The organism is Bacillus thermotolerans (assembly GCF_000812025.2).
GTDB lineage: Bacteria > Bacillota > Bacilli > Bacillales > Domibacillaceae > Quasibacillus > Quasibacillus thermotolerans.
This window is the reverse complement of the sequence record NZ_JWJE02000004.1, coordinates 1-55,653: the sequence shown is the minus strand read 5'-3', so window position 1 is coordinate 55,653 and position 55,653 is coordinate 1. Positions and strand designations below refer to the sequence as shown.

At 44.9% G+C, this 55,653-nt stretch carries 64 protein-coding genes and 1 riboswitch (1 of these 65 only partly in view); of the genes, 7 read left to right on the top strand and 57 right to left on the bottom strand.

Going from position 1 to position 55,653, the window contains the following annotated elements; translation table 11 throughout:
• From aroC to prsW, 20 genes are all read right to left on the bottom strand, one after another.
• Positions 1 to 503, bottom strand: the beginning of a protein-coding gene (gene aroC / locus QY97_RS02985; RefSeq protein ID WP_039237762.1) for a chorismate synthase. The gene continues 670 nt to the left of window position 1, outside the view; the window shows 503 of its 1,173 coding nt (coding positions 1–503); its start codon is at positions 501 to 503; its stop codon lies beyond the left edge, outside the window.
• A 220-nt stretch (positions 504 to 723) separates the two neighbouring features.
• Positions 724 to 1,500: a CheR family methyltransferase gene (locus QY97_RS02980; RefSeq protein ID WP_039237899.1), complete on the bottom strand. Its 777-nt coding sequence runs from the start codon at positions 1,498 to 1,500 to the stop codon at positions 724 to 726.
• A gap of 142 nt (positions 1,501 to 1,642) precedes the next feature.
• Positions 1,643 to 2,089, bottom strand: a complete 447-nt coding sequence (gene ndk, locus QY97_RS02975) for a nucleoside-diphosphate kinase (RefSeq protein ID WP_039237761.1) — start codon at positions 2,087 to 2,089, stop codon at positions 1,643 to 1,645.
• 92 nt (positions 2,090 to 2,181) lie between these two features.
• Positions 2,182 to 3,144 carry a heptaprenyl diphosphate synthase component II gene (gene hepT, locus QY97_RS02970; protein WP_039237760.1) on the bottom strand — a complete coding sequence of 321 codons (963 nt, stop codon included), beginning with the start codon at positions 3,142 to 3,144 and terminating at the stop codon, positions 2,182 to 2,184.
• An 18-nt stretch (positions 3,145 to 3,162) separates the two neighbouring features.
• Positions 3,163 to 3,870 (bottom strand): demethylmenaquinone methyltransferase, encoded by a 708-nt coding sequence (locus tag QY97_RS02965; RefSeq protein WP_039237759.1) that lies wholly within the window; start codon positions 3,868 to 3,870, stop codon positions 3,163 to 3,165.
• A gap of 3 nt (positions 3,871 to 3,873) precedes the next feature.
• The gene (locus tag QY97_RS02960) at positions 3,874 to 4,674 is read right to left on the bottom strand and encodes a heptaprenyl diphosphate synthase component 1 (protein WP_039237758.1); all 801 of its coding nucleotides are present in this window, start codon (positions 4,672 to 4,674) and stop codon (positions 3,874 to 3,876) included.
• A gap of 221 nt (positions 4,675 to 4,895) precedes the next feature.
• Positions 4,896 to 5,123 carry a trp RNA-binding attenuation protein MtrB gene (gene mtrB, locus QY97_RS02955; protein ID WP_408606236.1) on the bottom strand — a complete coding sequence of 76 codons (228 nt, stop codon included), beginning with the start codon at positions 5,121 to 5,123 and terminating at the stop codon, positions 4,896 to 4,898.
• Between the two features lie 22 nt (positions 5,124 to 5,145).
• Positions 5,146 to 5,712 carry a GTP cyclohydrolase I FolE gene (gene folE, locus QY97_RS02950; RefSeq protein ID WP_039237756.1) on the bottom strand — a complete coding sequence of 189 codons (567 nt, stop codon included), beginning with the start codon at positions 5,710 to 5,712 and terminating at the stop codon, positions 5,146 to 5,148.
• A gap of 169 nt (positions 5,713 to 5,881) precedes the next feature.
• The gene (locus QY97_RS02945) at positions 5,882 to 6,154 is read right to left on the bottom strand and encodes an HU family DNA-binding protein (RefSeq protein WP_039237755.1); all 273 of its coding nucleotides are present in this window, start codon (positions 6,152 to 6,154) and stop codon (positions 5,882 to 5,884) included.
• A gap of 290 nt (positions 6,155 to 6,444) precedes the next feature.
• Entirely contained in the window at positions 6,445 to 7,923 is a 1,479-nt protein-coding gene (spoIVA, locus tag QY97_RS02940) for a stage IV sporulation protein A (protein ID WP_039237754.1), read from the bottom strand.
• Between the two features lie 159 nt (positions 7,924 to 8,082).
• Positions 8,083 to 8,790 (bottom strand): hypothetical protein, encoded by a 708-nt coding sequence (locus tag QY97_RS02935; RefSeq protein ID WP_039237753.1) that lies wholly within the window; start codon positions 8,788 to 8,790, stop codon positions 8,083 to 8,085.
• A gap of 21 nt (positions 8,791 to 8,811) precedes the next feature.
• Entirely contained in the window at positions 8,812 to 8,988 is a 177-nt protein-coding gene (locus QY97_RS02930) for a DUF2768 domain-containing protein (protein ID WP_315849918.1), read from the bottom strand.
• A 246-nt stretch (positions 8,989 to 9,234) separates the two neighbouring features.
• Complete coding sequence (locus tag QY97_RS02925; RefSeq protein WP_039237898.1) at positions 9,235 to 10,278, bottom strand: NAD(P)H-dependent glycerol-3-phosphate dehydrogenase; 1,044 nt, start codon at positions 10,276 to 10,278, stop codon at positions 9,235 to 9,237.
• Positions 10,279 to 10,298: 20 nt separating this feature from the next.
• A complete protein-coding gene (gene der, locus QY97_RS02920; RefSeq protein WP_039237751.1) occupies positions 10,299 to 11,609 on the bottom strand; it encodes a ribosome biogenesis GTPase Der in 1,311 nt (436 codons plus the stop codon).
• A gap of 293 nt (positions 11,610 to 11,902) precedes the next feature.
• Positions 11,903 to 13,048 (bottom strand): 30S ribosomal protein S1, encoded by a 1,146-nt coding sequence (gene rpsA, locus QY97_RS02915; protein ID WP_039237750.1) that lies wholly within the window; start codon positions 13,046 to 13,048, stop codon positions 11,903 to 11,905.
• Positions 13,049 to 13,147: 99 nt separating this feature from the next.
• The gene (locus QY97_RS02910; RefSeq protein ID WP_039237749.1) at positions 13,148 to 13,732 is read right to left on the bottom strand and encodes a lysophospholipid acyltransferase family protein; all 585 of its coding nucleotides are present in this window, start codon (positions 13,730 to 13,732) and stop codon (positions 13,148 to 13,150) included.
• A complete protein-coding gene (cmk, locus tag QY97_RS02905; protein WP_039237748.1) occupies positions 13,726 to 14,406 on the bottom strand; it encodes a (d)CMP kinase in 681 nt (226 codons plus the stop codon). Before cmk ends, QY97_RS02910 begins: the two co-directional genes overlap by 7 nt.
• Before the next feature lie 147 nt (positions 14,407 to 14,553).
• Positions 14,554 to 15,900, bottom strand: a complete 1,347-nt coding sequence (gene ypeB / locus QY97_RS02900) for a germination protein YpeB (protein ID WP_039237747.1) — start codon at positions 15,898 to 15,900, stop codon at positions 14,554 to 14,556.
• Positions 15,901 to 15,916: 16 nt separating this feature from the next.
• Entirely contained in the window at positions 15,917 to 16,684 is a 768-nt protein-coding gene (sleB, locus tag QY97_RS02895; RefSeq protein WP_039237746.1) for a spore cortex-lytic enzyme, read from the bottom strand.
• Between the two features lie 112 nt (positions 16,685 to 16,796).
• A complete protein-coding gene (gene prsW / locus QY97_RS02890; protein WP_039237745.1) occupies positions 16,797 to 17,477 on the bottom strand; it encodes a glutamic-type intramembrane protease PrsW in 681 nt (226 codons plus the stop codon).
• A 95-nt stretch (positions 17,478 to 17,572) separates the two neighbouring features.
• On the opposite strand from prsW, the gene QY97_RS02885 reads away from it, so the two are divergent.
• A complete protein-coding gene (locus QY97_RS02885) occupies positions 17,573 to 18,550 on the top strand; it encodes an asparaginase (protein ID WP_039237744.1) in 978 nt (325 codons plus the stop codon).
• 49 nt (positions 18,551 to 18,599) lie between these two features.
• Here the strand turns inward: QY97_RS02885 and QY97_RS02880 are convergent, their stop codons facing one another.
• The 3 genes from QY97_RS02880 to QY97_RS02870 form a co-directional block, all read right to left on the bottom strand.
• Entirely contained in the window at positions 18,600 to 19,574 is a 975-nt protein-coding gene (locus tag QY97_RS02880; protein ID WP_039237742.1) for a YpdA family putative bacillithiol disulfide reductase, read from the bottom strand.
• Positions 19,575 to 19,670: 96 nt separating this feature from the next.
• Positions 19,671 to 20,255, bottom strand: coding sequence for an adaptor protein MecA (locus QY97_RS02875; RefSeq protein ID WP_039237741.1), 585 nt, complete (start codon positions 20,253 to 20,255; stop codon positions 19,671 to 19,673).
• Between the two features lie 111 nt (positions 20,256 to 20,366).
• Positions 20,367 to 21,080 carry a metallophosphoesterase gene (locus tag QY97_RS02870; RefSeq protein ID WP_232506220.1) on the bottom strand — a complete coding sequence of 238 codons (714 nt, stop codon included), beginning with the start codon at positions 21,078 to 21,080 and terminating at the stop codon, positions 20,367 to 20,369.
• A gap of 210 nt (positions 21,081 to 21,290) precedes the next feature.
• Here QY97_RS02870 and QY97_RS02865 point away from each other — a divergent pair, with 210 nt between their 5' ends.
• From QY97_RS02865 to QY97_RS02855, 3 genes are read left to right on the top strand one after another with little or no spacing between them, the layout of a single operon-like run.
• Positions 21,291 to 21,518 carry a spore coat associated protein CotJA gene (locus QY97_RS02865; RefSeq protein WP_039237895.1) on the top strand — a complete coding sequence of 76 codons (228 nt, stop codon included), beginning with the start codon at positions 21,291 to 21,293 and terminating at the stop codon, positions 21,516 to 21,518.
• Positions 21,515 to 21,775 carry a spore coat protein CotJB gene (locus tag QY97_RS02860; RefSeq protein WP_039237739.1) on the top strand — a complete coding sequence of 87 codons (261 nt, stop codon included), beginning with the start codon at positions 21,515 to 21,517 and terminating at the stop codon, positions 21,773 to 21,775. The genes QY97_RS02865 and QY97_RS02860 overlap by 4 nt, the downstream gene beginning before the upstream one ends.
• A 33-nt stretch (positions 21,776 to 21,808) precedes the next feature.
• A complete protein-coding gene (locus tag QY97_RS02855) occupies positions 21,809 to 22,378 on the top strand; it encodes a manganese catalase family protein (RefSeq protein ID WP_039237738.1) in 570 nt (189 codons plus the stop codon).
• Positions 22,379 to 22,429: 51 nt separating this feature from the next.
• Here QY97_RS02855 and QY97_RS19455 read toward each other — a convergent pair whose 3' ends face one another.
• Genes QY97_RS19455 through QY97_RS02835 form a run of 4 tightly spaced genes read right to left on the bottom strand, consistent with a single transcriptional unit; the run spans position 22,430 to position 26,435 of the window.
• A complete protein-coding gene (locus QY97_RS19455; RefSeq protein ID WP_052728914.1) occupies positions 22,430 to 23,311 on the bottom strand; it encodes a LysM peptidoglycan-binding domain-containing protein in 882 nt (293 codons plus the stop codon).
• A gap of 17 nt (positions 23,312 to 23,328) precedes the next feature.
• Complete coding sequence (locus QY97_RS02845) at positions 23,329 to 23,919, bottom strand: CPBP family intramembrane glutamic endopeptidase (RefSeq protein ID WP_039237737.1); 591 nt, start codon at positions 23,917 to 23,919, stop codon at positions 23,329 to 23,331.
• Positions 23,916 to 25,376 (bottom strand): RecQ family ATP-dependent DNA helicase, encoded by a 1,461-nt coding sequence (locus tag QY97_RS02840; RefSeq protein WP_039237736.1) that lies wholly within the window; start codon positions 25,374 to 25,376, stop codon positions 23,916 to 23,918. The genes QY97_RS02845 and QY97_RS02840 overlap by 4 nt, the downstream gene beginning before the upstream one ends.
• A 12-nt stretch (positions 25,377 to 25,388) precedes the next feature.
• A complete protein-coding gene (locus QY97_RS02835; RefSeq protein ID WP_039237735.1) occupies positions 25,389 to 26,435 on the bottom strand; it encodes a helix-turn-helix domain-containing protein in 1,047 nt (348 codons plus the stop codon).
• A 235-nt stretch (positions 26,436 to 26,670) separates the two neighbouring features.
• On the opposite strand from QY97_RS02835, the gene QY97_RS02830 reads away from it, so the two are divergent.
• On the top strand, positions 26,671 to 26,919 hold the full coding sequence (locus QY97_RS02830; RefSeq protein WP_039237734.1) for a ferredoxin: 249 nt from the start codon (positions 26,671 to 26,673) through the stop codon (positions 26,917 to 26,919).
• A gap of 111 nt (positions 26,920 to 27,030) precedes the next feature.
• Here the strand turns inward: QY97_RS02830 and QY97_RS02825 are convergent, their stop codons facing one another.
• From QY97_RS02825 to QY97_RS02765, 13 genes are all read right to left on the bottom strand, one after another.
• Positions 27,031 to 27,612, bottom strand: coding sequence for an ECF transporter S component (locus QY97_RS02825; RefSeq protein ID WP_039237733.1), 582 nt, complete (start codon positions 27,610 to 27,612; stop codon positions 27,031 to 27,033).
• A gap of 155 nt (positions 27,613 to 27,767) precedes the next feature.
• Positions 27,768 to 27,896, bottom strand: a riboswitch (FMN riboswitch).
• 159 nt (positions 27,897 to 28,055) lie between these two features.
• Complete coding sequence (locus QY97_RS20780) at positions 28,056 to 28,226, bottom strand: hypothetical protein (protein ID WP_229731614.1); 171 nt, start codon at positions 28,224 to 28,226, stop codon at positions 28,056 to 28,058.
• A gap of 136 nt (positions 28,227 to 28,362) precedes the next feature.
• A complete protein-coding gene (locus QY97_RS02815) occupies positions 28,363 to 30,135 on the bottom strand; it encodes an ATP-binding protein (RefSeq protein ID WP_039237730.1) in 1,773 nt (590 codons plus the stop codon).
• On the bottom strand, positions 30,132 to 30,836 hold the full coding sequence (locus tag QY97_RS02810) for a response regulator transcription factor (protein ID WP_175286643.1): 705 nt from the start codon (positions 30,834 to 30,836) through the stop codon (positions 30,132 to 30,134). The genes QY97_RS02815 and QY97_RS02810 overlap by 4 nt, the downstream gene beginning before the upstream one ends.
• Before the next feature lie 210 nt (positions 30,837 to 31,046).
• The gene (ccsB, locus tag QY97_RS02805; protein ID WP_039237728.1) at positions 31,047 to 32,234 is read right to left on the bottom strand and encodes a c-type cytochrome biogenesis protein CcsB; all 1,188 of its coding nucleotides are present in this window, start codon (positions 32,232 to 32,234) and stop codon (positions 31,047 to 31,049) included.
• Positions 32,235 to 32,366: 132 nt separating this feature from the next.
• Entirely contained in the window at positions 32,367 to 34,007 is a 1,641-nt protein-coding gene (resB, locus tag QY97_RS02800) for a cytochrome c biogenesis protein ResB (RefSeq protein WP_039237727.1), read from the bottom strand.
• A 16-nt stretch (positions 34,008 to 34,023) separates the two neighbouring features.
• A complete protein-coding gene (resA, locus tag QY97_RS02795; RefSeq protein ID WP_083965760.1) occupies positions 34,024 to 34,554 on the bottom strand; it encodes a thiol-disulfide oxidoreductase ResA in 531 nt (176 codons plus the stop codon).
• Positions 34,555 to 34,718: 164 nt separating this feature from the next.
• A complete protein-coding gene (locus tag QY97_RS02790) occupies positions 34,719 to 35,450 on the bottom strand; it encodes a pseudouridine synthase (protein WP_039237726.1) in 732 nt (243 codons plus the stop codon).
• A 183-nt stretch (positions 35,451 to 35,633) separates the two neighbouring features.
• Positions 35,634 to 36,170 (bottom strand): spore maturation protein, encoded by a 537-nt coding sequence (locus QY97_RS02785; RefSeq protein WP_039237725.1) that lies wholly within the window; start codon positions 36,168 to 36,170, stop codon positions 35,634 to 35,636.
• Entirely contained in the window at positions 36,171 to 36,764 is a 594-nt protein-coding gene (locus QY97_RS02780; RefSeq protein ID WP_039237724.1) for a nucleoside recognition domain-containing protein, read from the bottom strand.
• Positions 36,765 to 36,782: 18 nt separating this feature from the next.
• Positions 36,783 to 37,889 carry a D-alanyl-D-alanine carboxypeptidase family protein gene (locus QY97_RS02775; RefSeq protein ID WP_046128664.1) on the bottom strand — a complete coding sequence of 369 codons (1,107 nt, stop codon included), beginning with the start codon at positions 37,887 to 37,889 and terminating at the stop codon, positions 36,783 to 36,785.
• A 138-nt stretch (positions 37,890 to 38,027) separates the two neighbouring features.
• The gene (gene scpB / locus QY97_RS02770) at positions 38,028 to 38,603 is read right to left on the bottom strand and encodes an SMC-Scp complex subunit ScpB (RefSeq protein ID WP_039237723.1); all 576 of its coding nucleotides are present in this window, start codon (positions 38,601 to 38,603) and stop codon (positions 38,028 to 38,030) included.
• Positions 38,590 to 39,345 carry a segregation/condensation protein A gene (locus QY97_RS02765; protein ID WP_039237722.1) on the bottom strand — a complete coding sequence of 252 codons (756 nt, stop codon included), beginning with the start codon at positions 39,343 to 39,345 and terminating at the stop codon, positions 38,590 to 38,592. Before QY97_RS02765 ends, scpB begins: the two co-directional genes overlap by 14 nt.
• 149 nt (positions 39,346 to 39,494) lie before the next feature.
• On the opposite strand from QY97_RS02765, the gene QY97_RS02760 reads away from it, so the two are divergent.
• On the top strand, positions 39,495 to 40,025 hold the full coding sequence (locus tag QY97_RS02760) for a DUF309 domain-containing protein (protein WP_039237721.1): 531 nt from the start codon (positions 39,495 to 39,497) through the stop codon (positions 40,023 to 40,025).
• Between the two features lie 38 nt (positions 40,026 to 40,063).
• On the opposite strand, the gene QY97_RS02755 is transcribed toward QY97_RS02760, so the two are convergent.
• From QY97_RS02755 to QY97_RS02675, 17 genes are all read right to left on the bottom strand, one after another.
• Positions 40,064 to 40,441 (bottom strand): GNAT family N-acetyltransferase, encoded by a 378-nt coding sequence (locus QY97_RS02755; RefSeq protein WP_039237720.1) that lies wholly within the window; start codon positions 40,439 to 40,441, stop codon positions 40,064 to 40,066.
• A 223-nt stretch (positions 40,442 to 40,664) separates the two neighbouring features.
• Complete coding sequence (gene lysA, locus QY97_RS02750) at positions 40,665 to 41,984, bottom strand: diaminopimelate decarboxylase (protein ID WP_039237719.1); 1,320 nt, start codon at positions 41,982 to 41,984, stop codon at positions 40,665 to 40,667.
• A 150-nt stretch (positions 41,985 to 42,134) separates the two neighbouring features.
• On the bottom strand, positions 42,135 to 43,613 hold the full coding sequence (locus tag QY97_RS02745) for a spore germination protein (protein ID WP_039237718.1): 1,479 nt from the start codon (positions 43,611 to 43,613) through the stop codon (positions 42,135 to 42,137).
• 35 nt (positions 43,614 to 43,648) lie between these two features.
• The gene (locus QY97_RS02740) at positions 43,649 to 44,074 is read right to left on the bottom strand and encodes a stage V sporulation protein AB (RefSeq protein ID WP_039237885.1); all 426 of its coding nucleotides are present in this window, start codon (positions 44,072 to 44,074) and stop codon (positions 43,649 to 43,651) included.
• Complete coding sequence (locus QY97_RS02735) at positions 44,058 to 44,681, bottom strand: stage V sporulation protein AA (RefSeq protein ID WP_039237717.1); 624 nt, start codon at positions 44,679 to 44,681, stop codon at positions 44,058 to 44,060. The genes QY97_RS02740 and QY97_RS02735 overlap by 17 nt, the downstream gene beginning before the upstream one ends.
• A gap of 117 nt (positions 44,682 to 44,798) precedes the next feature.
• The gene (gene sigF, locus QY97_RS02730) at positions 44,799 to 45,557 is read right to left on the bottom strand and encodes an RNA polymerase sporulation sigma factor SigF (RefSeq protein WP_039237716.1); all 759 of its coding nucleotides are present in this window, start codon (positions 45,555 to 45,557) and stop codon (positions 44,799 to 44,801) included.
• Between the two features lie 12 nt (positions 45,558 to 45,569).
• Positions 45,570 to 46,010, bottom strand: a complete 441-nt coding sequence (spoIIAB, locus tag QY97_RS02725) for an anti-sigma F factor (protein ID WP_039237715.1) — start codon at positions 46,008 to 46,010, stop codon at positions 45,570 to 45,572.
• A complete protein-coding gene (gene spoIIAA / locus QY97_RS02720; protein WP_039237714.1) occupies positions 46,000 to 46,362 on the bottom strand; it encodes an anti-sigma F factor antagonist in 363 nt (120 codons plus the stop codon). The genes spoIIAB and spoIIAA overlap by 11 nt, the downstream gene beginning before the upstream one ends.
• A gap of 111 nt (positions 46,363 to 46,473) precedes the next feature.
• The gene (locus tag QY97_RS02715) at positions 46,474 to 47,649 is read right to left on the bottom strand and encodes a D-alanyl-D-alanine carboxypeptidase family protein (protein ID WP_039237713.1); all 1,176 of its coding nucleotides are present in this window, start codon (positions 47,647 to 47,649) and stop codon (positions 46,474 to 46,476) included.
• A gap of 156 nt (positions 47,650 to 47,805) precedes the next feature.
• Positions 47,806 to 49,110 carry a pyrimidine-nucleoside phosphorylase gene (locus tag QY97_RS02710; RefSeq protein WP_039237884.1) on the bottom strand — a complete coding sequence of 435 codons (1,305 nt, stop codon included), beginning with the start codon at positions 49,108 to 49,110 and terminating at the stop codon, positions 47,806 to 47,808.
• Between the two features lie 14 nt (positions 49,111 to 49,124).
• Positions 49,125 to 49,940 carry a purine-nucleoside phosphorylase gene (locus tag QY97_RS02705; RefSeq protein WP_039237712.1) on the bottom strand — a complete coding sequence of 272 codons (816 nt, stop codon included), beginning with the start codon at positions 49,938 to 49,940 and terminating at the stop codon, positions 49,125 to 49,127.
• A gap of 14 nt (positions 49,941 to 49,954) precedes the next feature.
• On the bottom strand, positions 49,955 to 51,139 hold the full coding sequence (deoB, locus tag QY97_RS02700) for a phosphopentomutase (protein ID WP_039237711.1): 1,185 nt from the start codon (positions 51,137 to 51,139) through the stop codon (positions 49,955 to 49,957).
• 155 nt (positions 51,140 to 51,294) lie between these two features.
• Positions 51,295 to 52,188 carry a site-specific tyrosine recombinase XerD gene (gene xerD / locus QY97_RS02695; RefSeq protein WP_039237710.1) on the bottom strand — a complete coding sequence of 298 codons (894 nt, stop codon included), beginning with the start codon at positions 52,186 to 52,188 and terminating at the stop codon, positions 51,295 to 51,297.
• A gap of 6 nt (positions 52,189 to 52,194) precedes the next feature.
• Positions 52,195 to 52,425 (bottom strand): DUF4227 family protein, encoded by a 231-nt coding sequence (locus tag QY97_RS02690; RefSeq protein ID WP_039237709.1) that lies wholly within the window; start codon positions 52,423 to 52,425, stop codon positions 52,195 to 52,197.
• Positions 52,426 to 52,584: 159 nt separating this feature from the next.
• Positions 52,585 to 53,076, bottom strand: coding sequence for a ferric iron uptake transcriptional regulator (fur, locus tag QY97_RS02685; RefSeq protein WP_039237708.1), 492 nt, complete (start codon positions 53,074 to 53,076; stop codon positions 52,585 to 52,587).
• Positions 53,077 to 53,253: 177 nt separating this feature from the next.
• Positions 53,254 to 53,889, bottom strand: coding sequence for a stage II sporulation protein M (gene spoIIM / locus QY97_RS02680; RefSeq protein ID WP_039237706.1), 636 nt, complete (start codon positions 53,887 to 53,889; stop codon positions 53,254 to 53,256).
• 81 nt (positions 53,890 to 53,970) lie between these two features.
• On the bottom strand, positions 53,971 to 54,522 hold the full coding sequence (locus tag QY97_RS02675) for an NUDIX hydrolase (RefSeq protein ID WP_039237705.1): 552 nt from the start codon (positions 54,520 to 54,522) through the stop codon (positions 53,971 to 53,973).
• Between the two features lie 122 nt (positions 54,523 to 54,644).
• Here QY97_RS02675 and QY97_RS02670 point away from each other — a divergent pair, with 122 nt between their 5' ends.
• On the top strand, positions 54,645 to 55,562 hold the full coding sequence (locus tag QY97_RS02670; RefSeq protein ID WP_039237883.1) for an aldo/keto reductase: 918 nt from the start codon (positions 54,645 to 54,647) through the stop codon (positions 55,560 to 55,562).
• Positions 55,563 to 55,653 lie beyond the last annotated feature (91 nt).

Below are 55,653 nucleotides of genomic sequence, written 5' to 3'. Positions count from 1 at the left end.
CCCCCAATTTCCAATACATGAGCAGCTACTTCTATGCCTAACAGTGCTAGAAGCTTTTTCGCTACTGCACCAGCAGCAACACGAACAGTCGTTTCACGGGCGGAAGAACGTTCAAGAACATTTCTCATGTCCCGGTGCCCATACTTCAGTCCGCCATTTAAATCAGCGTGCCCCGGTCGAGGACGGGTAATTTGGCGCTTTACTTCCTCTGCAGCCGATTCATCAATCGGTTCACTTCCCATAATTTTCGTCCAGTGCTTCCAGTCGTTATTCTCTACCACGAGAGCAACAGGTGATCCAAGCGTATAGCCATGGCGGATTCCGCTTTTGATCTGTGCCTGATCCTTCTCAATTTGCATTCTTCTGCCCCGGCCATGGCCTTTTTGTCTGCGGCCCAGCTGTTCATTTATATCTTCCGCTGTCAATGGCATGCCAGCCGGAAGCCCTTCAATAATAGTAGTTAATTGTGGTCCATGTGACTCTCCTGCAGTTAAATATCTCATTTCACTTTCTCCCTTCAACTCGTTAAAGCGGTTATGTATTACTATAACATAATTTTTTGTATCTGTTATAAACGACAGATATATTTTCGAGAATTTTACCACAATTAGTGGTTTATTTGTCGTAATTCTTTACATTTTTCTAAATATTAATGTTAGGCGGGTCCATGCAGGCATATATATCTGGCCTTTCGCCTAGTTGTTTTTCCAACAAGGAGGTGTATTACTGTTCTATCTTTCGGTAGAAAAATGTATCCTCCGTTTCAAAGCCGTATTGCTTCGGGTTAAAAATTTGTTCGGTGCTGCCAACAAAGAGAACGCCGCCTGGTTTTAATGCTGCATTGAATTTCTGATAAAGCGTATCCTTTGCCTCCTCCGTAAAGTAAATCATCACGTTTCGGCAAATAATTAAATCAACATTTGTATCAAACGGCTCAGCAAGCAAATCAAGCTTTTTGAAGATGATCGTTCGTTTCAGCTTCTCATTTACCGTATAAAACTCTCCTTCTTTCGTAAAAAAACGCTGCCTCTCCAGCGTGGGAACCTCAGCTACAGAGCGTTCTGAATAGACGCCTCGTTTCGCTTTTTGAAGTGCATTTTCATCCAGATCAGTAGCTAATATAGAAAGGCCTGTTAAAGGGATATAGCGAGAAAGCATCATAGCCACCGTGTACGGCTCTTCTCCCGTGGAACAGCCGGCACTCCATACCTTCAGCTTCTTATTAGAAGCTAGCAGACGAGGTAAAATCCTCTTTTCTAACACCTTCCACCTTCCAGGGTTTCGATAAAATTCAGATACGTTAATTGTCATTCTATCTAAGAACTCATTTAAGAGGTTCATGTCTTCATTAAGGAGGTGAAAGTATTCAGCGAATGACTGACATCCCTTTTTTTCGTACAAAGATGTTAAGCGCCTTTTCATTTGCGCTTCTTTATATTGACTTAAGTCAATGCCTGTCTTTCTTTTTATATTTGCAATAAATTGCTCGTAATCATTCATTGTCTTCCCTCTTTTCTCTTCGCTGCTGCCAAGCAATATCACAACATTCTGTCTCCTCATTATATCGAAATTACAGGGAAGAGACAGGGAATTTTACAAAAAATAAAACCGCTGCCATCTGGCAGCGGTTTTTTTAGCGGTATTAGTAAATCCACTCGTTAATTTGCTTGCTGTACGAAGTTAATTCTTCTTCTTTAAAGAAAATGCCAATTTCTCTTTCTGCACTTTCAGGAGAGTCAGATCCGTGGATAATGTTCTTGCCGACTGTTACACCGTAATCTCCGCGAATAGTTCCCGGTGCTGCATCTTTCGGATTTGTTGAACCCATCATTTGACGAGCTGTCGCGATCACATTCTCGCCTTCCCAAACCATAGCAAAAACCGGACCAGAAGTAATAAAGTCCACTAATTCACCGAAGAATGGGCGCTCTTTATGCTCACCGTAATGCTCTTCAGCTGTTTCTTTAGATACGCTCATTAATTTAGCGCCTACTAATTGGAATCCTTTCTTCTCAAAACGAGCAACGATTTCACCAATTAATCCTCTTTGTACGCCATCAGGCTTAACCATTAAATATGTTCTTTCCATTGTTTTCACTCCTATAATATGTAATTTTTACAGCAATTCCTCAAAATACTATCATTGATTCCATGGTTTGACAATATTTCTGCTGAAAAACCCTAATATTTTCGTTTGCCGACAAATTTAGCAATATCACGCAGGGATTTCTTCGTTCGGTTGGACGGCAGTTCATCCAGTATAACGAGTGCCTTGCGTAAATAACGCTGACTTAATGCACGAGAACGATCCAGTACGTCGCTTCGCTTCATTTGATGAATAATCTCAGCCATTTCCTGTTTTGTTGTATGTTCGCCTACCTGCATGATTTGCTCTCTTAAACGCTCATCCTCAAGCGCATATAAAGCCGGAAGCGTTACATTCCCCTGCAAAAGGTCACTTCCTGCCGGCTTGCCAAGCTCTTTTTCCGTGGCCGTGAAATCAAGAATATCATCTGTGATTTGAAAGGCCATGCCGACATTGTAACCGAACTGATAAAACTTTTGGTGAAGGCCATCCGGTACGTCCGCGGCAAGAGCACCAAGCTGGCAGCTGGCAGCCATCAGTATGGCTGTCTTGCGTTTAATACGGCGCAAGTAATCTCTTAAATTTTGACTGTATTGATACTTATCTTTAATTTGATTGATTTCTCCTATGCATAGCTCGACCATTGTATTCGAAAGGATGCGGTGAGCTTCCGCATTTTCAATATCAGTCATATATTCCAATGCCCTGGCAAAGATGTAATCACCCGTGTACATCGCCATTCGGTTATCCCACTCTGCTTTTACAGTCGGCTGGCCGCGGCGAAGCTTCGCATTGTCAATGACATCGTCATGTACGAGAGAAGCCATGTGAATTAGCTCGAGGGCTACCGCTACGTTCTTTACACGCTCAATTCTATAATCGCCAAACTTCGCGGCAAGTAAAACAAAAACTGGCCGAATTCTCTTACCGCCTGCCTGCAGCAAATGCAAGGATGCATCACGCAGTGACGGGGAAGAAGAGGATATGGCCTGTTCTAATTCTCTCTCAATGTATTCGATGTCTGCTTTTAAAAAAGAATACAGCATAGTTACTTTCATGTTTTCCACCCAGCTTATTTACTTTTGTTTGAAACCAATATGGGTTGCTGCCACGCCGCCTGTGTGAGACATATAGCTGACATTGATGAAACCAACTTGTTCAAACATACTTTTCAGTTCCTTCATCCCTGGAAAGTCACGTGCCGATTCTTGCAGCCAGGAATATTCTTTATAGCTCTTTGCAAACACTTTGCCAAACATAGGCATTAAATAGCGAAAGTAAAGAAAATAAAGCTGCCGGAAACCGAGCATCGTTGGTTGAGAAGTCTCCAGGCAAACCGCCATGCCTCCCGGTTTTAAGACTCGATTCATTTCCTTTAGTACTTGTATATAATCAGGCACATTACGAAGCCCGAAGCCAATCGTTACATAGTCAAACGTTCCATCTTCAAACGGAAGCTCCATAGCATTGCCCTGAATCATTTGCACATGCTCTAAGCCTGCTTCCTTTATTTTCTCCTTGCCGACATTCAGCATATTCTGGCTAAAATCGAGTCCTATTACTTTTCCGCTCGGTCCAGTCGCTTCGGCAAGAGCGATCGTCCAGTCACCTGTTCCGCAGCAGACATCAAGAGCTGCCGCTCCTTCCTGGACATTCATCGCCTTCATCGTCTGCTTCCGCCACCGCTTATGCTGCTGAAAGCTGATTAAAGAATTCATCTGGTCGTAGTTAGAGGAGATCTTTTCAAATACACGATGAACTTTTTCTTCTTTTGATTGTGTCATTCTTTAACCCTCTTCCGGATATGTTTTGTTTCGAAATGTTTCATTATACAGAAGACTGCAGAGCTCCCGTACAGACCCTGCCACCGAGCGATCATGCAGAGCCTGCTCCACCTCCGCCTTGGCATGGTTAATATACTGATCGCAAATAGAAATCATTTCATGCTGTCCATCTACAGACAGGCTCGGATTATTGCCCCAAGCTTCCAGGCTATCGACCGCTTCTGCCAGAACGGATTTCTCACCTGTCACAAAAAGGTGCTTTTCCTCTATGAGACGCTTTGCAGACAAAACATGAGAAACAACCGGAAAGAAAGATTGAAGATCAAATACGGAGTAAAACTGTTTTATAATTTCTGTCTCAATCTTATACACGCTCTCCATAATAGAAGATACAGAATCGTGCTCCTGGTGATAAAGGGCAATTTTGCTCTCGTTGATGCTTTTGACAGCAGCCGACAACGAACGGATCATGTCAATGTTCCCTGTCTCAGCCAATGTTCGGTAATATAATCCACTAAAGTAATCTCCCGCTAGAACCGTGAGCTGCTGGTCTTTTGCAATGTAATCTGATGAAGCTATGACTCTTTCATGGGTATCAAGGGCAATTTGAATTAATGCGGCTGATACAATACAAATCTGTATGTCGTCTGAAAGCAACTGTTCGGCTGTGAAAGGCATCATTAAGATAAGCAGGCGGGATTCTTCTATTTCTGGTTTCTCGATATATTTATGCAAATAAGGATACGACAGTTTTTGACGCACTTTTTGTTCAAGCATCTCTTTTTGTTTTAGCCATTCATTCATTTCTTATACCCCTTAATCCCATACTTTTCACTTCGACCTTTTTCTATGTAAATAGGCTCTACCACGTTGAAACATAAAACAAAAATATTATATCACATAAATATCAGAAATACGAACGGGTTATACACCCGCTCAGCCCTTGTCAAAGCAGATAAAAGGCTGTCCCCTTAAATGACAGGCGCTCGGCTTTTACCTGGGGACAGCCTCTCTTTCATTACGTTTTATGACTCTTTGCCACTCTCGGTCTCGCCGAAGCTCGTAATAATTTGGGCGCGGCCCCGCACTTTCATAGCAGAAGTGTGCTCGGTAAACTGAGCAATCATCACTTCACCTTTATCAAGCTTCTCGGAATGGTGAAAGCGAGTGTCTGTTCCTCTCGTTAATCCGATCACATTCACCCCATCTTCCATTGCCCGAATCATAATAAAATCGCTTTGATTCTCCTTCATTCGCTCCATACGCCTCCTACTATTAACCTTTGATTAAACTTAACAGCTCTGACCGTGAATGCACATCATTGGCAAACTTTCCGCGTGCAGCTGTCGTTACAGTTTTGGAGCCAGGTTTTTTCACGCCACGCATAGCCATGCACATATGTTCAGCCTCCACAACGACCATTACTCCATGCGGCTGGAGCTTTTCCATGATGGCATTCGCTACTTCTGCTGTGATACGCTCTTGAAGCTGCGGACGCCTAGCAACCGCTTCAACCGCTCGCGCCAGCTTGCTGAGACCAGTCACCTTTCCATTCTTAGGAAGGTACGCTACATGAGCATGTCCGAAAAACGGAACAAGATGGTGTTCGCACATTGAATAAAAAGGAATATCCTTCACTAGCACCAGTTCTTCATAATCTTCACCAAAAATGGTTTCGAAATATTCTTTAGGGTCTGTATTTAAACCGGAGAAAACCTCTTCGTACATCTTTGCCACCCGCTTAGGCGTATCTAACAAACCTTCACGGTTGGGATCCTCTCCGACTGCTTCTAGAATCATGCGGACAGCTTCCTCTATTTGAGCACGATTTACTTCAGTCATACTCTCCAATCCTCTCTATCAAATCATAAAATAAAAATGCACTCATTAAATAGTAGCATAACTGCCAAAAAAGCGAAAGCATCCGCCCCGCCTGTGCATTGTCCGTCCTTGCTTCAAACAAAAAGAGAGACCAAAATGGTCCCTCCTGCAGCCCCAAAAGGCTATGTAATCATTTTACTGCATCTTTCAATTGTTTGCCAGGTTTGAATGCAGGCACTTTGCTTGCTGCAATCTCAATTTCCTGCCCCGTTTGAGGATTCCGCCCTTTACGTGCAGAACGCTCGCGCACTTCAAAGTTACCGAAACCAATCAGTTGAACTTTGTCGCCGCTTGCTAAAGTGTTTTGGATGGCATCAAAAACGGCTTCGACCGCTTTAGTCGCATCTTTTTTAGACAATTCCGCTGCTTCTGCAACTTGATTAATTAATTCAGTTTTATTCATGCCATTCACCTCCTCCCAAAGGGGGTTTCAACATCCAACTTCATTATTGACAGTCGTCTGCCACTTTCCCGATTTTTATACATAAAAACGGAAAAAAGCTGTTAAATCAATGTTTTCATACATTAATTCTGTTAAAAGAGTATCACATAAGATATGGCATATCAAGCAGAATCCTTTAAGAATTGGTATTCTTTCTGGGTTTCGGACAAAAAATAGAAATTCAGCGACCATCCGTTTCCAAAGCATACAAAAAAGACTCCCTATAAGGAAGAGAGCCTGTAAGATACAGTCTATAATATGATAGCAATCATCCCGCCTGAACCTTCATTTATAATGCGTTCTAAAGTTTCTTTTAATTTATATCTGGCATTTTCAGGCATGAGGGAGAGCTTTCCTTGAATACCTTCCCGAACAATAGAGCTTAAGTTCCGGCCAAATATATCGGAATTCCAAATAGACAGCGGATCGTCTTCGAAATCCTGCATTAAATAGCGGACAAGCTCCTCACTTTGCTTCTCTGTACCTATAATCGGAGCAAATTCCGATTCTACGTCTACTTTGATCATATGGATCGAAGGAGCAACCGCTTTTAAACGAACACCAAAGCGAGATCCTTGCCGGATAATCTCTGGCTCATCGAGACTCATGTCCGCAAGTGAAGGAGCGGCAACACCATACCCTGTCTGCTTTACCATGCGAAGGGCGTCAGCTACCTGGTCATATTCTGACTTAGCATTGGCAAACTCCTGCATAAGTTCAAGCAAGTGGTCCTTCCCTCGTATTTCTACCCCAACCACTTCCTGCAATACTTGATCGTATAACTCATCAGGTGCATGAAGGTCGATTTCTGCTACCCCCTGCCCCATATCCATGCCGGCCAGTCCAGCTCCTTCAATAAATTCATATTCCCCAAACTGTCCGACCACACGATCCACGTCCCGCAACCGCTTAATATCCTGGACAGTATCCTTAATAGCCTCCTGGTAATGGCCCCGGAGCCAATGGTTTTCCTTTAACACCATAACCCAGCCTGGCAGGTTAACATTAACTTCATGTACCGGGAATTCAAACAAAGCTTCCCTCAGTACATTCATCACATCGATTTCTCGCATGCTTTCTACCGACATAGCGACAACCGGGATATCATACTTCTCGGCCAGACTGCTGCGAAGTTCCTCTGTTTCAGCATGATGAGGACGGGCAGAGTTAACGATCATGATGAAAGGTTTGCCGACTTCTTTTAATTCCTCTACCAATCTTTCTTCCGCTTCTAAATAGTTGTTTCGCGGCAGCTCTCCTACCGTACCGTCTGTAGTAATCAGCACGCCGATCGTTGAATGCTCCTGAATAACCTTTCGTGTACCAATTTCAGCCGCCTCATGAAAAGGGATCGGCTCCTCAAACCATGGCGTGTGAATCATTCTCGGGCCATTTTCATCTTCGTATCCTTTTGCCCCCGGTATGACGTAGCCAACGCAATCGACAAGCCGGACGTTGACTGACAGACCTTCATCTACATTGATTGAAATAGCCTGATTAGGAACAAACTTCGGTTCTGTTGTCATAATTTGCTTGCCTGCAGCACTCTGCGGCAGCTCATCCAGCGCCCTGGCCTTCTCTGCTTCATTATCTATATTTGGAAGAACGAGCAGTTCCATAAATTTTTTAATAAATGTAGACTTCCCTGTACGGACCGCTCCAACCACTCCTAAGTAAATATCTCCTCCTGTCCGTTCAGCTATATCTTTAAAAATATCTGCTTTTTCCAATTGATTCCCTCCCAACTTTATTGAGTGCTTTTTTGATAGCGGCGTTCTCTACAATAAATTGTATGATGTTGTCCTGTGCTTATATGACTGAAAATATTTCTCTAAAAAATAATAGAACCCTCAACCTAAGGTTGAGGGTTCTATATTTATAAGCTTCCATTATTTGGCCATAAACACTGGCTCGTTTTGGTCATTAACGGTATAGGGAAATGAAAAAGCAGGAGCAAACGGCGAATCTTCCATCAGGATTGACCGGATGTCTTCTCCTTTTTTCATTGTTTTCCCGGATTCCCGGAGAGCCGTGTATAAGTCACTGCGATAATCTACATATATATTGCCATCACCAGAGATGACGAGCGGCAGGTTGTTATTCGTATAAGGACTGACGACATACGGCTCCTCTTCATATCCAATTTTGCTGTAATCTAATGTATATACATTATCAGCAATGTCTTCTTTAAAAGGCGGATAGCCTTGTGAGCGAATACGGATCTGGATGCTTCTAATTTGTTCAGCCATCCGTAAATCAATCAGCTTTACAGTCGGATCCTCTTCGACATTAATGAGTGTATATTGAAAAATCCCGCCTGACTCATAAGCATTCCCTGGAGGCTCAGCCATAAAGGCTGGTACAAGTTTGTTAAAATCAATTGGGTATTTCTGATACATTGGTGTGTCTTCTTCTTTTGTTTTAATTGGCAGAAGGCCGCCGTTTTGCTCTCTAAATTGATCTACAGCTGTTTGGACAGCCTGGAGCTGATCCTCATATGGAACTTGGTTCTTTGCCAGCTCTTCTTCCGGGAACATACAGCCGCTCATCAGAGAAGCAAGAAGAACACCTGCCAGCACGACCGTTAATTTTCTCATTCGTCCACTCTCCTTCTCCCTTTATGAGGGACCACTAAATACAATGTACACCATGATTAACCCGCCTGTGATCATACACACATAGGCAAACAGTGCGGAAATAAATTTCAAAAAGGCATTCTTGAGCTTGTACCTGCTCAAATAAATAGTAACCGCAGATATAACCATAAGACCCATCCCTATAAAAGAGATCCACATGTTGAGCATGGCTAATGACATCCTCCACTGCCCCTTTCCTTGTGTTTATGTACTTTATTTTCTATCTTTATTGTACGTCCGCTCTTTGTCACGCAAGCGGTTTCTTCTTTACCGACATGATTATAACATATTCATCCCGCGAGTGAACGAGCCAGCTGCACAAAAAACCGAAACAGCGCGGGCTGTTCCGGTTAAAAAGCTGCCTTTCTGCCGAGACCAAGGCCTCGTTTTCTCCTATTTCAGGATTTAGTTGTTCTCCTTCGTGAAGTCAACCAAGTCTTCCATTTCATGTGTTTTCACCCGTGCCATCAGCTCGTCTACTGCTTCCTTCGGGTGCTGCCCTTCAAACAATACACGGTACAGCGCTTTTGTGATTGGCATCTTTACCCCGTATTTCTCAGACAGCTGATAAGCTGCCCGCGTCGTTCTTACGCCTTCGACAACCATGCCCATGTTGTCCAGCACTTCTTCAAGCTTATAGCCTTTTCCGAGCATGTTGCCTGCACGCCAGTTACGAGAATGAACACTTGTACAAGTAACAATCAAGTCGCCAATCCCTGTTAATCCCGAGAAGGTTAACGGGTTTGCCCCCATCTTAGCTCCTAAGCGGGCGATCTCAGCCAGCCCTCGCGTAATCAGAGCCGCTTTCGCATTATCCCCATATTCGAGTCCGTCTGAGATACCGGCAGCAAGTGCAATGATATTCTTTAACGCCCCTCCAATTTCTACACCTACGACGTCCTCATTGGTATAAACACGGAAGTTCTGATTCATAAAGAGATCCTGCACTCTCTCAGCCGCCTGCATATTTTCAGCAGCTGCTGTTACCGTCGTCGGTTGACGCAAACTCACTTCTTCGGCATGGCTCGGTCCCGAAAGGACAACAATATCCCGGCAAAGCTCTTCCGGCAGTTCGTCGGTAATGACTTCCGAAACCCGCAAGTGAGTATCAGGCTCAATTCCTTTACTTACATGCACAACCATGAAGGAATCTGTTTTTACTTCTTTTACTTGCTGCAGCACTTCGCGTACCGCTTTTGTTGGAACAGCAAGCACGACAATCTCAACCCCGACTAGCGCTTCCTCCAATAAATGATAGCCAAAAATATTCTCAGGAAGCATAACATCAGGCAGGTAGCGCTTATTCGTATGCTGTTCATTCAGCTCCGTTACCTGCTCCCTGTTATGTGACCATAGACGAACCTCATGGCCATTGTCAGCCAACACAATTGCTAAAGCAGTTCCCCAGCTGCCCGCGCCAAGTACTGCTACTCTCTCTTTCTTATTCATTGCCATTCACCAGCTTTTCTTTATTTTCTCGCACGCGCAATAATTTTAAGAGGTGTTCCTTCAAAACCGAAGGCCTCACGTATTCGGTTCTCTAAGAAACGCTCATAAGAAAAATGCATTAGCTCCGGCTCATTGACAAACACCACAAATGTCGGCGGTTTGACCGCCACTTGTGTTGCATAATAAATTCGCAAGCGTTTCCCTTTATCAGAAGGGGCTGGATTCATTGCGACCGCATCCATGATGACATCATTCAATACGCTTGATTGCACGCGCATTGCATGGTTATCACTCACTTGATTAATGACTGGCAGCAATGTATGCACACGCTTCTTTGTTTTCGCAGAAAGATAAACAATCGGCGCATAATCAAGAAAAGCAAAATGACTGCGGATATTCTCTTCAAACGATTTCATCGTTTTATCATCTTTTTCAATGGCATCCCACTTATTGACCACAATGATAATGGCACGGCCTGCTTCGTGAGCATACCCGGCAATATGCTTATCTTGTTCTCGAATACCTTCTTCCGCATTCAGGACGACCAGTACCACATCCGAGCGCTCAATCGCTCTCAGAGCTCGAAGCACGCTATATTTCTCTGTCGTCTCATATACTTTCCCTTTTTTACGCATCCCTGCTGTATCAATAATGACGTATTCCTGTCCTTCATAGGTGTAAGGCGAGTCAACCGCATCTCTCGTTGTGCCAGCGATATCACTAACGATAACCCGGTCTTCCCCTAAAAGTGCATTCACTAATGAAGACTTCCCGACATTCGGGCGGCCAATTAAAGAGAACTTGATGACATCTTCATCATATTCCTCCTCTTCCTGCTTCGGAAAATGCTCAACCACAGCATCGAGCATGTCACCAAGGCCAATGCCGTGAGCTCCCGATATAGGGAACGGTTCACCAAAACCTAAGGAGTAAAAGTCATAAATCTGGCTTCTCATTTCCGGGTTGTCCACTTTATTAACAGCTAACACAACCGGTTTTTTCGAACGGTATAATATTTTCGCTACCTCTTCATCGGCAGATGTGACTCCTTCGCGGCCACTGGCTAAAAAGATAATAACATCCGCCTCTTCAATCGCAAGCTCTGCCTGTTGGCGGATCTGCTCTAAAAAAGGCTCATCGCCGAGATCAATCCCGCCTGTATCAATTAAATTAAATTCGTTATTTAACCACTCGCCCGAGCTATAAATACGGTCCCTAGTCACTCCTGGAACATCTTCAACTATCGACACTCTTTCACCGACTATGCGGTTAAAGATTGTGGACTTTCCGACATTCGGGCGGCCAACGATGGCGACAACTGGTTTCACCATTAGGTTCATCCTTTCCATGCATTCATTCTATTTCATGTTGACAGTTCTCTATCCTTATAAATAAAACCCTTCTAACATAAGAAGGGCTTGTTGAACTTGTTTATTTTATCAATATTCCCTATACCAGGCAACTATAATCGCGCGGTGCTGCTAATCTGTACAAGGACGGAGAAAAGCAGGCAGCTTATTGAAAAGCCGGCCTGCTTTTACCCGTATGTGATATACAGCTCCGTATTAAGAAGAACCTGTCAAATGAAACGGGTCTACCCATTGAAAATGCAAGCGCGCTGCTCTTATTCGTCCCGCTTTAACCCTTTCAGCTGGTCGCCGATCATTTCACTGAGAGAAAAACCAGTGTTCTCTTCCGGCATGCTGTAGGATTCCTCTTCTTGCTGAGCCTGTTCATCAAATGGCTTCATTGTTAGAGAAAGACGTTTCTCTTCTTCGTTTACGTCAAGAACCTTCACTTTTACCTCTTGGCCTTCCTCTAATACTTCATGAGGTGTACCGATATGTCTGTTAGAAATTTGGGAAATGTGAACAAGTCCTTCTACACCAGGGAACACTTCTACAAAAGCCCCATAGGACACGAGGCGCTTTACTTTGCCTGTCAGCTCAGAGCCAACCGGTGCTTTGTCAGCGATATCTGTCCAAGGTCCAGGCAGCGTTTCCTTGATGGATAAAGAGATTCTTTCATTGTCGCGGTCGACAGAAAGAACTTTCACCTTTACTTCTTGCCCTTCCTCTAGCACATCAGATGGCTTTTCTACATGCTCATGAGAAAGCTGGGAAATGTGGACAAGTCCATCTACCCCGCCGATGTCAACAAAGGCACCGAAATCAGTTAAGCGCTGAACTTTCCCATCCAGAACATCTCCTGCTTCAATTTCGGATAGCACTTTTTGCTTTTGTTCTGACTTCTGCATATCGAGTACAGCTCTATGAGAAAGGATTAAGCGGTTCTTCTCCTGCTCAAGCTCTACAATTTTGAAGCTCATAGTCTTGCCTTTATAATCCTCGAAATCCTCTACATAGTGATCTTCCACTAATGAAGCTGGAATAAAGCCGCGAATGCCTAAATCAACCACTAAGCCGCCTTTCACTACTTCTTTCACTTCTGCTTCAAACACTTCACCGCTCTCAAAGCGTCGTTTCGCTTCCTCCCAAGCTGTTTCTGCATCTGCCTTACGCTTGGAAAGAACATAAAGGTCATCCTCTTCCTTTGTCACTTGAAGAACCAGCTGGTCTCCTTCATTAACAACGTCGCTCGCTTTCTCCACATGAAGGCTGGAAAGCTCACTGATCGGGATGATCCCATCCTTCTTGCTGCCCTCAATTTCCACTTGCACCTGCTTTTCTTCTACCTTTACTACGGTAGCATTCACCTTGTCGCCTACTTCATAGTTATTTACTTCTGCTTGGTTCATATCCTCTGTCATATGTACTCCTCCTTAATACAGAACTGCTTACATTTATTTGATAAAATATTCTTTCTATTAACTTCTAACAATTGCCGGCATTTGTCAAGCAAGAAGCGTTTAGCTATTCTCCTCTTTCAACCGGCGAATGTGAGACATAATAACCTCCGTCACCTCTTCTGCGCTTGCTTTTCTGCTGCGCAGCTCCTCCATATCAATCGGGGAACCATAAACAACCTTAAGCTTGCCGAACACCTTATAAGGGCCAACTATGGCGCATGGAACCACTTGCGCGTCCGTACGCAGCGCGAAGAACCCGGCGCCTGCCAAACCTTTTCCGATTTCTCCAGTTTTCGAGCGTGTGCCCTCAGGGAACAGACCTAGCACATGCCCTTCTTTCAATAACTTGAGACCTTTCCGAATGGCATCACGGTCACTCATCCCTCTTTTCACCGGGAAAGCATTGAGGTTACCAACCATTTTCCCGAAAATCGGGACTTTAAACAACTCTTCTTTCGCCATAAATGAAACCGGCCGCGGAGCCGTAATTCCAACTACTGGCGGATCAAGATTATCAATATGATTGCTGCAAAGAAGAACGCCTCCCTCTTTCGGAAAATGCTCTAGGCCACGCACTTCAATCCGATACAAAGGAGTTAAAATGGATTTCACAACCGATTTAGCAAACTGATAAAACGTTACCATGTCTTTTCCTTTTCCTCCACGATTGAAATAATGCGATCCACTACGTCCTGAATGGATAAATCAGTCGTATCCAGCTCAATGGCATCGTCCGCTTTTTTTAGCGGGGCAGCTTCCCTTTCGGTATCCATTTTGTCGCGAAGAATGATCTCTTCTTTAAGTTTCTCTATATTTGCTGGAATTCCTTTAGAAATATTTTCCGCATACCTTCTTTTTGCCCGCTCTTCCGCACTCGCTTTTAAAAAAATCTTTACTTCCGCGTTTGGAAGCACATGCGTGCCGATGTCGCGGCCATCCATAATTACTCCGCCGCCCTCGGCAAACTTCTGCTGACGCTTAACCATTTCCTTTCGAACCAATGCATGCTTAGCGACAATTGACACATGATTCGTCACTTTGTTGGTTCGTATCTCATTCGTTACTTCCTTGCCGTCAAGGTACACTCTTTGCCCATTTTCACCAGGCTTTAGACCGATGTCGGAATCACAGAGCAGTTCAAGCAGCTGCTGTTCATCCTCGAGATTCGCCCCTGCTTGCAATGCCTTATAAGTAAGTGCTCGGTACATCGCTCCTGTATCGATGTAAATATAGGATAGCTTCTCGGCTGCAATTTTTGCTACAGTACTCTTGCCTGCTGCTGCAGGTCCATCAATCGCAATTTGGATATTCCTTTTCATGGCTTCACCTTCTAAACAGTTTTTCTCCTTATTCTATCATACAGCAGGAGTATATTCTTCCAAAAAAAAGCCGCCGTTCGGCGGAAGCAATAAATACAGACTTTTCTTAATATGGCTTCCGCTGAATAGCAGCCTTTAGAATGAAGCTTAGACAACACGGTCATACAGCGGCTCTGACAGGCGCAGCCTCTCTACCTGCTCCTCTGTACCGTCATTAGCATTAATTAAAATGCGGTATGTCTCTTTCCCTAACGTTCCGAGAAACTCGTAACAAAGAACTTCCTCGTTTAGTTCATTCTTTACGACAGCCAAATTCTTCTCCTGAACCTGAACCCTTGGATTAATGCGCTTTTCTGCTTCTTCTTCCGTCAGAGAAGGTTTTGCCAGCTTTCTGTCATGGTGATTCCTCCAGTACTCATTCGCCACAATACCGAGGATCTGGCCGTTATCCAGAGCAACTTTTACTTTAACAGAATCCGGGTAAATAAAAACTGCATCCTTTTTACCTACAAACGTAAATACACCAACATTGTCATATTGAGTGCTTTCATGAAGAACGAGCCCTTCCATCTTCTGCTGCTTTAGGAACCCTGCTGCTTTGTTACCCGCTTCATTCAAGCTGATCTTCGCTTTTCCTACGTCTCTGTTATTCATGTAAGAGAGGATATGGCCGCCTTTTTTCGTTATGTCCACATTGCCGGCACCGTCTTTACTTTCCACATATACACTATAGAATGGGATATCCGAGCCTTTCCCGCTCTCTGTCACTTTAACTTCACCTACATGCTTCATTTGCGCATAGGCTTTTGCTTTTTGGACCGCCTGCTTTTCCGTAATGGCGGGCGCATTAATTTTCGCTAAATGATTCGTGTCCAGTTCACTATTATTCCCCGGCAGCATGCTCACATTTGACTCACTGAAGCCCTCGGACTTCTTTTCTACCGTTTTAAACCCATCAATGATAGTATTGTCCGTCCTTTCCTCTCCGGTAGCTAGTGCGAGCTCTACATCCATCCATCGCAAATTATTTTCTAGAGCCATGTGCTGGACTTTGCGCAGCTCGCTTTGAATATCTGCTGATTGTTCATGAAGCTTTTGAAGGTAATTGTACTCCTCATCTGTCAGCGGCTCTTTCTCCAAATCTCTAACAGCTGTTTTGTACGTAAATTGGCCAATGTTCCCGAGAAACTCCTCTGTTTTGTTGAAGGGAAGGAGAGTCAAGGGAAGCTGTCCGACCTCGCTTTGTGCCTGAGACGTCATACGCCATACATCTGCTAAAGCAGGGGAAAGAGACTCTCTCGAATTCATAGCAAGCGCGGCACCGATCTGATCATGAATCCGGTCAACATTAAACGTTAATTCATGAAAGGCACGCTGATAGTTGTTTTCGGCATTGATTAAGATGGCGTTTTTTTCTTTATGCTCCTGATAGCCCCAAAAGCCGACGCCGATAGCGGCCAGGGACAAAGCAGCAATGATAACCGTACGCAGCATGATGATCCTCCTTTCTTTATTTGCAGAAAATGTGTTTTCCTATTCTCTTGATTTGTGGCCTTGTCCATATCCATGGACTCGTCGCCGTATCCGGGTTAAAGTAATATAACGCCTCTCCTGTTGGATCCCAGCCGTTAATAGCATCGATGACAGCCTTCCTTGATGTTTCGTTCGGAGTAAGCCAAATTTGGCCGTCAGCAACGGCTGTAAAGGCTCTAGGCTCAAAAATTACACCTGCTACCGTATTCGGAAAGGTTTCGCTCTCCACTCTGTTTAAAATCACGGCAGCAACAGCAACCTGGCCTTCATACGGCTCTCCACGCGCTTCTCCGTGTACCGCGTTTGCCATTAGCTGAATGTCATTTTGCGAGAACCCTGGCGGAACGGCTGTAGCTGACGGTCCACCTGATTGGCCACCGCCTCCGCCCCCTCCGCCTCCTTGTGATCTGGCCGTATTTCTCTCGTACTTCGAAGCCCTTACTAATTTGTTTTTCGTATCCTCTCCAACAAGCCCATCAATAGGCATGCCGAAGGCCTCCTGGAAATTCCTTACTGCCCAATATGTACCCCAGCCGAATACGCCATCTACTTCTCCATTGTAGTAGCCAATATGCTGAAGCCTTGATTGCAGCTCGATAACATCCTCTCCGACCGCCCCGATTTGGATGACCTGTTCCGAAAAGGCCCCTGGCTTCTCTGGCAGAAAGGGCAGGCCAAATGAAACGAGACACACGATAAATACAGCTTTTACTGCTGCTTGCTTTGCTTTAGGATAAATATCCATCTTTTTACCCTCCATCTGATAAATGATGTGTACGGGTATTTTTTGCAAGAAGTATACTTTTATACAAAACTTCGTTAGACATGATTCTAATCAATAAAAAAGGAAGCCCTTTTTAGGAGCTTCCTTTGCGAATTATTTTATTGTAATACTGATCTGTCAGCTCGTGCGCTTGTTTCACTTTTTTTAGAGCGAGCCACCAAAGAAGCAGCATGAACGGAATAATATAATAAATCCATGCCTTTTCTATAAATAAAATATAGTCGTACAGCCCGTGAAACAAGAAAGGAAGTGTGAGGGAGAGCCACAGCCACCTGGCCCGCTTTCCATCACGGCTAAATTTAGCCTTCCCTAAATAAAAGCCCATGAATACACCAAACAGGGCATGGCTCGATACTGGAAGAAGAGCGCGCATGAATGCATGCTCCACCCCGTAAGCCACCAGGTAAAGAATGTTCTCTACCGTTGCAAAGCCGAGCGAAATGCTTGTTCCATATACGATGCCGTCATACGGCTCATCAAAGTCAACATGCTGATAGATTAGATAAAACAAAATGAACCACTTCACGAACTCTTCCAAGAAACCGGCTGCCAAAAAGGCGGATACCATATTTGAAAGAATCACTTCTTCCTCTGCTACATATTGCATGAACATAACAGGAAAGGTTAAAAGCGCCCCATAAATAAACGACCTGGCTACCGTTGTGATCGGTTCTGTCTCATACTGGTCGCGCAAATAAAAATAGCATAAAAGAGCTAGTCCGGGAGCAATACCTGCCGAAAAGACTGCCAGCATAAGCCTGTCCTCTTTTCTTTCCTTTTTCTTCATCGTATCATTAATAGGGAAGCTTGAACATATGCAAATCAATTCAGAAAATGGAGGTTTTACTTATGACCAAGAAACGTATATTTGTTATTCACACAGGCGGAACGATTTCTATGGAAGAAGACAAGCAATCAGGAGTCGTTAAGCCTTCATATGAGAATCCGCTTCATTCTTTCCATCACCTGCTTAACGAAACAGCAGATATATTCTCAGCAGCCCCCTTCCACCTTCCCTCTCCCCATATTACTCCAAAGGAAATGCTTGGGCTGAAGCAGCTGCTTGAAGAAACATATAACAACGAACCATTCGATGGCGCTGTGATTACACACGGAACCGATACACTCGAGGAAACCGCTTATTTCCTTGATTTAACTCTCGAGCTAGATGTACCTGTCGTCGTGACCGGTGCTATGCGCTCTAATAATGAAATCGGTGCAGACGGTCTGTATAACTTCATTTCTGCTGTGCGCGTCGCTTCCTGTGACGAAGCGAAAGGAAAAGGGGTACTCGTCGTATTGAATGATGAGATTCACTCAGCTGATAATGCAACAAAGACGCACACAAGCAATATATCTACCTTTCACAGTCCGCAATACGGGCCGCTTGGCATTATCACAAAGAAGAAAATTATTTTCCAGCGGGAGCCGGTTCATCAAGCGAAGCTTCCAGTCACTGCGGTCGATAAGCAAGTAGCGCTTATTAAAGCATATGCCGGCATGGACTCTTCACTGCTCACTTTCTTAGCGAACACGCATTATGATGGTGTCGTGATTGAAGCACTTGGTCAGGGCAATCTGCCTCCAGCTGCTTTACCAGCCGTGAAAGAGCTTATTGACAAAGATATACCTGTCGTCCTTGTGTCCAGATGTTTTAATGGCATCGTCCAAGATACATATGAATATGAAGGCGGCGGGAGGCAGTTAAAAGAATTAGGAGTCATTTTTTCGAATGGATTGAATGGACAAAAAGCCCGGCTGAAGCTGCTCATTGCACTCTCTTCTCCCGATACCGGCGACAAGATGGAAAATATATTTAACCAATGAAAAAAGGGCTGGTTATAATGTCGATGTATTATAACCAGCCTTTATGTAACTATTGCGCACGCTCCCGTTCGGCGATAGCAGCTGCAATCTGCCCGCCATGAAAGCGCCCGTTTTCAATGAAGATCTCATTGGCATTGTTTCCAGCCGCAATGACTCCCGCGATAAAGATCCCTTCTACATTTGTTTCCTTCGTTTCTTCATTGTACAGGGGCCGACCCGTCTCGAGATCAATTTGTACACCCATTTTTTCCAAGAAACTATGATCAGGATGGTACCCTGTCATCGCAAAAACAAAATCATTTTTTATCTCCTTCAACTCGCCATACTGCTTGTACACAATAGAGCTTTCCTTAATCTCAACCAGCATTGAGGAGAATTCCATCCTCACTTCTCCATTGCGGACAAGAGCATCGAATTCAGGCAATACCCACGGCTTAATGCTTTTTGAGTATTCCTCGCCGCGATAAAGCACCGTCACTCTCGCCCCTGCTTTATGAAGTTCAAGCGCTGCATCCACCGAAGAGTTCTTGCCTCCGATGACTGCTACATCCGTATCAAAATAAGGATGCGCTTCTTTAAAGTAGTGAAAAACCTTATCCATTTCTTCACCAGGTATATTCATATAATTTGGATGGTCGTAATATCCTGTAGCAATGACTACATAGGGCGCCTGATACATGCCAGCTGACGTGTATACGTAGAAGGTCCCGTCTTCCTGCTTCTCTACCTTTTCCACCCTTTCAAACCGGTTAATGCGCAGCTCCTTCAGCCTGACAACCTCCCGGTAATAAGTCAGCGCCTGGTTACGCTTTGGCTTCCGGCCTTCAATAATAAAAGGCACATCTCCAATGGCGAGCTTTTCGCTCGAACTAAAAAAGGTTTGATGTGTAGGGTAGTTATAAATGGCATTCACAACGTTTCCTTTTTCGATGACGAGCGGATTTTTACCGATCTCCTTCAATGCAATTGCTGCTGCAAGTCCGCATGGTCCTCCGCCAACAATAATACAATCTTCCTTCTGCATAATGTCCTCCTTGCTGTTCCGCACAAAAAAATGTCCTACCATCCTTGATGATAGGAGAAAACAACACTCTTTTCAATAATCGCTCCTCAGAAATGATCATACCTGCTTAACAAACCATTCATACACCTTTTGTGCAGCGTCCACTTCAATTACAAGTATAGCATATTCCTTCAATAGTTCTTCCGACAGGCTCGAAGGTGCAGCGTATTCAAGCAGCGAGGCTTCGAGGGATTCATATTGACTGTCGAAATCAAAGGAAAAACACATATAATAGGCATCTTTAAAATAATAAAGCGAACTTTGAATATTTCGCACTTTCTTCTCATCATGAATAAACCCGATTACATTCTCGATGTCTTCAAATTTGAATGTTAATTCACAACCAGTCATGTCACCTTCCGTCTCTGCCGGCACATCCTCCATCTCGCTCAAAAAATCAAAATGGTCAATTGTCAAGATTAACACAAGCTCTTCTCCAGCCATTGAATGAACCTCAATAGCAATCATGCCGCCTGTATCAATCTCAAGCTGTTCTTCTACCACGTCCAGCATCTCATCAAAAATTTCATGCCAGATATAAGAGTCTTCCAAAATGTGCTTCTTTGAACAGCCTTTCTCCCTCAACTCCTCGTACGTAATAGAAAGCCTCACTTTATTGTCAGATAACCGTTCTATCTTCATAGTCTGCTGCCCCCTGCTTAAGGACCTCTTTATGACATACTATGAAATAAAACGCAGATGGTGAGTTATCCGTAAAAAGTGAAAGGGAACAATTGATAAGATCACTCTTTCTTACTCCTCAGAGTGGATCGTGATTAAATGTGTTTCTGCTCTTGCACCTAAACGGAGCGGCACAGCTGTTGTTCCATAGCCATTTGAAACAAGAACCATCATCCCGCCCTGCTTCTCCCAGCCTCCCTTTTGGTAAGGCCCCATATTAAACAGGCGAATCTGCCCCCCATGAGTGTGCCCACTTAAAAACAATGAAACCCCGTCCCCTTTTGTCAGCTTCTTAGCGAAAAAGGGATTATGACTAACGAAAATTTTAAATGCTTCAGAGGGCACGCGGGCAAAGGCTGAGGCTTTATCGCTTTTCCCTTTGCTGAAATCATCCACTCCCATCAAATAAACCGGCGGCTCACTATCCGGGATAAGCGGGTAAGACTCATTTCGCAATGGAAGGATTTTATGTTTCTTAAATAACTGCCTCAGCTTATCCTCCGGCAGTTCATAGTCATTATTTCCCCAGACGAAAAAGACAGGTGCTGCCTCTCCCAGCAGCCCCAAGTTATAATCGATTCGCTGAAGCGGCACGCCCTGCTCTCCTAAATCCCCTCCTATAATGATAAAATCCACCTTTCCCTGCAATTGCTGAGGGATCGAACGGTCGATCGTCCGCCGATGAATATCGGAAATAAAAAAGAAGGTAAGCGGCTTGCCCTTCGGATAACGCCGAAACGATAATCTCTTTTCCTTTATTTCATTAAGATGTGCTTCTTTCCACATAAAAAAAAGCAACCCTAAAAGAAACATCAGTATAGCTGCTCCTATATATACATATATCACCAAACCACTCTTCGCTCCTACCAAAATGAAATACAAAATAATAATTAGAATAACAGATCTGCCTAAAAAAAGAAATAATCTGTCCACTTCGCCCATATAATGAAATGAATTACAGAAAGGGGGAGAAAGGGAATGCAAAAGGGAATGCATATGCCCTCCTGGTATAAAACATACCACCCGTATGTGAGTCCAATGGATCCTTGTCCGCCAATAACAACGAAGAGGTATTCTACTCCACCTAATCTATACTTAGGTTTTCAGCCGCCAGGCCTTGAGCAATTCACACCGAGCGCTGCTCTAAAGGCAGGCACCCTGTGGAAATATTTCTATGACCCATACTATTCCACCAGGGAAATGAAAAAGGGGGTTAGAGAATGAAACAGGTACCCCCTCAATATTATAGTGAGCTGGAACAAATCCAAGCTATAGACTTTGTCATTGTAGAATTAGCTCTTTATCTCCACACCCACCCCGACGACCTGGATGCCATCCAGCAATATAACGAATCTGTCAAGCGAAGCAAAGCCTTAAAAAGAAACTTTGAAAAAAAATATGGAGCTTTGACCAGCTTTGGCTATAGCTATTCTCGTCACCCATGGGAATACAAAGAAGCGCCGTGGCCTTGGCAAGTATAAGAAGCGAAAACAGGGAAGAGAAAGGAGACAACTATGTGGTTCTATGAAAAAAAATTGCAGTATCCTGTCAAAGTAAGTACATGTAATCCCATGCTGGCCAAATTCTTAATTGAACAATACGGGGGCGCAGACGGGGAATTGGCAGCCGCTCTTCGTTACTTAAACCAAAGATATTCTATTCCTGACAAAGTCGTTGGTTTGCTTACTGATATCGGCACAGAAGAGTTCGCTCACTTGGAAATGATCGCTACGATGGTGTATAAACTGACAAAGGATGCCACACCGGAGCAAATGAAGGCAGCCGGTCTTGGGGATCACTATGCGAATCACGATAACGCTCTCTTCTATCATGACGCATCGGGAGTGCCATGGACCGCAGCCTATATCCAAGCAAAAGGCGACCCTATCGCCGACCTTTATGAAGACATTGCTGCTGAGGAAAAAGCTCGGGCGACTTACCAGTGGCTCATCGACTTGAGTGATGACCCGGATTTAAACGACGGCCTGCGCTACTTGCGTGAGCGGGAAGTTATCCATTCTCAGCGATTCCGTGAAGCCGTAGAAATTCTTAAAGAGGAGAGAGACAGCAAGAAAATCTTTTAAAAAGCAAAAAACCGCCTAACAAGAGAATGTAATCCGTTAGGCGGTTTTTCCTTATGGTAAAGGGATCTCCAATACTTGTCCGACAGACAGTTCATTGCCATTTAAATTATTCGCCTGTCTAATCTTCTCAATACCGCTTTGAGAGCCATAATATTTCATTGAAATACGGAACAGCGTCTCCTGTGACTGGACAGTATGATAGGCTACTTTCTGCTCATCGCTGGATTCATCTTCTTCGCTTCTCTCCTGCTCTTCAGCTTCCTTCTCAGCCTGTTCCCTAGCCTCTCGCTCTGCCCGTTCTTCAGCTTCTCGCTTCGCTTGTTCTTCGGCTTCTTTCTTTGCTCGTTCTTCAGCTTCTCGCTTCGCTTGTTCTTCGGCTTCTTTCTTTGCTCGCTCTTCAGCCTCTCGTTTCGCTTGTTCTTCGGCTTCTTTCTTTGCCTGTTCTTCAGCCTCTCGTTTCGCTTGTTCCTCGGCTTCTTTCTTTGCCTGTTCTTCAGCCTCTCGTTTCGCTTGTTCTTCGGCTTCTTTCTTTGCCTGTTCTTCAGCCTCTCGTTTCGCTTGTTCCTCGGCTTCTTTCTTTGCCTGCTCCTCCGCTGCCTCATCCCCGTCGTCTGCAGCGACATAGACAGGAGTAGACGGTTCGGGCGGCTGTGTATTTCCTACTACAACAGCCGTAGAGGACGATCCAGTGTCTTTTATCATTGTATAAAGAAACAGAGTAAAGACAGGAAGGGCAATAAAAAACAAAAGCATAACCTTTAAGAGCGGGTATTCCTTCAGTTCCTCTTGTTTTTCTTGCTTTCTCCGCTCCATTCGCGAAGTCTCATACAAAAGGCTGTCGTCTGAAGGTAAAACTCTTGTCTCTTCATCTCTTACTCTCTTAATTTCTATACGGTTTTTTTCTGCTAATTCACGATAACGATCTCTTCTCATCACTGATTCCTTCTTTTTCATTGATTTTTATTTTGCCTACGACGGATGACCAGTCCAAGCAGAAAATCAATAATAAAATGTGTCATCATGACAACAGCAAGGTTGCCTGTCCATTCAAATAACCAGCCAATGGCAAAGCTTAAAAGCACGACATTTGCTGTTAAATACCAATTTGATAAGTACCTTATATGCACAAGTGCAAATATAATGCTTGCCGGAATAAATCCGAAGGCAGTCTGAAGCATTCCTCTAAAGAAAAGTTCTTCTGACACCGCAACTATAGCTGCGATAAAGGCAATGGTGATCGTTGACTGGCCGGAAAACAAGCGTTCGTTGATGCCTCCGTCATCGAAATACCGATCGGGCATCTTCTTCATAAAATATAAATCCAGCATTACAACGAGGATACCAGCCCCTCCGCCAATGAGTACAACATCTACAAATGACCACTCAAATAACTCTGTAAAGCTTGCTGCATTCTCAAATAAAAAGAAGCCAAAAACTAGAGAAAGCATCAATAAAAAGAATTGCGTCATATAGAGCGCTTTTCGTATTTCTTGATCCGTCAGCTCTTGAACAAGCTCCGCTTGTCTTTTTCTATTCTTCATACTTTTTCCACTCTTAACAGCGAAGATAACATCTCTTCCCAATTTAATGGTTCACTTCGTTCTTTCGAACATTGCTTCTCATACTTTTGAAGGTCAAGTCCACAACGGTCACAGCAGTCCGCAACTGCCCTATTCGGCTCTTCGCCAAAATAGGCAAGAACCCCCTGACGCCTGCATTCGTTGGACTGCAGCCAATTAAGCATGTAAAGGAGCTTTTTGTGCTTCTGCCGCAGCCTTTCTTCTCTCTTAGTCCGTACATACTCAGCAGGAGTGCCCTCTCTCCTCCGGGCCGCCTGTTCAGCATAATGCCGTAAAAAACGATCCTGTACATCTGTCAGCTGAAGAGCAGCCGCTCGTTCGGTCTGGCTCAAGCTCCATTCATCTGAAAAGTAACCGATAATTTGGTGGTCTGAGGGAAACTCTCCTTCTGCGATTAGAGAATGAAGCTCTTCATCTCCTGGTGTATATAAGAGAGTAGCCAGCGCCTTTTTACCATCCCGGCCTGCTCTTCCAATTTCTTGCAGGTAAGACTCCAGCTGGGAAGGAAGCTGATAGTGGATGACAAAGCGGATATTTTCCTTATTTACACCCATTCCAAACGCACTTGTCGCACAGATCACATCCAGCTCGTCCCGCAGAAACTGCTGCTGGATTAAGATGCGGTCTTCATGTTCCATTCCCCCATGGTAAAACGCTGCTTTACTTATTCCTTGCCTCTTTAGCCAATCTGCACCTTCTTCTGCTCCTCGTTTACTTGAGAAATATACAATCCCCGGCTTTTCCAGCTGCTTCACTAACCGAAGCAGCCGTTCCTGCTTATCCTGTCTAAAAGGAACAGCCTCTACAGCCATGGCAATATTAGGACGATCTACGGAGAATACCCACTCATCCGCTTCTTCAAGCTGTAAATAGCGGAGAATATCTGCTCTTACTTCCCGCGTAGCCGTGGCGGTTAACGCCAAGGTTAACGGGTTGCCCAAACGCTCTCTCACATCGCCTAACATTCCGTAATCGGGACGGAAGTCGTGACCCCACTGTGAAATACAGTGCGCCTCGTCGACCACAAACAAGGCGATAGATATTCGCTGTAACGATTGAAGAACCGGTTCACTGAGCAGCATCTCAGGTGACAGGAAGATAAATCGATAGCTGCCTAAGTGTCGAAGCGCCCGCTGTTTCTCAGGAAAGGCTAAAAAAGAGTTTAGGGCAACCACACTCTTTTCGCCGCGCATTTTTAACTGTTCAACCTGGTCCTGCATAAGTGATAGGAGCGGTGAAATAATAAGAACGCTTCCTGACAGTAAATAAGCAGGCAGCTGATAGCATAAGGACTTTCCTGTTCCAGTTGGCAGCATAGCCAGCGTATGATGACCTGACAGCAGTGATTCAATTGTCTCTCGCTGGCCCACCCTGAACTCAGAGTACCCAAATCGTTCTAATAGTACTTGGTCTACCATCTTTGTCCCTCATTATTCATTGAATTTTGCTAATACGAGCCTGATCTGAAAATAGGAAACCGCAGGCAGCTGTTCCTTAATGGTCTTCATTCTTGTGCCGGGAAATGCGGCCCTTGCCTGCAGCACTTGGTTTTCTGTTTCTTCGCTGACAAACGGACGAATCGAAAAATCCGGAACATTCAAAGCAAGCTCTACAATATGATCTTCAATCGTGCTTCTCTTAAGACGTCTATTGGACATGATGTCTTCGATGGTCCACCCTTTTTCGAGCATATCCTTTGTCTTCTTCGTTGATTGTGTCAGCGTAACAGGCTCATATATATCCGATACCATAGCGAACAGCAGCGGACAGTCAGCTTTTCGCACCATAACCTGTTCAATCAGCCAATGCAAAAGATGCAGAAAACGAAACCAGTATTCTGTGCTTTCTAGTCCAGTTAACTCTCCAGCCTGTTCGATCGTCTTTCCGGTCCGCTTCTTGCCTGTCAGCCGAAGAACAAGGAGCAGCGGATTTTCAGGCGGTGCCTCCTTCAAGAGAAGGAACAGCTCCTCATGCAGCTGCTCAGCCAAGTTCTCCCGGGATAGACGGCTGTTGGATAAGAAGGCCTTCAGCCAGCGCTGAACCGATTCGTCTTTCGTAACCGGCAAGTAGGAGGCATCCTGATAAATCAGATGGGAAGCGACTTGAACAGTTAACGAAAGCCGTTTCCAGAAAGCATTTGCACAGTCTTGCAGCTTCCAGCCATTCAGAAATGTAAATGATTGAACAGTCTCAGTAAACTGATCAGCCAGCTCCTTCCCTTCACTTGTCACTCTTACAAATTGATCTCCGCTCGGCTCAATCAAGCGGCGGCCAGTCAACTCTTCAATCAGCTGATCAAACATTGAACGCTGGAGAAAAGGGACGGTCTGAAACCATTGATCGAGCTGGTACAACTTGGCATCCTGAATGGTCTGCGAAGACTTTTTACCTTTGAGCAAGTGAAAAACAGAAGAAGCCGTTCTTTGGCCATTAATTCGATTGATCATAAACAAAATAACCGTCTGCAAAAAAGGCATTGCTTTTCTCCTTTGATCTTTCGTTTATTTTATCATGAAATTTGTCAAAATTCCTCGTTGATGGTTGAATTAGCTATAAAAGCTTTGTGTTTTTTTGTCGTGTTTTTTGTCGCATTTTTTTATTGCAAAGTTCACTCATCGTCTATACAATGGAAAATAGAGGTTTTCACACTGCAGTGAACAAAAGCAGAATGGCCCAAAAAAGGTCCAGATACACTGATAGGAGGTTTATACAATGCCAAAATTCACAATTGTTGATCAAGATACATGCATTGCTTGCGGTGCATGCGGCGCAGCGGCACCTGATATTTATGACTACGATGATGAAGGAATTGCCTACGTTATCCTTGATGAAAACCAAGGCAATACTCCGGTGCCCGAAGAGCTTGAAGAAGACATGCAGGATGCATTCGAAGGATGCCCAACTGATTCCATTAAAGTGGCTGACGAGGCTTTCGAAGGAGATCCTACTAAATACGAGTAATGCTGATAAGGTTCCTGTTTATCGATTGGATAAACAGGAACCTTTTATTTGTATTTTTTTATTAACAAGGAAATCAATAAAAAACCACCCAATTAGGGTGGTTTTTATGCATTATGAACGGTGAGCTGCCGCCTGCCTGCGCAGCCACACGTGCATGCGTGAGTAAATGAATAGGAAAACAGCTGCCATTAGGATACCTTTTAGCAGGTTAAACGGCAGAATAGACAGTACAACCATTTGTCTTGTTTCAGGTGCACTCATCGCCGGCATATTCAAGAACAAAGTATACGCTGGCAAGATGACATAGTAATTCAATACACTCATCAGTACAGCCATCAATACTGTTCCTGTAACGAGCCCCGCTGTGAGGCCTTTTTTAGATTCGAACTTTTTATAAATATAATACACAGGAAGAATGAAGGTGACTCCTGCCGCAAAGTTGGCTATGTGACCGATTGGAATACCTGTGTCACTTCCTGTAATAAGAAAATCAAGACCCACTTTAAAGAATTCCACGGTTACCCCCGCTAATGGTCCAAAGACAATAGCAGCAATCAGTGCAGGAATGTCGCTAAAATCGATCATCAAAAAGCTAGGAAATGGAGGAACCGGAAAATTTAACAGCATAAGCAAATAAGCTAAGGCACTCAATAACCCTAGAGACGTTAACCGACGAATATTCGTTTTTTGCATTACTTTCTCTCCTTCTTCTTATTCATCATTCATAAGAAGAAAGGTACTGCCGATTATTTGAACAATATAAATCCCTCAAGCAATACCTGGCTTGAGGGAGAAAAAGTCGTACTCAAATAAATGTTCAATTCTGCACTTATTGAACACTGGCAGACCTTCATCTTCTCCCATCCAGACTATACTGTCGGCTTTGGCTTCTCACCAAATCAGCCTTTCGGCTCGCGGGCTCGGAATAACTTTTCCATACCGCCGGTCGGGAATTCCACCCTGCCCCGAAGATGAATAAATATGTTTTTGGTTCCTATTAATGTAAACCGCTAGAAAGCTAGGACAAACACTAATAGAATTAACAAAATGATAGCACCTGCTATAAAAAAAAGCAAGGAGATTTCCCTGCTTTACAGTGACCACTCTGTCCACCTCGGTATCCAGGCGGCTGACAGCTATCTTCTAGCTATATGTAAGTAGGTATCCGCTTCCCCGGAGGAGCGGCTGCTGGCTGGCGTTTGCTTCTTCTCTTCCTTTGGCTGAGCCATCCCTCCTCCAATCATAAGCAAACTTACGCACAGCGCCATAAGCAAGGCAATAACAAATCTTCTGATGTAATCCTTCATTGCAATACCGCCTCCAGCCAAATTTTAGTGCCCCTCTAGATGTATGACAGAAGAGGCCCGAACTATAACCAATCTTTTAAGAAAAATCAGTTCTTCAAAGAAAAAAACGGCCACAGACGAAGCTGGGCCGCTTTTCTTATCTTTCAGGTAAATAAAAGGAGAACGTTGTTCCTTGTCCAATCTTGCTTTGCACCTCAATACTTCCCCCATGTGCCGTTACAATGTTCTTTACAATTGAGAGACCAAGACCTGTTCCAGAACGGCCTCTTGTTCTCGCTTTATCCCCTTTATAGAAACGCTCGAATACAAACGGAAGATCCTCTTCACTAATACCGACACCCGAGTCCTGAACGGATATATAGTGACCGTCCGTCTTTAGTTCATAACGGACTTTCACTTCCCCACGCTCCGGTGTATGACGCAGCGCATTATCAATTAAATTGGTCATCACCTGCTCAATCCGGTCAGGATCGAGCTTAGTCAGCACCTGTTCATTTGGTATGTCGTATGTTAAATTGATTTCTTTCTCTCTAGCAACCCCTTGAAATTTTGTTGTCACCCTTTCAATGAAGGCCGGTACATTCACTTCTTCAAACTTCAAGACGATGTGCCCAGCTTCCATACGGGCTAAATCAAGCAGCTCATTGACAAGCCGGCCCATACGCAGCGATTCATCATGAATAATCTTCGCCAGTTCTTTCTTATCCTCTTCTGTAGCCGCAATATCGTCAACCAACGCTTCACTGTAGCCCTGCAGCATAGAGATCGGCGTACGCAGCTCATGAGACACATTGGCTACAAAGTCCTCTCTCAGCTTATCCAGTCGGCGCTCCTCTGTCATATCACGAACGACAGCCACCGCTCCCCTCACTGTTTTCGCGTTATAGAGAGGGCTGACGATGATCACATACGAGCGTCCTTGAACAGAAAACTCACCAATCTCTTCTGTTTCTGTTTCGATCGCTTTCTTCAGTAGATCCTCCACGCCCGAAGGAATAACTTCGTTGGCACTCTCATTTCCTGTTTCATAATACCAATTTTGCAAAAACCGTTCAGCTGGCGGATTTGTAATTAAAATTGTCCCGTCCCGGTTAAAGGTAATAACCCCGTCTGCCATACTGCTTAAAATGCTTGTGAGCTGTTCTTTCTCCTGGTTCAGGGCATGTATATTGTGGTTCAGCTGCTTTGCCATTTGGTTAAAGGAGGTAGCAAGCGCTCCGATCTCATCCGTTGTTAAAATCGGCACTTTCGTGTCAAAGTTCCCTTTCGTCAGCTCATTGGCTGCTTCTCTCATCTTCCGTAAAGGGGCGGTAATTCTAGTCGAAAGGAAGAAAGCAAAAATAGTTGTTAACAAGATAGCGATACCCGCGGCCAGCAAAATTAACTTCGTTGTTTGCTGAGACGTTTCTTTAATTACTCCCAGCGATTGATAAATGATGACCGCCCCATTCTTGCCGGTTTCCATTTCGAACGGGATGGCTATTACAATCGAATTTTCATGCCGGCTGGCTTGTCCATTTTCATCTACAGCGATCTCAGTCTTTATCCGCTCTCTATCAGTAAAGACACGCGAGAGGGCTGGATCGTTCACAATTTCACGGCTTTCAAGCTTGTTCAACTGCTGATCATTCGGCGGATAATAGAATGTCTCACGATCTTCAGCAATAATGACATGAACCGGATCATCGACCAGCTCCCAGGCTACCTCCATCCCCAATTCTTTATCCTGATGATCCGAAATTACTTTTGAAATTTTGAGTGCTGTATCAGATAAGTCTTGTTCTACTTCACTGGCATGGTACGTCTCAAAAAACTCCAGCAGCAAAACGGTAAGAAAGAAAAGAACAAAAGAAACGAGCAGAAGAATGGTCATCCATAGCTTCCCTACTACGCTTCTCCAAAGCCTCATTCGTTGACGACCTCAAACTTGTAGCCGACTCCCCACACGGTAACGATCATCTTCGCTGCCTTCTCAGATACTTTATTCAGCTTCTCACGCAGCCGTTTGACGTGCGTATCCACGGTTCTTAAATCACCAAAGAACTCGTAATGCCATACTTCCTTAAGGAGGTGCTCGCGATCAAACACCTTATCCGGCGCTTTAGCGAGGAAATAAAGCAATTCATATTCCTTTGGCGTTAAATTCACTTCCTCTCCATCGGCTGTGACTCGATGGGCATCGTTATCAATAGTTAAATGCGGATAAACAATCAAATCCTTGGATGCTGTGTTCGTCTGCAAGTATGTCGTCGGAGACGAACGTCTTAACAGCGCTTTCACCCGCAGAACGACCTCTCTAGGACTAAACGGCTTGACTATGTAATCATCTGTTCCAACCTCAAAGCCTTGTACCCGATTTGCTTCCTCTCCCTTTGCTGTCAGCATAATAACAGGTGTCGCTTTTTTCTCACGCAGCTCTTTACATACTTCAATTCCGTCTTTGCCCGGCATCATAATGTCGAGAAGAATGCAGTCGTATTCTTTATTCAGCGCGAGGTCAAGAGCTGTTTCTCCATCCTCTGCTTCATCAACTTGATAGTTCTCTCTTTCTAAATACATTCGCAGCAAACGGCGAATTCGCTCTTCATCATCTACTATTAGGATTCTCATTTCTTTATCCACCTGACTTCCTCCCTGTTCAAGCAATCAGTTAGTACTATCTATCCCCATTATCAATCAATCGACACGGTTTTTCAATTTATTCGTGCTCCCTTATACAAGAAAAGCCTCCGCCTTTGCGGAGACTTTCAAGCCCTCTTTTAACACATGTCCGACGCGCTATCCACCCGTGCGGGCGAGAGGATTGCCACCCGCTTTGCCCTATGCGTAGGAATGAAGGCCGGCAATAACCAGGTTAACAGCAACGAGGTTAAACATAATGATAACGAACCCAACAACTGCCAGCCAGGCGGATTTCTCACCGTGCCAGCCCCTTGATAGACGCAAATGCAGGAAGGCGGCATAAAACAGCCACGTAATAAGCGCCCATACTTCTTTTGGATCCCAGCCCCAGAATCTTGTCCAGGCAATTTGAGCCCAAATCATAGCGAAGATTAACCCACCAAGTGTAAAGACTGGAAAGCCAATTAGAACTGCCCGATAGCTTACTTCGTCCATTAAGTCTTTATTTACATTCTTAACGAGCGGCTGTACAAGCGCTCCGACTCTCTTTCTTGAAAGGAGACGAATCAGCCAATACAGCACAAAGCCGGTCGCCAGTGACCATATGACCGTGTTCAGCTTTTTCGCATTAATAAAGGCCGGCATTTCAGCTATTGGCTCAAAGCGGTTCTCGGTCAAGAGCTCGCCTTCATTTGGGCCGACAATGGCTGGAAGGGTAAAGGTTTCTGAAGCTGCCTGTCCTTCCTTATTGACATAGTTAAACTCTGCTTCATAGCCGGCTAACCGGAAGGAAGTAGTAATGACAACAAATCCGATGACAGCAATTAATCCATACATAATCGCTTCCAGCCAAAAGGTCTGCTTGCTCTTCTTAGATTGGTCAATCGTTTTAACAAGGTAAATTAACCCTGCTATAAAGCTGATTGCAAGGATCCCTTCTCCTGCCGCTACTGTCGTCACGTGAATACTCAGCCAGTGGCTTTGAAGCGCTGGAATCAGCGGACTCACCTCACGCGGGAACATGCTTGCATAGGCAATAGTTACGAGCGCAACCGGAAGCGCGAACACACCCAGCACAGGCAGCTTGTACAAGAAATAAATGATGATAAAAGCTCCTACCAGCATCATAGAGAAAAACGTAATAAACTCAAATAAGTTACTGACCGGGGCATGCCCGGCAGCCGCCCAGCGCGTAAAAAAGTATCCAAGCTGAGCAATAAACCCAAGCACGGTTATTGTAATACCTAGTTTCCCCCAACGGTTAACGCCTTGCTTCTGCCCATTCTTCTTCGGCAAAATGGCTCCGCCGAATAATAACGTAGCAATTAAGTACAAAATGAATGAAGTATATAATAAATTACCACTCCATTGGACTAAATCAGACACGGAACGTTTCCTCCTTTTTACGGTGAAGTTGCCTAATTACATAAACAATTGTGGCTTATCCGCATGAGGTCTGCCTAATGTGCGAATAAGCCAACTGTACATCTTTTCTCTTTCCCTGATGCGGCAAAATGGTTAATTCTTTTCTTTACCGCTTTGCTCAGAAGCTTGCTGATCCTCCGGAGATGGGATAGAGGTATGTTCAATAATAGAGTCAAGCTCCCGCTGCAATCCATGCCAATTCTTATTGGTATGGGCCGCAACGTATACTTTGCCATCTACCTGGCGAATCCACAAACGGCGGTGCGCCCAGAAGGAACCTTGGATGACCCCAATCATGAAGATCGTTCCGCCTAAAGCCAAGATCCATAGGGTTAAGTCTTTGCGGACCGTCAAAGCGGAAATATCCCGTGTTTCAATATTGGAGAATTCCATTTTGTAATCAGTCTCTCCCATCGGCTCCATCGTCTGGCGAATCGCTGTGAAAGCAACTTCCCCATCCGGATGCTCCGGTGATACGAGATTAAACAAAAAGGCCGGGTTGTTCGGCACAGGTGATTTTGTTTTTGGCTCACCATCCTTGCCAATGCCGTCATAATCAGGGTAATAGCCGAGCAATTCCACTTTGTAGCCGTTTCCAAGGTCATATACATCTTTCGGATTAAACAGGTCAATCTTCACTGCTCCTACCGCTTCTTGTGTTTCTTTGTTAGTAAGCATGAATTCCATAGCTTTCATTTCATTTTGGCTGAAACCATTTTGATAGAGAGCGAACTGGTCAAATTTCATTGGCTCGTTCACTCGAATATCTTCTTTCTTCACTTCTACAAGCTCCGGTTCAGCACCTGGCAGGTCCCTGTTTTCATCTCTATAAAGGATGGCATCCGTCTGATAATTCTTAGCAATTACACCATTCTCTTCAATCGCTTCACTGAAAACTTCTGAATCTTTCTCTTTATCATAGTTTTCCATAATAAATTGCTCGTTCTTTAAGTAGTACTCCCCGTCTGTGCCTGGAATCTCGAGTGTCTCTCCCTCGCGGATCCATAACAGTTCATCCACATACATTCCCTCTACGGAACGCAGCATAGCACCAATTAAAAAGATAATAAGTCCGATATGGTTGACGTAAGGACCCCACCGGGAGAAACGGCCTTTCTCAGCTAGAAGGCTTCCATCCTCTTCCCGAATGTGGTACCGACTCTCTTTTAAGCTTTCTTTTACCTTACCGATTTCCTGCGGCTCAATAGTTCCTTCACGGGAAGCAAACAAACGCTGCTTCTTCATAAATGTCGTATGCCGCGCCACACGCTGATTCTTCAAGGCACGATGAAGCGGAATCACCCTGTCCAGACTACAGATGACCAGCGACACACCGATGCTGGCGACCAGCGCAATAAACCAGATAGAATTATATAAATCATGAAAACCGAGCATATAATAGATTTTGCCGGCGATGCCATATGTATCCTCGTAGTAAGTATCGGCAGTTACATTGTTTGGAATATAGAATTCCTGCGGAAAGATTGTACCGAGTGATGAAGCAATGAGCGTCAGTACAATGAGCCAAACGCCGACCTTTACAGAGGAGAAGAAATTCCATACTTTATCGACAATCGTCTTATTATACGTTTGAGAGCGGCGGGCGCTGCCCTCATAGCGCATATCATGAAACTTCTCTTTCTTCGCTTCTTCCGTCAGCGCCCGTCCGCATGATTCACACAATACCGTTCCATGAGGATTTACATGGCCGCATTCACATTTCACTTTCCCCATATTAAAACTCCTTAAATTACGGTTTCACCTGTTCAAATAACGCTCTCACTTGATTCTCTTTTACTAAACCGCCAATGACAACCTTTTCCACCTTACCTTCCGGGCTGATCATAAAGGTTGCCGGAAGCGGATTAACACCGTAAGCTTTCTGCACTTCCTTCGATGAATCAATGGCAATTGGGAATGTTAGACCGTACTGCTCAGCAAATTTTTTAGTCTGCAGTTCCGAATCTCCTACATTCACTGCAAGCACTTCGACTTGTCCCTCGTACTCTTTAGAGAGCTTTTCCATATGGGGCATTTCCTCTTTACACGGCTCGCACCACGTGCCCCAGAAATTCAAGAAAACGCCCTTCCCTTCATAGTCAGAAAGCTGGTGCTTTTCTCCCGATAAATCTGTTAAGACAAAGTCAGGCGCCTGGTCTCCTTCTTGAAGGTTACCACGTGCTTCCTTCGTCAAATTCGAATAAAACGTATATCCGACTGCTAACGCGAGAACCGCCAAAATCACGGAGCGCATAATCAGCCGCTTTTTCTTTTTGTTCAACCTTCTGCCCCTCCTTATGAAGTATAGACATGAGGTCACCTTCTTAACCTCTGCCGCCAGAACACTTCAGTGTTCGACAAAATTTGAGCATACCTCTTTTCATTATAACATCTTGACAGTTTTCTGAAAAAAAAGAGTTTGAAGGATATGTGACAGCCAAATGCCTAACGCAGCGAGCCGGTTTCAGCCAATGTGCGCAGCTGTTTCACCTCGTGGGCAGTTAATTCGCGATAATCCCCTGCATTCAATCCTTTCGTGTGTAAAAAGGCAAATCTTTCTCTCTTCAGCTTTTGTACTTGAAAGCCAATCGCCTCAAACATACGGCGGACTTGGCGGTTGCGCCCTTCATGGATGGTGATTTCGATTAACGCCCGCCCCTTCTTCTTATCTACGGACAATTCCTTTACTTTTGCGGGCGCTGTCTTGCCATCTTCAAGCTCAACGCCGGCAGCAAGCCGCTTCAATAAATGGCGCTGCGGTATGCCGTTCACACGTGCTACGTATGTCTTTTCTATTTTGTAACGGGGATGAGCAAGCAAATTCGCAAATTCACCGTCGTTTGTCAAAATCATTAGCCCGGATGTATCATAGTCCAGACGGCCAATTGGAAAGATTCTTTCCTCAACAAAAGGAAAATAATCAGTAACCACTTTGCGCCCTTTATCATCCTCTACCGCTGAGATCACACCGCGCGGCTTATAAAACAAATAATAGACCTTTCTTTCTCTCTCTACCGGTATACCTTCAACCTCTACTTTGTCAGAAGCTGACACTTTCGTTCCCAGCTCTGTAACGATCTTGCCATTTACTTTGACCTTGCCTTCTTCAATCAACTGTTCTGCTTTCCGCCTGGAAGCTATGCCGGCTTGGGCAATGACCTTTTGCAGCCGATCCATTCTCCTCACCTCGAAGTTTCTAATTAGTGTCCTTATGCATTATTACATATTCATTCCAATAATAACAGAAAGAGATACTTACTCAAAACGCGACCTTCCCTTCCAGCTTGTTTGCAAGACAAGCTAAATTACGCCAATAAAAAAAGCTGCCTCTAAGCAGCATGCAGCCATACATTTTCCCGCTTAACCTTGACCAAACATCCATGTCACAATTAGAACAGCAGCAATAAAGCCGGCTATGTCTGCTAAAAGACCTACCTTTAAGGCATCACCCATCTTCTTAATGCCTACGGCACCAAAGTAAACCGTTAATACATAAAACGTGGTATCAGTACTTCCTTGAATAACGGAAGCAAGCCGGCCTATATAAGAATCCGGCCCATGAACAGCGAGCAAATCACTCACCATCCCTAAGGCTGCGTTGCCGGAAATTGGGCGGATGATGGCTAAAGGAAATACTTCAGGCGGCAGGCCAATCCAGACCAGAAGAGGTTTAAGCATCCCTACCAGGCTGTCCAGCGCACCTGAAGCACGAAAAATCCCAATCGCTACCATCATTCCAATTAAATAAGGAATGATTGACACAGCAATATGAATGCCTTCTTTTCCTCCTTCTACGAATTTCTCATAGGCCGGTACTTTCTTCAGTGTGCCGTACAGCAGAATAAATGCGATAAATATAGGGATGAGCCACATGGAAATGAGCGAAATCCATTCCACTTAATTCCCTCCCTTTCTCTTCCTTCGCAAATAAAAAAACCGGTCAATCAACACAGCAGCGACCGTCGAGCAAGCCGTCGCTATAATGGCGGGAGCGACAATTTCGGCAGGGGCCGCTGAGTCATAGGAGAAACGGATAGCGAGAACAGTTGTCGGGATCAGGGTAATGCTGGACGTATTAATAGCTAAGAACGTGATCATCGACCGGCTTGCCTCCGTCTTTCCCCCATTTAAACGTTTAAGTTCTTCCATGGCTTTAATACCAAGCGGAGTAGCAGCATTGCCAAGCCCAAACAGGTTGGCCGTCATATTCGATATAATGTACCCCATAGCAGGATGGTCAGCAGGCACCTCCGGAAACAGCTTAGCCACTATTGGCTTAAATAACCGAGAGAGCTTTTGAAGTAAGCCAGCTTCCTCAGCGATTCTCATTAGGCCGAGCCAAAAGACGAGAACGCTGATCAGCCCTATACAGATCGTAACTGCTTCAGCACTCGATTGAAAAATGGCTTTATTTACCTCTTCCATTTTTCCGTTTACCGCTGCAAAGATGAGCCCGACCACTGTCATCCCTACCCAAATCCAGTTAACCATTTCCGATCACTCCGCTGATTACCATGGCCACCAGTCCTTCCAGCTTCCCTTTTTCTCCTTCTCTGCTGTTTTCCCCTGGTAGTAAATTGGCAAAGAGTAAATCTTTTCATCCTTCAAAAAGGCCTCGGCCCTTCCTACTACTTCAGGCACCTTTCCTTCCTTCCAGCTCTCTTTAGGTTTTAAGAGGCGGAAGCGGATGGAGACTGCTTCTTCCTCTTTCTTCGTCAGCGGATACACCGCGTCTCTTTTGAGATAAATGTTCCCTTTGTAAAAAGGATGATTAGAAGCCTTCACCTTACCTTTCTCCAGCACAATCTTAGGATCGTATGTGTCAAAGCCATACTCGTACATGTAAATATGGTCATTCCAGTCGTCGGGGGCATTCAAGGTAACAGCAATTAGATCCAGGTCACCTTTCGTGGCGGTGGTTACAAGCGTGCGCCTTGCTTTCTTTGTATAGCCTGTTTTCCCTCCTGTTGCATGTTTGTACTTTTCCGTTAACAACCGGTTCTTATTGCGCCACACCCGGTCCCAGTCTCCTTCAGGACTTGGCGCTCTATATACCTTTGTCCCTGAGACTTCCCGGAACGTTTCATTCTCCATTGCATATCTTGTTAATAAGGCCATATCATAAGCGGTTGAGCGGTGACGTTCACTGTCATCTAGACCATGCGGATTAGCAAAGTAGGTGTTTTTCATGCCAATTTGCTCTGCCTTCTCATTCATTAAATAGACAAACCCCTCTTTGCTGCCCCCTACGTGTTCTGCGATAGCCATCGCAGCATCATTTCCTGACCGAAGCATCAGTCCGTATACTAAATCTTTCAGAAGGATTTTTTCTCCCTTTTGTAAATATAGTGAAGACCCTTCTGTTTGGACAGCTTCCTCGCTGACAGTGACCACCTCATTCAGCTTGTCCGATTCAATCGCTATAACCGCCGTCATAATTTTCGTGATACTAGCAATGCGCATAATGGCATGAGGATTCTTTTCATATAACACCCGCCCGCTCTGCTGTTCCATCAATACTGCGCTGGCTGCGCTCGTATCAGCTTGTACGAGAGGAGCTCCAGCCATCATGAACAGCACGAAAGACAGGACGGCAGCCATCAGCTTTTTTCTCATCCACTCTTCTCTCCCTTGTCCTGCTTATTTGTATAACCAATATATGCGAGACAAGGAGATTTAGAAGGAGAAGCAGCATGTTCATTTCGTTGACAAAAAGAAAAAAGCGGCCTTTATCCGCTTTTTAACGTTCACTTCTTATTCCTGTTCAAATTGTTCAAAAAACAGATCCATTTCTTCTGAATCAGAGAAGGCAAGCTCGCCTGAAAGCGGCGGCAGTTCTGTTACATCCTTTAAGCCAAAGCAGTCAAGAAACTCCCTCGTTGTTCCGTATAGGATAGGACGCCCCGGGCTCTCACTTCTTCCTGCTTCTTTGATTAAGCCTTTTGAAGAAAGGGTGTGCAAAGCGCTTTCTGTCTTTACCCCGCGAATGTCTTCGATCTCTGCTCGTGTAATCGGCTGTTTATAGGCGATAATAGCGAGCGTTTCTAAAGCGGCTTGTGAAAGTGTCTGCGGCTGACTTTGCTCTGTCAGCTTCTTTAAATAGGACGCATGTTCTTTTTTCGTTGCAAGCTGATACGTTCCTGCTAGTTCTATCAGCACTATTCCGCGGTCTTCTTCCTTTTCGTAGCGTTCTTTCAGCTCTTCTATCACTCCAGCCGCCTCAAATTCTTCCACTTCAAGAACTTGAGCAAGCTGTTTGAGCGTCAGCCCGGCATCACCTGCCACAAACAGAAGGCTTTCCGTGACGCTTAACCAGTTAACAGCCGGCATGCGCTGTTCCTCCTTTCGCACGGACGAACAGTTCCGAGAAATTCTTACGCTGTTCTACAATAATATCATTTAATTTCATCAGCTCTAGTATAGCTAAAAAGCTAACGACCAGCATTTCCTTGTCTCCCTCAACAAATAAGTCTTCGAACCTGCATGGCTCCTGGCGGCTTCTCACCTGCAGAAGGATTTCGTCCATTCTCTTTTCAATAGAGACTTCCTGCCGGGAAACCGCAGCTGTACGAGGTTTCTGCAGTTTCTTCCGGCGGAGAAGCTTATGAAAAGCTCCGAGCATATCATACACAGTAACGTTAAGCTCGGCAAGCGCCGGCGGCTCCCCGTCATGGAAGACTGCTAAATCACTCGGCGGCTTCGTGAAATACTGATTCCGGTCACGCTCTTGCTCCTGTAAGTACTTAGCGGCTTCCTTAAATTTCTTATATTCGACCAGCTGCTCAACCAGCTCATCACGAGGGTCCTCCTCCTCCCATAGGGCGCCTTCAGCTTCTTCTTCATAAACAGGAAGCAGCGTCTTGCTTTTAATAGCTAGAAGGGTTGCGGCCATCACTAAATACTCACTCGCTATATCAAGCTCCAGCTCCTTCATTGTATGAATAAACAATAAATACTGCTCTGTGATTTCCACCATCGGAATATCATATATATCAATTTCCAGCCGCTGAATCAGGTGCAGCAGCAAATCAAGCGGTCCTTCAAACACATCTGTTTTTACGTTATACTGCATTACTAATCACCAATTCTTCTCTATTCAAGCCTTCTTATCCTTTCTAGTATAGAAGAATTCTAGTTTGTATCCAACTATTTTTTAGTTTGATTGAAAGTTTCTCACTGTGGTATTATGTATAGTAAGCTTAGCATTTTAGGAGGACATTCATGTATTCATATCCGTTGTCGTATTTGAGTTTTTTGGCCCATTTTCACGAAGACCGCGATTACTTTGAATGCCATGAAGTGCTAGAAGAGTTCTGGAAGGAGAAGACAGACCAGGCCCCGGATTCTGTCTGGGTCGGGCTGATCCAAATGGCTGTTTCCTTCTACCATCATCGCCGAGGCAACTTCATTGGCGCTAAAAAGTTAATGACAAAAGCGGTGGCAATATTTCATAAGCGAGAAGAAGAGTTAGGCGAATTGAGCATTGACAGGGAAGCCCTCCTTCATCAACTTTCCTGCCGTTTGCGGGAGATAGAAAATGAAGAGTCTTTCACAGACATGGCCATCCCTTTCTCTGATACAAAGATTGTGAAGCAGTACCGTGATTTTCTTCAAAGCTCCTTTTTGCCTGCGGAAGAGCCGGCTGCTGAATATATCTATCACAAGCATAAGATGAGAGACCGTTCGGATGTGCTGGCCGCACGTGAGGAATCTCTGCGGACGCGCCGCCAATTAGCGGCTGCTGCGAAATAGCTCTTCGCCGTTATTTATATAAAAAGAAGACCTGGTTTCTATACCAGGTCTTCTTTTTGTTCTTTTCCCTCTTCCTCTTTTGCAAACTTCTGAAAAAAAGTCGTGGTGGATGAGCTAGGCACGATACGTTTGTCGGTATGCATTTCTGTTATTGCTTTGATCATTCGCTTCCCGATTCCTTCTTGCCGATAAGACGGATTTACAGAAATATGCTGGATTTCTACTTCTTCTCCAACCCTGATTCCTATAGCACCAATAATGTCTTCCTCATCTTTCCACAAATAGAGCTGCCAATCATCTTCTGTTTCATAACCCTTCATTGTCTGCTGCAGTTTCTTTATATCTCTTTCTTCGGGCATAAAAGACAACAAACCCATAGCTATTTTTTCAAAAGATTTCTTATAACGAATCAGCATCCTAAATCCCTCTTCAATATTAAATAGCAATTATTATTGCTGTTTAACGGTATTTACTATTCATTATTACTTTACCAAATTTTTGAAACTCGATCAACTTGGCCCTTCATTACACAATAACAAGGGCATAGTACACTCCCCAGCCCATCGCTATTAATAAGAGTATGATAAACAACCAAACATTCTTTTTGTCCATGCTGCACCTCTAACCCCTATTGTTTCTTTACTGCTTTACTGTCACTTTCAGCGGAAGGTCCAGTTTGACTAAGTCTTCGTAGCTTTCCCGTTTAATTACTAATTCAGCCTGGCCATTCTCAACGAAGACCACAGGCGGCCGCGGAATTCGGTTGTAGTTATTTGCCATGGAATAACCGTAAGCACCCGTACAGAATACAGCCAGCAGATCTCCCTGTCCAGCTTTCGGAAGCGGTAAATCCCAAATCAGCATATCACCTGATTCACAGCATTTACCAGCGATTGACACAGTTTCTTCCACCGGATCATTCACCCGGTTGGCAAGCACCGCTTCATACTTTGCATCATAGAGCGCCGGACGAATATTATCATTCATTCCACCGTCTATCGCCAGGTATTTTCTCACTTCCGGTACTTGCTTGCTCGATCCTGTCTGGTAAATGGTTGTACCTGCGTCACCAACAAGCGACCGGCCTGGTTCTATCCAAATCTCAGGCATGGCAAGGTTGAATTCCTTTGTTTTTGCCTGAACTTCTTTAATAATCTCTTCTACATATTCAGAAGGCTGCAGCGGTTCGTCTTCCTCCGTATATCGAATCCCAAATCCTCCACCAAGATTGAGCACCTCTGCCGTAAAGCCGAATTGCTCCTTCCAATCAGCTAGTTTCTGGATAATTTTTTCTGCAGCCAGCTTAAAGCCAGTTGTTTCAAAAATTTGAGAACCAATATGACAGTGAATACCGAGCACTTTCAATGACGGCTTGCTAACCGCTTTTTGAAAAGCCTCTTCCGCTTGTCCATTGTTTAAATCAAAACCAAACTTAGAATCTTCCTGCCCTGTTAAGATGTAGTCATGTGTATGAGCTTCAATTCCAGGTGTTACGCGAAGCAGAATATCAACCTTCTCTCCTCGCTCCTTCGCCACTTCTTCTAACATATCAAGCTCATAAAAATTGTCTACAACAATGCAGCCAACCCGGTGAGCAAGCGCCATTTCCAGTTCTTCCCGGCTTTTATTATTGCCGTGGAAATGAATGCGTTCGGCTGGGAATCCGGCTTTTACGGCCGTATAGAGCTCCCCTCCAGAAACAACATCTAAAGATAACCCTTCCTGATCTGCCAGTTGAATCATACCAATTGCCGAAAAAGCCTTGCTCGCATAAGCCACTTGAGAGCTAACGCCCAGCTTTTGAAACGTTTCTTTAAAGCCTCTTGCCCGCTGTCTAATCAGCGCCACGTCATAAATATATAAGGGGGTTCCGTAATGTTCAGCTAGGCTGACAACGTCCACTCCCCCGACCTCCAGGTGACCTTCCTTATTTACACGGGCTGTTCCGTATGCATGCATGTTATCGCCTCAATTCTTGATGTTTGCCTGTTCCTGACTGCAGTTCTGCTTTAGAGAAAATAGACAGCTGCCCTTTGGCAGACTGTCTATCAGCAGGCAAAACTTAGATTAAACTGAATATACCATACATTTGTTCCTAGCTCAATATCGTTATTTTCCATTTGGCTGTCTGTACGGGTCTTCCGGATGTACAATGCTTGGTCTCATCTTGGAACCAGGAATAGCCCGCCGAACGAATACTTGCGAAAAGGCTTTCGGATCAAATGGCAGCAACGGCCACAAATAAGGCGTATTCAGCGCGCGCATGCGGGCCAGATAAATAATGACTAACGCAGTCGCAATAACAAACCCCGGTACTTTAAAGAAAGATACGGCTAAAATGATAAATATACGAGCCAGCTTGTTCGCAATACTGACTTCATAGCTGGGTGTTGCGTACGTTCCGATTGCTGCTAAAGAAGCGTACAGAATGACTTCCGGTACGAATAAACCGACATCTATAGCAATTTGTCCGATCAATACAGCGGCGATTAAACCCATCGCCGTCGATAAAGGAGTTGGCGTGTGAATAGCGGCTATCCTCAGGAATTCAATACCGGCATCTGCAATGATAATTTGCAGAGCCAGCGGTATGTTGGTTTCCTCATTCGGTCCGATAAACTTCAGTGCATCGGGAAGCAGCTCTGTTTGAGATGCAAGCAGCAGCCAAAATGGCAGTAAAAATAAAGAGGCAATTACCCCTATGAAACGAACCCAACGCACAAATGTACCAACAGCCGGCGATTGCCTGTATTCTTCCGCGTGCTGCATATGGTGAAAAAAAGTTGCCGGAAGGATAATGACGCTCGGTGAAGTATCAACAAATAATAGTACATGCCCTTCAAGTAAGTGCGCCGCTCCAATATCAGCCCGCTCCGTGTACCTGACAATCGGATAAGGATTAAACCCTTGCTTGACAATAAATTCTTCGATTGTCTTGTCAGCCATCGGAATACCGTCAATTTCAATAGAGCTAAGCTCCTTTCTAACGATTTTCACAAGGTTCGGGTCGGCAATGCCTTCTATATAGCCAATTGCCACATCTGTCTTAGAGCGGTCCCCCACTCTATTCATTTCAAATCGAAGCCGCCCATCACGTATGCGTCTTCTTGTCAAAGCTGTATTAATAATGATGTTTTCTACATAGCCATCCCTCGAGCCCCGTACAACCTTCTCCGTATCCGGTTCCTCGGGCTGCCTTCCAGGGTAACTCCTGACATCCACAATTAACGCCTGTTCATCACCCTCTACCACAACAGCAATCAGACCGGATAACACCTGATCGATTGCATCCTGTACTTTATCAACATGTTCCACCGACTGATGGACCAGGTGGTTTTCGATGACCCGGGCCGGACGTATACTTTTCTGCTCTTTCTCATGCAGCTGCAATTGTGTCAGCTGCGATAAAATACCAATAATAAACAGCGAATCACACAGGCCGTTAATATAGTAGATATGGACTTTCTTTCCGAGGATCGTAAACCTCCGCACACCCGCGTCAAAGCTTGTGCCGAGACTCATTTTCTCTTCCATCAGTTTATCCAGCTTCTCTGGATCTTTCGGGATCTTCAGCTGCTCATCCTTCATGTTGAACCCTCCCTGCAATCTTTATCCTTTTACCCTTACCGATTTATGAAATACAGCCAATGAAATAGCGAGCCCGCTATTTTACCAAAAGCAATCGCCATCATAAGTGCAACGATCCGTTCATGGATACCCATCCGCTTCGCTAGGATAGGAAACACGTTCAGCACTTCTGTTAAGGCAGCGGCCAGCAAGCCGACAAACACTCCGCTAAGCAAGCCCATTGGAGCAAGCCACACTGCTGATATATACAGCTTTACCGGCACAAAGCTGACAAGCGTGCCCGCGAGCACTCCAGCAATAACGGCCCATTCGTAGCTTTTCACCTTCCTCCATGTGCCTGTCACCTGCATGAGGCGGGGAATAATTCCTAGTACTGTAATGAAAGCAATAAAGCCAGCTCCTACCGCCAGTCCACCCGCCAGCCCCATAAAGATGAGCAGCAAGCTATGAATGAGGGTCATCATCACTTATTCTTCCTTCTTTTCTCTCATGCACAATGACGTACTGATCCATATCCTGCTGATAATTAAACATCTCGATTTCCATAGGGCTCGGCTCCTCGTTTAAGCGTTTTTTGAATAAATGATTAAAGAATAGAATCATTCCTGCTCCAAGCCCGATGGAATAGGGAATTTGAAAAATGAGAGGCTGCTCCGTTGTTTCTCCCGTCACTATTTCATACAGCTTAATATGAACCTCCGGCATACTGACATCTTCATGGAAATTCATAATGGTGAGACCTGCTCCTACGAATAATAAAAGCCAAACGAACAGAAAAAGCGGCCACGGCTTTCTTGCTGGCGATGATGTATCAACGATCGTTTGCGCAGGACCAATAAACTGAATATCGATACCGGGCCATTGCTCGTGAAGCTTCTCGATCACGATCATCGCATCTACTACAGCAACAGGCATCTCTCTCTTTCTTACTTTATAAATATCCGTATACAGCAAATCACCCTGCAAATGCTCTGGCGCTATGACCTCCGCAATGTCTCTCAGCTTCACCGTTTTATTCTGCGGATGGCGTACACGGTGGCGAAGTCGAATATAAACGATCGCTTCCATCACTTTCCCACCCTGTTCATAAGTTCTTGTGTATTAATATGGGCGTAACTAGAGGGATTCATGCATTAATGCATATAAAAAGCCGGCAAACAAGACATTGTTTGCCGGCTGATGGCCTTAAGGCATTCCCATTTTATCCTTCATTTGTGATAAAATCTTTTTTTCGAGCCTGGAGACCTGAACTTGCGAAATGCCGAGCCGCGTGGCTACTTCAGATTGCGTCTGGTCCTTATAATAACGTAAGTAAACGATCAGTCTCTCTCTTTCATCCAGCTCCCTGATCGCTTCTTTTAAAACAACTTGATCAAAAGCGTGCTGACTATTCTTATCTGCCATCTGATCAAGCAGCGTAATCGGATCCCCGTCATTTTCATATACGGTTTCGTGAATAGAGGAAGGAGAGCGGGCTGCTTCCTGAGCCATCACCACTTCTTCTGCAGAGATCTGCAAATAGTCGGCTATCTCCTGGATGCTCGGTGTCCGGCTGTGAAGCTTCAGCAGTTCCTCTCTTGCCCGACGGATCTTGTTACTTGTTTCTTTTAGTGAACGGCTAACTTTAACCGTGCCATCATCCCGAATAAAGCGCTGAATTTCACCAATGATCATAGGTACGGCATAAGTAGAGAATTTCACATCATAACTTAAATCAAACTTGTCTACTGACTTAAGCAAGCCAATACAGCCGATTTGAAATAAGTCATCTGGATCGTACCCCCGATTAATAAAGCGCTGTACGACAGACCACACAAGCCGCATATTCCGCTCAACAATTGTATCTCTCGCCTCTTGATTCCCTGCCTGGCTCTCTTTGATCAAATGCTTCAATTGGTCATCTGACAGAATTTCCGGCTTTTGCTTCTTAGTCTCTACATCCATGGCATGAACTCCTTAATTACATAAGGCTTTTTTATTAGCAATCTGCTTTTTCAACCGAACGGTCGTGCCGTTTCCTTTATGAGAGATCACTTCAATTTCGTCCATGAAATTCTCCATAATCGTAAACCCCATGCCTGAACGTTCAAGCTCTGGTTTAGTCGTGAAAAGAGGCTCTCTTGCTTCTTCTACGTCCTCCATACCGACTCCCTCATCACGAATGATCAGATCAACTACATCATCCTCAAGAATGACGGAGACATACACGGTACCGGCAGGATTTCCTTCATACCCATGAATAATGGCATTTGTTACTGCCTCTGACACAACTGTTTTAATTTCTGTAAGCTCATCAACTGTCGGATCAAGCTGGGCAACAAAAGCTGCGACTGCTACTCGGGCAAATGACTCGTTTTCACTAAGCGCGCTAAATTGTACGTTCATTTCATTTCTCATAACACGCTGCCCCCAATCTTTCAAGTGCCTCTTGCTCGGACGATGCTGTCCCCATAATTTTGAATAAACCAGACATATCAAATAGCCGCTGTACAGCAGGAGAGATGGAGCATACGACCATTTCTCCGTTCTTTTTCTTAATATGTTTATACCGTCCCAGGATCACACCGAGACCTGAGCTGTCCATAAACGCCAACTCTCCAAGGTTTAAAACGATGTGACGGACGCCTTGATTATCTATTGCTTCGCTTGCCTGCTCGCGGAGGGCTTCTGCCGCATGATGGTCGAGTTCCCCAGCAAGCCTTAGACATAGCACTTCGTCTATTACTTCTAAATCCACTGATAAGCTCACTTCTGCTTCCCCCTTTTTAATGGATTAACAAGCCTTTCGACGAATGGTTCTCACAATCCTTCCCCATGACAAAACTAGAAGAAATCTTCTAAAAACAGGGAGTTTTCGGCATTAAAGTGTTTCTACCTTTGTAAAGTAGTGGAAGACTTTTTTATAAAACTGCCACCAGCTGGCCCGCTCTACATTTTCCTTGGCCACAAGAGGAGTGGAAGACACGACTTCTCCATCCTTCTTGATCACTAATTGACCGAGCTCGTCTCCCTTTTTTACCGGCGCCTGGATGTTCTTTTTCAATTTAATATCCTTTGATAGCTTCCCTTGCTTCTCTCCTTTTTTCGTTAAGAGTGAAACTTCTTCTCCTGTTACCAAAGTGATTTCGCTCTTGTCACCTTTGGCTACACGAACCTCACTTAGCGTTTCACCTTTTTTATAAAGAGGGTTCACTTCATATTGATGAAAGGCATAATCGAGCATCTTCGTGACTTGGGCATTTCGGTCTTTCGGTGTAGGCGCGCCGAAGACAACAGCAATGACTCTCATATTATTTTTTGACGCGGTAGCTGTGAGGCAATATTTCGCCTCATTCGTAAAGCCTGTTTTTAAACCATCTACGCCCGGATAAAATTTCACCAGTCTGTTTGTATTTACAAGCCAGAATTTCTTATCGCTGTCTTCCCGTAGATAATCTTCATATGTGCTGGTAAATGTTAAGATATCTTTATGCTTAAGCAGCTCTCTCGCCATGATCGCCATATCGTGTGCTGAGCTATGATGGCCTTCGACCGGCAGTCCGGTAGCATTTTTAAACTTCGTTTGTTTCATCCCCAACTCTTCCGCTCTTTCATTCATCCTTTCCACAAATGCCTCTTCGCTCCCGGCTATCCGTTCAGCTAAGGCAACAGAAGCGTCATTGGCCGATCCGATAGCGACGCCCTTCATCATTTCCTGAACGGTCATTTCTTCTCCAGGCTCTAAGAAGATTTGCGAGCCGCCCATGGAAGCGGCATATTCGCTTGCACGCACCTTTTCATCCCATGACAGCTTCTTTTCTTCCAGCGCTTCCATAACTAAGAGCATAGTCATGATCTTCGTCATAGAAGCAGGAGGAAGAGCCTGTTCACTGTTTTTTTCAAACAGCACAGCACCTGTTGTTTGTTCAATCAATATAGCTGATTTTGTCTGCTCGGCCAGTTTGACCTTGTCGTCCTCTGCATGGACCATCCCTGTTGAAAAAAGCGCAGACCAAACCAAGCATATAACGGCGGTTAAAGGAAAAACTCGCTTCATAAGTGAATGACCTCCCATAAGATGGTTATCTTCCCAATCGATATACACCCATCTTTTCCATCCCGCCTATTTTTATACAAAAAAAGAAGCATCCTATAAAAAGATGCTTCTTCCGGACCGCCGGAACACGAGAGATGTGTTTCTTGCAGAGCTATTTTATTCTGTAATTTCCTCGTGGATTAAAACGGGAGGAGTAACCGGCTCCTTGGAAAGAAGAATGCTTCTGTACAGCTCCTCTTTCACATGGTTTACCTCCTCAGTATTACTGTGTATCACAGCGAGGGGTTCACCTGCTTTGACTTCATCGCCAATTTTTTTAGTAAGTACAATACCGACACCAAGGTCAATGACCGAATCCTTCGTGGCGCGGCCAGCCCCCAGCCACATCGCCGCCGTACCGATCTGATCAGCAACAATGCTTGAGACATAGCCTGCCTCTTTTGCCGGGAGCTCGATCTGGTACTTCGCCTGTGGCAATTTAGAAGGATCATCTACTACAGAGGCATCGCCGCCTTGAGCAGCGACAAACGTCTTGAACTTCTCAAGTGCCTCCCCCGTATTAATGACTTTAATCAATTGCTGACGTGCATCCTCGAGTGTTTCGGCTTGCCCTGCCGCATATACCATTTGGCTGCCAAGAACGAGGCACAGTTCCGTTAAATCTTCCGGCCCTTCTCCTTTCAGCGTTTGAATCGCTTCGTTCACTTCCAACGCATTGCCGATCGCCCAGCCAAGCGGCTGACTCATGTCCGAAATCACCGCCAGTGTTCTACGGCCCACATTGTTGCCGATTCGCACCATAGCCTGAGCCAATTCACGGGAGTCCTCCAATGTTTTCATAAAAGCTCCTGCCCCAGTTTTCACATCAAGGACAATCGCATCCGCTCCAGCAGCGATTTTCTTGCTCATGATAGAGCTTGCGATCAAGGGAATGCTGTTCACTGTAGCCGTTACATCGCGAAGGGCGTACAGCTTCTTATCAGCAGGCGTTAAGTTACCGCTTTGTCCGACAACCGCCAGCTTGTTTTTATTAACTAAGTCAATAAATTCATCTTTATTGATTTCAACATGAAATCCTGAGATAGACTCTAGTTTATCAATCGTTCCGCCTGTATGCCCAAGCCCGCGGCCGCTCATTTTCGCTACCGGTACACCTACAGCAGCTACGAGAGGACCTAACACAAGCGTAGTCGTATCTCCTACGCCTCCCGTAGAGTGTTTGTCCACCTTCACGCCGTCAATGGCGCTCAGGTCTATCTGGTCACCAGAGGCCACCATAGCCATCGTTAAGTCGGCGCGTTCCTGCTCTGTCATCCCCTTAAAATAGATGGCCATCATGAGCGCACTGATTTGATAGTCAGGGATGGTGTCATTCGTATAGCCCTCAATAATCCACTGAATTTCTTCTGTCGACAGCTGCTGGCCATCCCGCTTTTTTTGGATCAAGTCGACCATTCTCATTCCAATCCCGCCCTTCATATCGATTTAATAATTTCTTTTACATAACGGAGAAAATCAGCTCTTACCTTCTCTGTCGTTTCTATTACTTCGTCATGAGTAAGAGGCTGATCAAGGATGCCTGCAGCCATATTGGAAATGCATGAAATACCGAGCACTTCTATTCCACTGTGGCGCGCAACGATCACTTCAGGTACAGTAGACATCCCTACTGCATCACTGCCAAGCACTCTTGCCAACCTTACCTCTGCCGGCGTTTCATAAATTGGACCTGTATTAGCCATGTATACGCCTTCCTTCACAGCTAAGCCGATTGTTTCAGCCGTTTCTTTAGCCAGCTGGCGCAGCCTTTTGCTATAGGCTTCCGACATATCCGGAAAGCGCACACCAAGATCCTTATCGTTCGGGCCAATCAGCGGATTGCCGCCCATGTTGTTAATATGGTCGGTAATAATCATCAAGTCACCAGGGGAGAATGATTCATTTACGCCTCCCGCTGCATTCGTCACAATAATAGTCTCTATGCCAAGTGCCTTCATGACGCGAACAGGAAACGTTACTTGATCAAGGGAATACCCCTCGTAATAATGAAAGCGCCCCTGCATCGCCGCCACTTCTTTTCCTGCAAGCGTGCCAAATACCAGCTGCCCGGCATGGCCTTCTACTGTAGAAACAGGAAAATGAGGGATATCCTCATAGGCCACTTTTTCAGCCTCCTCGATTTCATCAGCAAGCACACCAAGGCCCGAACCTAGAATGAGACCGATCGATGGCTGTTTGCTGCCTTTCTCCCGAAGGAAGTCAGCCGCTTCCTGTATATTTACTTTATCCATTCCTCTTTCCCCCTTTAATTTAGTTCCTCTAAAAAGCTTTCCCCATAGGCGGGCTTATTTACGTTGAAATTCTCTGCCACCGTAGCGCCTACATCCGCGAATGTTTTTCTGATTGGCAGCTGCTTTCCTTCAGCTTTACGCTTTGTATAGACTAAAAGAGGCACATACTCCCTCGTATGGTCAGTTCCATGGTGAACAGGGTCATTTCCGTGGTCAGCCGTAATAATTAGCAAATCCTCTTCTGTCATCTTAGCAAACACTTCCGGAAGGCGGGCATCAAACTCCTCAAGCGCTCGTCCGTATCCTTCCGGGTCACGCCGGTGGCCAAACAAAGCATCAAAGTCCACGAGGTTAATGAAGCTGAGACCCGTAAATTCCTTATCAAATGTTTCAATGAAACGGTCCATGCCGTCCATATTAGACTTCGTGCGGATGGCTTCTGTTACGCCTTCTCCGTCATAAATGTCAGAAATTTTTCCGATGGCGATCACATCGTAGCCGCCGTCCTTTAATTCATTCATCACTGTGCGGTCAAATGGTTTAAGCGCGTAATCATGACGGTTTGGCGTGCGTTCAAAGGCTCCCGGCTTTCCGACAAACGGGCGGGCGATGACACGTCCTACCATGTATTTTTCATCAAGCGTCAATTCACGCGCGATTTCACAAATACGGTAAAGCTCCTCAAGCGGAACCACTTCCTCATGTGCAGCTATTTGAAGCACAGAATCTGCTGATGTGTAGACAATAATAGCCCCTGTTTCCATGTGCTCCGGACCCAGCTCGTCTAAAATAGCCGTGCCGCTTGCCGGCTTGTTTCCTATAACTTTTCTGCCTGTCTTCTGCTCCAGATCATCAATCAGTTCCTTTGGAAACCCGTCGGGAAACACTCGGAAGGGCGTCCCGATATGGAGACCCATTAATTCCCAATGACCCGTCATCGTATCTTTGCCGCTGGAGGCTTCCTGCATTTTCGTATAATAAGCGAGCGGCTGATCGGCTTTATTTACACCTTGAAGTTCGCGAATGTTTCCTAAACCAAGCCGTTCCATGTTTGGCAGACGCAATCCGTTCATTCTTTCAGCAATGTGACCAAGCGTATCTGCACCGGCGTCATTAAACTGCGCAGCATCCGGTGCTTCCCCTATGCCTACGGAATCCATTACAATTAAATGCACTCTTTTGTATGTAGATGTCGTCATTTCGTTCCCTCCATTTTTGTTCTCCTACTGACCATCTTACCCTATTCTCACTTGAATAATCCTATTCATTCGTCAGATGTCTGACCTTTACATCTTCACTCTACTCTTTTCTCTTTCTATTGACAAGAAAAATGCCGTCCGTCACCGGAACAGCATTAAGCTCTTGGATGAAATTGTGAGTAAACGTCTTTCATTCTTGTCTTCGTTACATGAGTGTAAATTTGAGTTGTAGAAATGTCCGCATGGCCCAGCATTTCCTGTACTGCCCGCAAATCCGCCCCGTTCTCAAGCAGATGAGTAGCAAAGGAGTGCCGGAGTGTATGAGGAGTCAATTCCTTCTCGATGTTCGCTTTCTTCGCCAGCGCCTTGAGGATTTTCCAAAACCCCTGCCTCGATAAGCGTTTGCCGTGGTGGTTTAAGAATAAGGCCTCTTCTGGATACTTCTTCGACTTCAGCCTAGGCCGACCGGTATTCAGGTAACTCTCAATCACCTGGATGGCCGTTTTTCCGATTGGAATAATTCTCTCTTTGTTCCCCTTTCCAGTACAGCGAACAAAGCCCATTGTTAAATGAACATCATCCAAATCCAGCGAAGTCATTTCACTTACCCGCATGCCTGTTGCATATAAGAGTTCTAGCATTGCCTGGTCACGCAGGCCGAAGGGAGTAGAAGCATCAGGCGCTTCTAATAGCGCCTCTACCTCAGTGAGGCTCAATACTTTTGGCAATGTCTTTTCCATTTTAGGGGGTTCAATATGAACAGACGGGTCCTGGTCTACCGCCTTGTCCCTTAGCAGAAACTGATGAAAAGCCCGCACAGATGCCACATGACGGGCAATCGTCTTTGATGACTTTCCTTCCCCCTTTAAATGGCCCAAAAACTGGACAATATGAGTTCTCGTCACGTCTTGCAATGAGTCAACCTGCTCTACTTTATTTAAGAATAATAAATAATGAGTTAAGTCACGCTTGTAAGCCGAAATGGTGTTTTTTGATAATCCTTTTTCTACAACCATATAATGAACAAAGTCTTCTAGACGTTCTTTCATTTCACATTACTCCCCATCCAAATAAAATAGCAGCAGCCGTTCCAGCCACACCTCGCGAGTCCCCTCTGACAAGTATGCTACCTTAATCGCTTCTCCAGCGGGCTTCTCGTAACGGTGCTGTTCTACATATTTGCTCTGCACCCAGAGCATGGCGATATAAAACAGCAGTGTACAACATGTAAAAAAAAGAAAGATCTTCACAGCCTGCCACACAGTACCTAACCATTCCCGTCTCACTCGCTCCTCACCTGCCTGCTTTTTAATACAAGCATATGAGAGAAGGAGAATCGATTAGAACAGCCGTCCAGACACCGGCCGACTTTTTGATCCTATTTTTATTTTCATCTTCCTTGTATGTAAGAATATAAAAAGCCCTTCGATTGGGCGAAAGGCTTTTTATTCAACGTGTTGTGTTTCCATCGATTCTTTTGTTGTTTGTTTTTGTTCTGCTTTCTCCTGACAACGCCAGCAGACGCCATGAAACGTCAGGCGGTGGTCCTTTACCTGAAACTTCCAATCGCGTTCTACAACCTGCTCCACTTCTCCGAGCAAATCTTCTTGGATTTCATCTACAGATCCGCACTCAATACATACAAGATGATGATGAAAATGAGCCGCTCCCTCTTGACGCAAGTCATAGCGGGAAACGCCGTCTCCAAAATTTATCTTATCCACTACTTTCAGTTCGGTTAATAGCTCTAGTGTTCGGTAGACAGTAGCCAGCCCTATTTCTGGTGCCTTTTCTTTAACGAGGAGGTAGACATCTTCTGCGCTTAGATGATCTTCTTCATGTTCAAGCAGCACCCGAACAGTGGCTTCTCGCTGGGGTGTCAATTTATAACTCGCAGAATGTAATTGCTTCTTAATACGATCAATCCGGCTTTCCATAATTAGCCCTCCCTCGCCGATGTATGTTTATTATAACAAAATGGGAGGAAGTTGCAAAATGAAATTATTATAATGTATCACCACAAAATGATTATTATTTAAGAAAGACTACAGAGTACACCCTTGTTTCCTTCCTTAAAGGAAAAGGCCGGATAAATCGCTATTACACCATTGAGTTTATTTAATGACAATCTGCATAAGTACAGGAGATATATAGGCTTCAATGCCGGCAGCCAGAGCGGCCATGCCAACAGCCGCCAAGAAGAACAGAAAATACTTCGATAACAGCGCAGACATTTGAAAATGGCCAGACTGCTTCATGAACACTTTTTTCATCAGCTGAAGGGAGAAAGCAGTAGAAACAGAGGCCACGAAAATGAAAGCTGGAACGATAATTAAATTTTGCGGCAGGATAGAAGCCACTGCTACAAAGAAACCGTCCCAGTTCATCTGCTGAACAAGGAAGCCGACAGAAAAGCCGACCACAATGCCCTTCATGAATAAGAAGATAAAAATAAGCGGCAACCCGATGATCGAAATGCCAAACAGCCACATACAGCCTAAATATTTCACATTATGAATAAAGCTCTGCTGGAATAAGTCCTCTGAATCGGCAATTTGTCCCGATGATACTTGTCCAAAAAATTGCTGTAAGTAGTAGGCCAGGTCTTCCTTTTGAACGAGGGAAAGGCTGTTCACAACGATTGCCCCAAAGACGACCCCCATGAAAAACAAGACAGCTACGAATACATAGATGGAGGCATGCGCCTGAATGTGTTTACTGATAGCAACCTGGGATAACCTTTTCTGCATATAAGCTCCTCCTTTTTTCCGCTACTCCAATGTATGCGCGGAAAAAGGAGGGTATGCTTACACGGCTGCCCTTTCCTTCTGTTATTCAGTCAGAGCCTTTTGCAGCTGCAAATACTGGATCGCGTAAGCTGTTTTGGCGTCGTGGATGCGCTGGTCCTTGATCATTTTCTCCGCTTCTTCCAGTGTTACTTCCATCAGTTCAACGAATTCATCCTCATCTGGCATTAAACGCTCCTCTTTTTGCGTTAACCCCTCCGCTAAATATAAATAGACGAGTTCATCAGCAAATCCTGGAGAAGTATAGAAGGACTGCAGAAGCTTCATACTCTGACACACATATCCAGTTTCCTCTTCCAGCTCCCGGCGGGCAGTTGCTTCAGGGCCTTCTCCCTTTTCGAGCTTGCCGGCAGGGATTTCAATAATAGAACGTTCCAGTGCTTTGCGGTACTGTTCAACGAGAACAATCCTTCCTTCATTTGTTAAAGCAAGAATCGCAACGGCCCCAGGATGTTTAATAATCTCTCTCTTTGCCTTCTTTCCATCAGGAAGCTCAATATCATCCACTTGAAGCTTTACAACCTTGCCCTCAAAAATCATTTCCGTTTGAATGGTCTTCTCTTCAAATTTATTCATCCTTATTCCTCCACTCCTTTTTCATGAGTGTACCATAGCCGCAAGCCAAATAAGAAGCAGACAGATTATTTGTCCAAGCGGATTTCCCTCCGATATGATAAGGAAGAAAGGAGAGGATGAGCTTGAAGAAACGTACGCTGGGAAATTCAAATTTGCACGTCAGCGAACTAGCCCTCGGATGCATGTCACTAGGAACCGACGAGAAAGCTGCCCAGTCTATTATTGACGCCGCTCTTGAGGAAGGCATCAATTACTTTGACACAGCTGACCTGTACGACTTTGGTGAAAATGAGGCCATCATCGGCAAGCTGCTGAAGAATGTGCGCGACCAGGTGGTTATCGCGACTAAAGCTGGCAACCGATGGGAGCATGGCAAGGAAGGCTGGTCATGGGATCCATCAAAGGCATACATAAAAAGTGCGGTCAAGGAGAGCTTAAGGCGCCTTCATACGGATTACATTGACCTCTATCAGCTGCACGGAGGCACCATAGAAGATCCGATGGACGAGACCATCGAAGCGTTTGAGGAGCTAAAAAAGGAAGGCCTGATCCGTGAGTATGGCATTTCCTCCATCCGCCCTAACGTCATTCGCGAATACATTCAGCATTCCTCGATCGTCAGCATTATGATGCAATACAGCTTGCTCGACCGCCGCCCCGAGGAATGGCTTCCTTTGATTGAAGAGCACAACATCAGTGTAGTCGTCCGCGGCCCGCTCGCCAAAGGCCTATTAAGCACGAACTGGCGAGAGAAGGTAAGCAAATTTCAGGAAAAAGGATTTCTAGACTATTCGGAAAGCGAATTAACCGAGCTGTTGAGCGAGCTGGAGAACAAACTTGCAGACAGACGTACAATGAATGGCCTGGCCTTCCGTTATCTTCTTGAACAAAAAGCCGTTTCTTCTGTCATAGCCGGAGCAAGCTCAGTGGACCAGCTGAAGGAAAATATCCGGGCTATTAAAGAAAACTCCCTATCTGATGAAGAAATCAGCCTTATTCAATCGCTGACAAGAGCCAACCAGTATGAGCAGCATCGTTAAAATCGAGTAGAGGGAAAATAAGTTGATTATTTTCGCCCCTCTCACACCACCGTACGTACGGTTCCGTATACGGCGGTTCAATTTATATTAC

What these genes read in the sequence shown, in the direction of transcription:
- QY97_RS02775 (WP_046128664.1), bottom strand. Translation starts at nt 37,889, where the DNA reads ATGAGAAAAAAGCTGATGGCTGCCGTCCTGTCTTTCGTGCTGTTCATG.
- QY97_RS02865 (WP_039237895.1), top strand. Translation starts at nt 21,291, where the DNA reads ATGCCCTCCTGGTATAAAACATACCACCCGTATGTGAGTCCAATGGAT.
- mtrB (WP_408606236.1), bottom strand. Translation starts at nt 5,123, where the DNA reads ATGAAGGAGAATCAAAGCGATTTTATTATGATTCGGGCAATGGAAGAT.
- QY97_RS02835 (WP_039237735.1), bottom strand. Translation starts at nt 26,435, where the DNA reads ATGCCTTTTTTGCAGACGGTTATTTTGTTTATGATCAATCGAATTAAT.
- lysA (WP_039237719.1), bottom strand. Translation starts at nt 41,984, where the DNA reads ATGCATGCATACGGAACAGCCCGTGTAAATAAGGAAGGTCACCTGGAG.
- QY97_RS02960 (WP_039237758.1), bottom strand. Translation starts at nt 4,674, where the DNA reads ATGAATGAATGGCTAAAACAAAAAGAGATGCTTGAACAAAAAGTGCGT.
- QY97_RS02740 (WP_039237885.1), bottom strand. Translation starts at nt 44,074, where the DNA reads ATGACCCTCATTCATAGCTTGCTGCTCATCTTTATGGGGCTGGCGGGT.
- QY97_RS02880 (WP_039237742.1), bottom strand. Translation starts at nt 19,574, where the DNA reads ATGCAGAAGGAAGATTGTATTATTGTTGGCGGAGGACCATGCGGACTT.
- QY97_RS02765 (WP_039237722.1), bottom strand. Translation starts at nt 39,345, where the DNA reads ATGCAGTATAACGTAAAAACAGATGTGTTTGAAGGACCGCTTGATTTG.
- QY97_RS02910 (WP_039237749.1), bottom strand. Translation starts at nt 13,732, where the DNA reads ATGGTAACGTTTTATCAGTTTGCTAAATCGGTTGTGAAATCCATTTTA.
- prsW (WP_039237745.1), bottom strand. Translation starts at nt 17,477, where the DNA reads ATGCTGGCAGTCTTTTCGGCAGGTATTGCTCCCGGACTAGCTCTTTTA.
- QY97_RS02735 (WP_039237717.1), bottom strand. Translation starts at nt 44,681, where the DNA reads ATGGAAGCGATCGTTTATATTCGACTTCGCCACCGTGTACGCCATCCG.
- sleB (WP_039237746.1), bottom strand. Translation starts at nt 16,684, where the DNA reads ATGGATATTTATCCTAAAGCAAAGCAAGCAGCAGTAAAAGCTGTATTT.
- resB (WP_039237727.1), bottom strand. Translation starts at nt 34,007, where the DNA reads ATGGGGAAAGTGAAATGTGAATGCGGCCATGTAAATCCTCATGGAACG.
- QY97_RS02815 (WP_039237730.1), bottom strand. Translation starts at nt 30,135, where the DNA reads ATGAGGCTTTGGAGAAGCGTAGTAGGGAAGCTATGGATGACCATTCTT.
- xerD (WP_039237710.1), bottom strand. Translation starts at nt 52,188, where the DNA reads ATGAAAGAACGTCTAGAAGACTTTGTTCATTATATGGTTGTAGAAAAA.
- QY97_RS02870 (WP_232506220.1), bottom strand. Translation starts at nt 21,080, where the DNA reads ATGTGGAAAGAAGCACATCTTAATGAAATAAAGGAAAAGAGATTATCG.
- QY97_RS02935 (WP_039237753.1), bottom strand. Translation starts at nt 8,790, where the DNA reads ATGAGAAAATTAACGGTCGTGCTGGCAGGTGTTCTTCTTGCTTCTCTG.
- QY97_RS02840 (WP_039237736.1), bottom strand. Translation starts at nt 25,376, where the DNA reads ATGGTAGACCAAGTACTATTAGAACGATTTGGGTACTCTGAGTTCAGG.
- QY97_RS02705 (WP_039237712.1), bottom strand. Translation starts at nt 49,940, where the DNA reads ATGGATAAAGTAAATATACAGGAAGCGGCTGACTTCCTTCGGGAGAAA.
- QY97_RS02845 (WP_039237737.1), bottom strand. Translation starts at nt 23,919, where the DNA reads ATGAAGAATAGAAAAAGACAAGCGGAGCTTGTTCAAGAGCTGACGGAT.
- QY97_RS02855 (WP_039237738.1), top strand. Translation starts at nt 21,809, where the DNA reads ATGTGGTTCTATGAAAAAAAATTGCAGTATCCTGTCAAAGTAAGTACA.
- QY97_RS02715 (WP_039237713.1), bottom strand. Translation starts at nt 47,649, where the DNA reads ATGAAGCGAGTTTTTCCTTTAACCGCCGTTATATGCTTGGTTTGGTCT.
- QY97_RS02810 (WP_175286643.1), bottom strand. Translation starts at nt 30,836, where the DNA reads ATGAGAATCCTAATAGTAGATGATGAAGAGCGAATTCGCCGTTTGCTG.
- ypeB (WP_039237747.1), bottom strand. Translation starts at nt 15,900, where the DNA reads ATGCTGCGTACGGTTATCATTGCTGCTTTGTCCCTGGCCGCTATCGGC.
- QY97_RS02965 (WP_039237759.1), bottom strand. Translation starts at nt 3,870, where the DNA reads ATGACACAATCAAAAGAAGAAAAAGTTCATCGTGTATTTGAAAAGATC.
- QY97_RS02675 (WP_039237705.1), bottom strand. Translation starts at nt 54,522, where the DNA reads ATGAATAAATTTGAAGAGAAGACCATTCAAACGGAAATGATTTTTGAG.
- QY97_RS02980 (WP_039237899.1), bottom strand. Translation starts at nt 1,500, where the DNA reads ATGAATGATTACGAGCAATTTATTGCAAATATAAAAAGAAAGACAGGC.
- deoB (WP_039237711.1), bottom strand. Translation starts at nt 51,139, where the DNA reads ATGACGACATCTACATACAAAAGAGTGCATTTAATTGTAATGGATTCC.
- fur (WP_039237708.1), bottom strand. Translation starts at nt 53,076, where the DNA reads ATGGAAAGCCGGATTGATCGTATTAAGAAGCAATTACATTCTGCGAGT.
- QY97_RS02825 (WP_039237733.1), bottom strand. Translation starts at nt 27,612, where the DNA reads ATGCAAAAAACGAATATTCGTCGGTTAACGTCTCTAGGGTTATTGAGT.
- QY97_RS02830 (WP_039237734.1), top strand. Translation starts at nt 26,671, where the DNA reads ATGCCAAAATTCACAATTGTTGATCAAGATACATGCATTGCTTGCGGT.
- cmk (WP_039237748.1), bottom strand. Translation starts at nt 14,406, where the DNA reads ATGAAAAGGAATATCCAAATTGCGATTGATGGACCTGCAGCAGCAGGC.
- QY97_RS02925 (WP_039237898.1), bottom strand. Translation starts at nt 10,278, where the DNA reads ATGAATAAGAAAGAGAGAGTAGCAGTACTTGGCGCGGGCAGCTGGGGA.
- QY97_RS02860 (WP_039237739.1), top strand. Translation starts at nt 21,515, where the DNA reads ATGAAACAGGTACCCCCTCAATATTATAGTGAGCTGGAACAAATCCAA.
- QY97_RS02710 (WP_039237884.1), bottom strand. Translation starts at nt 49,110, where the DNA reads ATGAGAATGGTCGACTTGATCCAAAAAAAGCGGGATGGCCAGCAGCTG.
- QY97_RS02760 (WP_039237721.1), top strand. Translation starts at nt 39,495, where the DNA reads ATGTATTCATATCCGTTGTCGTATTTGAGTTTTTTGGCCCATTTTCAC.
- scpB (WP_039237723.1), bottom strand. Translation starts at nt 38,603, where the DNA reads ATGCCGGCTGTTAACTGGTTAAGCGTCACGGAAAGCCTTCTGTTTGTG.
- QY97_RS02780 (WP_039237724.1), bottom strand. Translation starts at nt 36,764, where the DNA reads ATGGTTAACTGGATTTGGGTAGGGATGACAGTGGTCGGGCTCATCTTT.
- QY97_RS19455 (WP_052728914.1), bottom strand. Translation starts at nt 23,311, where the DNA reads ATGAGAAGAGATCGTTATCGTGAATTAGCAGAAAAAAACCGTATAGAA.
- QY97_RS02945 (WP_039237755.1), bottom strand. Translation starts at nt 6,154, where the DNA reads ATGAATAAAACTGAATTAATTAATCAAGTTGCAGAAGCAGCGGAATTG.
- QY97_RS02875 (WP_039237741.1), bottom strand. Translation starts at nt 20,255, where the DNA reads ATGAAGATAGAACGGTTATCTGACAATAAAGTGAGGCTTTCTATTACG.
- ndk (WP_039237761.1), bottom strand. Translation starts at nt 2,089, where the DNA reads ATGGAAAGAACATATTTAATGGTTAAGCCTGATGGCGTACAAAGAGGA.
- spoIIM (WP_039237706.1), bottom strand. Translation starts at nt 53,889, where the DNA reads ATGCAGAAAAGGTTATCCCAGGTTGCTATCAGTAAACACATTCAGGCG.
- spoIIAB (WP_039237715.1), bottom strand. Translation starts at nt 46,010, where the DNA reads ATGAGAAATGAAATGAACGTACAATTTAGCGCGCTTAGTGAAAACGAG.
- QY97_RS02790 (WP_039237726.1), bottom strand. Translation starts at nt 35,450, where the DNA reads ATGGATCGGCTGCAAAAGGTCATTGCCCAAGCCGGCATAGCTTCCAGG.
- sigF (WP_039237716.1), bottom strand. Translation starts at nt 45,557, where the DNA reads ATGGATGTAGAGACTAAGAAGCAAAAGCCGGAAATTCTGTCAGATGAC.
- der (WP_039237751.1), bottom strand. Translation starts at nt 11,609, where the DNA reads ATGGTGAAACCAGTTGTCGCCATCGTTGGCCGCCCGAATGTCGGAAAG.
- rpsA (WP_039237750.1), bottom strand. Translation starts at nt 13,048, where the DNA reads ATGACAGAGGATATGAACCAAGCAGAAGTAAATAACTATGAAGTAGGC.
- folE (WP_039237756.1), bottom strand. Translation starts at nt 5,712, where the DNA reads ATGACTGAAGTAAATCGTGCTCAAATAGAGGAAGCTGTCCGCATGATT.
- QY97_RS02930 (WP_315849918.1), bottom strand. Translation starts at nt 8,988, where the DNA reads ATGTGGATCTCTTTTATAGGGATGGGTCTTATGGTTATATCTGCGGTT.
- QY97_RS02885 (WP_039237744.1), top strand. Translation starts at nt 17,573, where the DNA reads ATGACCAAGAAACGTATATTTGTTATTCACACAGGCGGAACGATTTCT.
- QY97_RS20780 (WP_229731614.1), bottom strand. Translation starts at nt 28,226, where the DNA reads ATGAAGGATTACATCAGAAGATTTGTTATTGCCTTGCTTATGGCGCTG.
- hepT (WP_039237760.1), bottom strand. Translation starts at nt 3,144, where the DNA reads ATGAAAGTAACTATGCTGTATTCTTTTTTAAAAGCAGACATCGAATAC.
- QY97_RS02745 (WP_039237718.1), bottom strand. Translation starts at nt 43,613, where the DNA reads ATGAAGGATGAGCAGCTGAAGATCCCGAAAGATCCAGAGAAGCTGGAT.
- QY97_RS02755 (WP_039237720.1), bottom strand. Translation starts at nt 40,441, where the DNA reads ATGCTGATTCGTTATAAGAAATCTTTTGAAAAAATAGCTATGGGTTTG.